This is a genomic window from Glutamicibacter sp. NPDC087673 (genome assembly GCF_044743255.1).
Classification (GTDB): domain Bacteria; phylum Actinomycetota; class Actinomycetes; order Actinomycetales; family Micrococcaceae; genus Glutamicibacter.
The window spans coordinates 225,981-282,403 of sequence record NZ_JBIUWB010000002.1 but is presented as its reverse complement, the minus strand read 5'-3'; the positions used below and the strand labels follow the sequence as shown (position 1 = coordinate 282,403).

At 59.2% G+C, this 56,423-nt stretch carries 57 protein-coding genes and 3 tRNA genes (1 of these 60 only partly in view); 17 read left to right on the top strand and 43 right to left on the bottom strand.

Annotated features, from left to right (window positions below; genetic code table 11):
• Positions 1–642, bottom strand: the 5' portion of a protein-coding gene (locus ACIOTL_RS05670; RefSeq protein WP_400342062.1) for an endonuclease/exonuclease/phosphatase family protein. 276 nt of this gene lie to the left of the window's left edge; only the first 642 of its 918 coding nucleotides appear in the window; its start codon is at positions 640–642; the stop codon falls past the left edge of the window.
• Between the two features lie 145 nt (positions 643–787).
• The gene (locus ACIOTL_RS05665; RefSeq protein ID WP_400342061.1) at positions 788–1,291 is read right to left on the bottom strand and encodes a VOC family protein; all 504 of its coding nucleotides are present in this window, start codon (positions 1,289–1,291) and stop codon (positions 788–790) included.
• Between the two features lie 72 nt (positions 1,292–1,363).
• On the opposite strand from ACIOTL_RS05665, the gene ACIOTL_RS05660 reads away from it, so the two are divergent.
• Complete coding sequence (locus ACIOTL_RS05660; RefSeq protein ID WP_400342059.1) at positions 1,364–2,152, top strand: helix-turn-helix domain-containing protein; 789 nt, start codon at positions 1,364–1,366, stop codon at positions 2,150–2,152.
• Here ACIOTL_RS05660 and ACIOTL_RS05655 read toward each other — a convergent pair.
• The 19 genes from ACIOTL_RS05655 to ACIOTL_RS05565 form a co-directional block, all read right to left on the bottom strand.
• Positions 2,149–2,568 carry a RidA family protein gene (locus ACIOTL_RS05655; RefSeq protein WP_400342058.1) on the bottom strand — a complete coding sequence of 140 codons (420 nt, stop codon included), beginning with the start codon at positions 2,566–2,568 and terminating at the stop codon, positions 2,149–2,151. The genes ACIOTL_RS05660 and ACIOTL_RS05655 overlap by 4 nt on opposite strands.
• A gap of 99 nt (positions 2,569–2,667) precedes the next feature.
• Positions 2,668–2,955: a 30S ribosomal protein S17 gene (gene rpsQ, locus ACIOTL_RS05650; protein WP_105657660.1), complete on the bottom strand. Its 288-nt coding sequence runs from the start codon at positions 2,953–2,955 to the stop codon at positions 2,668–2,670.
• The gene (gene rpmC / locus ACIOTL_RS05645) at positions 2,955–3,218 is read right to left on the bottom strand and encodes a 50S ribosomal protein L29 (protein WP_105657661.1); all 264 of its coding nucleotides are present in this window, start codon (positions 3,216–3,218) and stop codon (positions 2,955–2,957) included. Before rpmC ends, rpsQ begins: the two co-directional genes overlap by 1 nt.
• A gap of 2 nt (positions 3,219–3,220) precedes the next feature.
• Positions 3,221–3,637: a 50S ribosomal protein L16 gene (rplP, locus tag ACIOTL_RS05640; RefSeq protein WP_105657662.1), complete on the bottom strand. Its 417-nt coding sequence runs from the start codon at positions 3,635–3,637 to the stop codon at positions 3,221–3,223.
• Entirely contained in the window at positions 3,638–4,420 is a 783-nt protein-coding gene (gene rpsC, locus ACIOTL_RS05635) for a 30S ribosomal protein S3 (protein WP_013349682.1), read from the bottom strand.
• Complete coding sequence (gene rplV, locus ACIOTL_RS05630) at positions 4,421–4,786, bottom strand: 50S ribosomal protein L22 (RefSeq protein WP_013349683.1); 366 nt, start codon at positions 4,784–4,786, stop codon at positions 4,421–4,423.
• A 59-nt stretch (positions 4,787–4,845) separates the two neighbouring features.
• Complete coding sequence (rpsS, locus tag ACIOTL_RS05625; protein ID WP_013349684.1) at positions 4,846–5,127, bottom strand: 30S ribosomal protein S19; 282 nt, start codon at positions 5,125–5,127, stop codon at positions 4,846–4,848.
• Positions 5,128–5,139: 12 nt separating this feature from the next.
• Positions 5,140–5,979, bottom strand: coding sequence for a 50S ribosomal protein L2 (rplB, locus tag ACIOTL_RS05620; protein WP_105657663.1), 840 nt, complete (start codon positions 5,977–5,979; stop codon positions 5,140–5,142).
• Positions 5,980–6,010: 31 nt separating this feature from the next.
• The gene (rplW, locus tag ACIOTL_RS05615) at positions 6,011–6,313 is read right to left on the bottom strand and encodes a 50S ribosomal protein L23 (protein WP_013349686.1); all 303 of its coding nucleotides are present in this window, start codon (positions 6,311–6,313) and stop codon (positions 6,011–6,013) included.
• Complete coding sequence (rplD, locus tag ACIOTL_RS05610) at positions 6,310–6,912, bottom strand: 50S ribosomal protein L4 (protein ID WP_105657664.1); 603 nt, start codon at positions 6,910–6,912, stop codon at positions 6,310–6,312. The genes rplW and rplD overlap by 4 nt, the downstream gene beginning before the upstream one ends.
• A 4-nt stretch (positions 6,913–6,916) precedes the next feature.
• The gene (rplC, locus tag ACIOTL_RS05605; RefSeq protein WP_013349688.1) at positions 6,917–7,567 is read right to left on the bottom strand and encodes a 50S ribosomal protein L3; all 651 of its coding nucleotides are present in this window, start codon (positions 7,565–7,567) and stop codon (positions 6,917–6,919) included.
• Positions 7,568–7,587: 20 nt separating this feature from the next.
• Positions 7,588–7,896 (bottom strand): 30S ribosomal protein S10, encoded by a 309-nt coding sequence (rpsJ, locus tag ACIOTL_RS05600; protein ID WP_013349689.1) that lies wholly within the window; start codon positions 7,894–7,896, stop codon positions 7,588–7,590.
• Between the two features lie 398 nt (positions 7,897–8,294).
• The gene (locus tag ACIOTL_RS05595; RefSeq protein ID WP_400342056.1) at positions 8,295–12,041 is read right to left on the bottom strand and encodes a hypothetical protein; all 3,747 of its coding nucleotides are present in this window, start codon (positions 12,039–12,041) and stop codon (positions 8,295–8,297) included.
• A 154-nt stretch (positions 12,042–12,195) separates the two neighbouring features.
• Complete coding sequence (tuf, locus tag ACIOTL_RS05590) at positions 12,196–13,386, bottom strand: elongation factor Tu (protein WP_105657666.1); 1,191 nt, start codon at positions 13,384–13,386, stop codon at positions 12,196–12,198.
• A 242-nt stretch (positions 13,387–13,628) separates the two neighbouring features.
• Positions 13,629–15,743 (bottom strand): elongation factor G, encoded by a 2,115-nt coding sequence (gene fusA, locus ACIOTL_RS05585; protein WP_105657667.1) that lies wholly within the window; start codon positions 15,741–15,743, stop codon positions 13,629–13,631.
• A gap of 69 nt (positions 15,744–15,812) precedes the next feature.
• Positions 15,813–16,283, bottom strand: coding sequence for a 30S ribosomal protein S7 (rpsG, locus tag ACIOTL_RS05580; protein WP_096256908.1), 471 nt, complete (start codon positions 16,281–16,283; stop codon positions 15,813–15,815).
• Positions 16,283–16,657, bottom strand: a complete 375-nt coding sequence (rpsL, locus tag ACIOTL_RS05575; protein WP_013349694.1) for a 30S ribosomal protein S12 — start codon at positions 16,655–16,657, stop codon at positions 16,283–16,285. The genes rpsG and rpsL overlap by 1 nt, the downstream gene beginning before the upstream one ends.
• A gap of 552 nt (positions 16,658–17,209) precedes the next feature.
• A complete protein-coding gene (locus ACIOTL_RS05570) occupies positions 17,210–21,100 on the bottom strand; it encodes a DNA-directed RNA polymerase subunit beta' (protein ID WP_400342055.1) in 3,891 nt (1,296 codons plus the stop codon).
• Between the two features lie 97 nt (positions 21,101–21,197).
• Complete coding sequence (locus ACIOTL_RS05565; protein ID WP_105657689.1) at positions 21,198–24,704, bottom strand: DNA-directed RNA polymerase subunit beta; 3,507 nt, start codon at positions 24,702–24,704, stop codon at positions 21,198–21,200.
• A 614-nt stretch (positions 24,705–25,318) separates the two neighbouring features.
• On the opposite strand from ACIOTL_RS05565, the gene ACIOTL_RS05560 reads away from it, so the two are divergent.
• Positions 25,319–25,816 carry an aminoacyl-tRNA deacylase gene (locus ACIOTL_RS05560; RefSeq protein ID WP_400342054.1) on the top strand — a complete coding sequence of 166 codons (498 nt, stop codon included), beginning with the start codon at positions 25,319–25,321 and terminating at the stop codon, positions 25,814–25,816.
• On the opposite strand, the gene ACIOTL_RS05555 is transcribed toward ACIOTL_RS05560, so the two are convergent.
• The 8 genes from ACIOTL_RS05555 to ACIOTL_RS05520 all read right to left on the bottom strand — a co-directional run bounded on the left by ACIOTL_RS05555 (position 25,770) and on the right by ACIOTL_RS05520 (position 31,351).
• Complete coding sequence (locus ACIOTL_RS05555; protein WP_400342053.1) at positions 25,770–26,939, bottom strand: acyltransferase family protein; 1,170 nt, start codon at positions 26,937–26,939, stop codon at positions 25,770–25,772. The two genes, ACIOTL_RS05560 and ACIOTL_RS05555, sit on opposite strands and share 47 nt — an antisense overlap.
• A gap of 147 nt (positions 26,940–27,086) precedes the next feature.
• Positions 27,087–27,461, bottom strand: a complete 375-nt coding sequence (gene rplL, locus ACIOTL_RS05550; protein ID WP_105657671.1) for a 50S ribosomal protein L7/L12 — start codon at positions 27,459–27,461, stop codon at positions 27,087–27,089.
• Positions 27,462–27,534: 73 nt separating this feature from the next.
• Positions 27,535–28,056, bottom strand: a complete 522-nt coding sequence (gene rplJ, locus ACIOTL_RS05545) for a 50S ribosomal protein L10 (protein WP_105657672.1) — start codon at positions 28,054–28,056, stop codon at positions 27,535–27,537.
• 557 nt (positions 28,057–28,613) lie between these two features.
• Complete coding sequence (gene rplA / locus ACIOTL_RS05540; protein WP_105661540.1) at positions 28,614–29,318, bottom strand: 50S ribosomal protein L1; 705 nt, start codon at positions 29,316–29,318, stop codon at positions 28,614–28,616.
• Between the two features lie 135 nt (positions 29,319–29,453).
• Positions 29,454–29,885, bottom strand: a complete 432-nt coding sequence (rplK, locus tag ACIOTL_RS05535; RefSeq protein ID WP_105657674.1) for a 50S ribosomal protein L11 — start codon at positions 29,883–29,885, stop codon at positions 29,454–29,456.
• Positions 29,886–30,015: 130 nt separating this feature from the next.
• Positions 30,016–30,843 carry a transcription termination/antitermination protein NusG gene (gene nusG, locus ACIOTL_RS05530; protein WP_181148851.1) on the bottom strand — a complete coding sequence of 276 codons (828 nt, stop codon included), beginning with the start codon at positions 30,841–30,843 and terminating at the stop codon, positions 30,016–30,018.
• 72 nt (positions 30,844–30,915) lie between these two features.
• A complete protein-coding gene (gene secE, locus ACIOTL_RS05525; protein WP_038992215.1) occupies positions 30,916–31,164 on the bottom strand; it encodes a preprotein translocase subunit SecE in 249 nt (82 codons plus the stop codon).
• A gap of 114 nt (positions 31,165–31,278) precedes the next feature.
• Positions 31,279–31,351: transfer RNA gene (locus ACIOTL_RS05520), tRNA-Trp, on the bottom strand.
• A gap of 268 nt (positions 31,352–31,619) precedes the next feature.
• Here ACIOTL_RS05520 and ACIOTL_RS05515 point away from each other — a divergent pair.
• The gene (locus tag ACIOTL_RS05515) at positions 31,620–32,819 is read left to right on the top strand and encodes a pyridoxal phosphate-dependent aminotransferase (RefSeq protein WP_400342049.1); all 1,200 of its coding nucleotides are present in this window, start codon (positions 31,620–31,622) and stop codon (positions 32,817–32,819) included.
• Positions 32,820–32,894: 75 nt separating this feature from the next.
• Here ACIOTL_RS05515 and ACIOTL_RS05510 read toward each other — a convergent pair whose 3' ends face one another.
• Positions 32,895–33,551: a LuxR C-terminal-related transcriptional regulator gene (locus tag ACIOTL_RS05510; RefSeq protein ID WP_400342047.1), complete on the bottom strand. Its 657-nt coding sequence runs from the start codon at positions 33,549–33,551 to the stop codon at positions 32,895–32,897.
• A gap of 4 nt (positions 33,552–33,555) precedes the next feature.
• Complete coding sequence (locus tag ACIOTL_RS05505) at positions 33,556–34,809, bottom strand: PspC domain-containing protein (RefSeq protein WP_332727209.1); 1,254 nt, start codon at positions 34,807–34,809, stop codon at positions 33,556–33,558.
• A gap of 126 nt (positions 34,810–34,935) precedes the next feature.
• On the opposite strand from ACIOTL_RS05505, the gene ACIOTL_RS05500 reads away from it, so the two are divergent.
• From ACIOTL_RS05500 to ACIOTL_RS05485, 4 genes are all read left to right on the top strand, one after another.
• Entirely contained in the window at positions 34,936–36,258 is a 1,323-nt protein-coding gene (locus ACIOTL_RS05500; RefSeq protein ID WP_400342045.1) for a PspC domain-containing protein, read from the top strand.
• Positions 36,259–36,270: 12 nt separating this feature from the next.
• Positions 36,271–36,519, top strand: coding sequence for a hypothetical protein (locus tag ACIOTL_RS05495; protein ID WP_400342044.1), 249 nt, complete (start codon positions 36,271–36,273; stop codon positions 36,517–36,519).
• A 35-nt stretch (positions 36,520–36,554) separates the two neighbouring features.
• A complete protein-coding gene (locus tag ACIOTL_RS05490; RefSeq protein ID WP_105656871.1) occupies positions 36,555–36,797 on the top strand; it encodes a PspC domain-containing protein in 243 nt (80 codons plus the stop codon).
• A 254-nt stretch (positions 36,798–37,051) separates the two neighbouring features.
• Entirely contained in the window at positions 37,052–38,080 is a 1,029-nt protein-coding gene (locus ACIOTL_RS05485; protein WP_105656872.1) for a 6-phosphofructokinase, read from the top strand.
• 74 nt (positions 38,081–38,154) lie between these two features.
• On the opposite strand, the gene ACIOTL_RS05480 is transcribed toward ACIOTL_RS05485, so the two are convergent.
• From ACIOTL_RS05480 to ACIOTL_RS05470, 3 genes are all read right to left on the bottom strand, one after another.
• On the bottom strand, positions 38,155–39,237 hold the full coding sequence (locus ACIOTL_RS05480; protein WP_400342043.1) for a YgfZ/GcvT domain-containing protein: 1,083 nt from the start codon (positions 39,235–39,237) through the stop codon (positions 38,155–38,157).
• A 2-nt stretch (positions 39,238–39,239) separates the two neighbouring features.
• Complete coding sequence (locus tag ACIOTL_RS05475) at positions 39,240–39,854, bottom strand: FABP family protein (protein ID WP_133833614.1); 615 nt, start codon at positions 39,852–39,854, stop codon at positions 39,240–39,242.
• Positions 39,855–40,120: 266 nt separating this feature from the next.
• The gene (locus ACIOTL_RS05470; protein ID WP_105661542.1) at positions 40,121–40,789 is read right to left on the bottom strand and encodes a hypothetical protein; all 669 of its coding nucleotides are present in this window, start codon (positions 40,787–40,789) and stop codon (positions 40,121–40,123) included.
• 198 nt (positions 40,790–40,987) lie between these two features.
• Between ACIOTL_RS05470 and ACIOTL_RS05465 the strand changes: the two genes are divergently transcribed.
• The 9 genes from ACIOTL_RS05465 to asd all read left to right on the top strand — a co-directional run bounded on the left by ACIOTL_RS05465 (position 40,988) and on the right by asd (position 49,399).
• Positions 40,988–41,656, top strand: coding sequence for a response regulator transcription factor (locus ACIOTL_RS05465; RefSeq protein ID WP_105656876.1), 669 nt, complete (start codon positions 40,988–40,990; stop codon positions 41,654–41,656).
• Between the two features lie 52 nt (positions 41,657–41,708).
• Positions 41,709–42,665, top strand: coding sequence for a mycothiol synthase (gene mshD / locus ACIOTL_RS05460; RefSeq protein WP_133833613.1), 957 nt, complete (start codon positions 41,709–41,711; stop codon positions 42,663–42,665).
• Between the two features lie 84 nt (positions 42,666–42,749).
• Positions 42,750–44,966 carry an RNA degradosome polyphosphate kinase gene (locus ACIOTL_RS05455; protein WP_105656878.1) on the top strand — a complete coding sequence of 739 codons (2,217 nt, stop codon included), beginning with the start codon at positions 42,750–42,752 and terminating at the stop codon, positions 44,964–44,966.
• Positions 44,966–45,973: an NUDIX hydrolase gene (locus ACIOTL_RS05450; RefSeq protein ID WP_105656879.1), complete on the top strand. Its 1,008-nt coding sequence runs from the start codon at positions 44,966–44,968 to the stop codon at positions 45,971–45,973. The genes ACIOTL_RS05455 and ACIOTL_RS05450 overlap by 1 nt, the downstream gene beginning before the upstream one ends.
• Positions 45,974–46,112: 139 nt before the next feature.
• A complete protein-coding gene (locus ACIOTL_RS05445) occupies positions 46,113–46,442 on the top strand; it encodes a GNAT family N-acetyltransferase (protein WP_388022762.1) in 330 nt (109 codons plus the stop codon).
• 109 nt (positions 46,443–46,551) lie between these two features.
• Positions 46,552–47,361, top strand: coding sequence for a thymidylate synthase (locus tag ACIOTL_RS05440; protein WP_105657074.1), 810 nt, complete (start codon positions 46,552–46,554; stop codon positions 47,359–47,361).
• Entirely contained in the window at positions 47,358–47,933 is a 576-nt protein-coding gene (locus tag ACIOTL_RS05435) for a dihydrofolate reductase (protein ID WP_332487075.1), read from the top strand. The genes ACIOTL_RS05440 and ACIOTL_RS05435 overlap by 4 nt, the downstream gene beginning before the upstream one ends.
• Positions 47,934–47,940: 7 nt before the next feature.
• Entirely contained in the window at positions 47,941–48,168 is a 228-nt protein-coding gene (locus ACIOTL_RS05430) for an NF038396 family protein (RefSeq protein WP_105656882.1), read from the top strand.
• 112 nt (positions 48,169–48,280) lie between these two features.
• A complete protein-coding gene (gene asd / locus ACIOTL_RS05425; RefSeq protein ID WP_400342041.1) occupies positions 48,281–49,399 on the top strand; it encodes an aspartate-semialdehyde dehydrogenase in 1,119 nt (372 codons plus the stop codon).
• Between the two features lie 81 nt (positions 49,400–49,480).
• Here asd and ACIOTL_RS05420 read toward each other — a convergent pair whose 3' ends face one another.
• The 7 genes from ACIOTL_RS05420 to ACIOTL_RS05390 form a co-directional block, all read right to left on the bottom strand.
• Entirely contained in the window at positions 49,481–50,002 is a 522-nt protein-coding gene (locus ACIOTL_RS05420) for a GNAT family N-acetyltransferase (protein WP_388063447.1), read from the bottom strand.
• A 46-nt stretch (positions 50,003–50,048) separates the two neighbouring features.
• Positions 50,049–51,110, bottom strand: a complete 1,062-nt coding sequence (locus ACIOTL_RS05415; RefSeq protein ID WP_133833608.1) for a UDP-N-acetylmuramate dehydrogenase — start codon at positions 51,108–51,110, stop codon at positions 50,049–50,051.
• Positions 51,111–51,162: 52 nt separating this feature from the next.
• Positions 51,163–52,389: an MFS transporter gene (locus ACIOTL_RS05410; protein ID WP_388063445.1), complete on the bottom strand. Its 1,227-nt coding sequence runs from the start codon at positions 52,387–52,389 to the stop codon at positions 51,163–51,165.
• Positions 52,365–52,781 carry a MaoC family dehydratase gene (locus ACIOTL_RS05405; RefSeq protein ID WP_105656887.1) on the bottom strand — a complete coding sequence of 139 codons (417 nt, stop codon included), beginning with the start codon at positions 52,779–52,781 and terminating at the stop codon, positions 52,365–52,367. The genes ACIOTL_RS05410 and ACIOTL_RS05405 overlap by 25 nt, the downstream gene beginning before the upstream one ends.
• A 2-nt stretch (positions 52,782–52,783) precedes the next feature.
• Complete coding sequence (locus ACIOTL_RS05400) at positions 52,784–53,230, bottom strand: MaoC family dehydratase N-terminal domain-containing protein (RefSeq protein ID WP_105656888.1); 447 nt, start codon at positions 53,228–53,230, stop codon at positions 52,784–52,786.
• A 101-nt stretch (positions 53,231–53,331) separates the two neighbouring features.
• A complete protein-coding gene (locus ACIOTL_RS05395; RefSeq protein WP_105656889.1) occupies positions 53,332–53,607 on the bottom strand; it encodes a hypothetical protein in 276 nt (91 codons plus the stop codon).
• An 87-nt stretch (positions 53,608–53,694) separates the two neighbouring features.
• On the bottom strand, positions 53,695–54,636 hold the full coding sequence (locus tag ACIOTL_RS05390; protein ID WP_332727213.1) for a DUF2797 domain-containing protein: 942 nt from the start codon (positions 54,634–54,636) through the stop codon (positions 53,695–53,697).
• Between the two features lie 241 nt (positions 54,637–54,877).
• Here ACIOTL_RS05390 and ACIOTL_RS05385 point away from each other — a divergent pair, with 241 nt between their 5' ends.
• Positions 54,878–55,654, top strand: coding sequence for a GTP pyrophosphokinase family protein (locus ACIOTL_RS05385; protein WP_286134123.1), 777 nt, complete (start codon positions 54,878–54,880; stop codon positions 55,652–55,654).
• Between the two features lie 82 nt (positions 55,655–55,736).
• Here ACIOTL_RS05385 and ACIOTL_RS05380 read toward each other — a convergent pair.
• Together ACIOTL_RS05380 and ACIOTL_RS05375 are read right to left on the bottom strand one after the other, a co-directional pair.
• Positions 55,737–55,813 (bottom strand) — tRNA-Met (locus ACIOTL_RS05380).
• Between the two features lie 47 nt (positions 55,814–55,860).
• A tRNA-Thr gene (locus ACIOTL_RS05375) sits at positions 55,861–55,932 on the bottom strand.
• Between the last annotated feature and the right edge of the window lie 491 nt (positions 55,933–56,423).

Below are 56,423 nucleotides of genomic sequence, written 5' to 3'. Positions count from 1 at the left end.
GATGACTGCTTCCAAGCCCTGGCTCCATCGTTGCGCATCTCCAACCGGCGGATAGACATGGATGCCGGCCACCCGCACGACCCCACCGGGTGCCTGCACATCGGCAACCGGCAAGGAGTACCAACCGGTGTCCGCTGAATCCAGATCGGTGGAGCGTTCCTGCAATGGGTACTTTGAGAAAATCACGGTATCCCGTTCTCCCCCGGCGGGTGCCTCTTGGCTCCGATAGCCAAATCCATCCAGCGCGTCCAGCCCTGCGAGTTGCTGGTGCATTGGTTCGCTGGTTTCAACAAGGACGAGAATCTGCGGATCCGTGTCCCTGATCAGTTCAGCGAGCTGCGCCGGGTTCGCTCCTGCCTTCAGGGCATTGAACGATAGGAGAACCAGCTCGGAGCTGCCGTTTCCGGTCTGGCCAGCGGGAGAGCTCCATTGCACGTTGGGCAGTGCACCGCAGAGCAGGAACACCAGCACGAACCCGCTGATGAGCCATTGCTTGCGCAGTAGCCCGATAACCAGAACCACTGCCGGGAAGAGCAACAGATATGGTTGGAATGCCTGAACCTTGGGAATCAATCCTGCACCGGGGAAACCCAGATACGGGAGAATGCCAATAGCTAGGGAAGCAACAAGAAGCGTACCCATAGGCCATCCCAGGGATGGTTTTCGGGCACGCGTCATCGTCATCATCATCCGAGCCTATTCGAAGCAGACGACAATTCCGGCAAGGACACTTCCGCCTAGGTATGATAGCGGCTCGATGCGATTGCGACTGCCATTGGCTTCTTCATCACTGCTGCGAGGCCCACTGCGCGACGCGCTGGGCGCTCTCTTCCAGCGACCGGTCTTCCACCCTGGACATGATGGACCAGCGCACACCGAAGGGATCCAGAATCGAAGCGAAGCGGTCACCCGAGACGAAGTTGCCCAGTGGTTCTCGGATACTGGAACCGGCAGCCTCGGCCCTGGCCACCACCTCATCTGCGTTTTCGCAGTAGAAACCCAAGGAATAGCAGGCATTCGGCGCAGCTGGCGGGCTGACTAGTCCGTAGGCCGGCGAAGGTTCCCCGATCTGCAAACGGCCATTGCCGAATGCAATTTCTGCATGCACGACAACGCCTCCCATTTCGGTGGAATCTACCATTGTCGCACCGAATACTTCTTCATAGAATCCCAGCGCTGCCCTTGCGTTGGGCACAGCCAAGAATGGCGTCAGACTGGTGAATCCATGAGGGACACCGGCAGTTGTATGCATTCCCGTCACACCTTGCGTGACTTCATCTTGATTTTCCATGTCCCTAGGCTAAGTCTGTGTGGCACGCTGGTTCTTGTAGATATGCGACAACCTGCACGGGTGGTAGAGGCCATGGAATCAGCACCGGATCCGCGAGGCGTTCTCTATCCTGCCCGGCTACCGGCAATCGAGCGATTCTCCCCCGGTCCAGGACTGCAGGAATTGGTCTCCTGGTTTTGGCTAGTGGATTGGAACATCGCGCCCGGACGTACCTCACGGCAAGAACTCCTGCCCTTTCCGCAAATGAATCTGGTCATTGAGCCAGAAGGCGTTACGCTATCCGGCCCGGCCAGCGGCGCTTCGCACCGCGACCTGTCCGGGAGCAGTTGGGCAGTCTCCGCCTTGTTGCGCCCAGCGGCTGCGCAGGCTCTCAATGTGTCCCCCGCAGAGTTGCTGGACCAGGAAATCCAGTTCAGCGCACCTGGGCTGCTGGCCTCGATAACAAGGGTGAAGGCTCAACCCGGCCACGGGAACTCCGGTTCGGCCTGTGCCGAGCTCTTCGGTTCGTGGCTCACCGCTCACCTTCCAGCAGCCACAAGTTCTGGCCTCCAAGCTAATAAGCTGCTCGACACCGTCGCAGCGGAGCGCGGAATCGTAAGGGTCTCCCAACTGGCCCATCGCTTGTCGCTCAGTACACGCAGTCTGCAACGGATTTCGGAAAGGTATTTGGGACTGGCTCCGCTGGCGGTGATTCGGCGGTACCGTTTGCAAGAGGCTGCTCATCGGCTGCGCGCAGACACTGCAGTTTCTATCGCTGGCATCGCAGCGGAAATGGGGTATGCGGATCAAGCCCATCTAGCGGCAGACTTCCGCAAAGTCTTGGGCTACTCCCCTGATACCTATCGAAAGGGCCGGACCTAGTCTGGCAGTACCGCCGCCACGGCACTGATTTCAACCAGCGCACCTGGCACACCGAGCTTCGCGACGAAGGCTGCAGACACAAGGGGTGGTTCAGTGGCTGCCAACTGTTCGCCTATGGCTCCATAGACGCTGATGACGTCGGTTCCTTCCACCAGCAGCACGTTCCACTGCACAACATCCTGGAATCCCGCGCTGGCCGCCGCCAGTGCGAGCTTGGCGTTTCCCAGTGCCCTGGTCGCCTGCGTTGCGGCATCCCCGGCTCCGATCAGCTGCCCTGTGCCGTCTACAGCGTTCTGCCCGCCAACATAGATAGTCGTGGCACCCGGCGGGACGATGGCTACGTGGCTGAAAACTGGGGAGTTGACAAGGCCAGCGGGACGCAGTTTCCTGATCTGTTCCATAGTCCAGTGTGGCATTTTATTCACTGCTTTTTAAGACAGAAATGCCCCGAACTCTTCTTGCGAAGTGTTCGGGGCATTCTTCAATCACGAGATCCGTGAAATCGAAGCGAAAGCTTACTTAGCCTTCTCCACGATCTCAACGAGACGCCAGCGCTTGTCAGCAGACAGCGGGCGGGTCTCAGCGATGACAACCAAGTCGCCGATGCCGGCGTCGTTGTTCTCGTCGTGAGCCTTCACGTTCTTGTTGCGACGCATGACCTTGCCGTAAAGGGCGTGCTTAACACGGTCCTCAACGTCTACGACGATGGTCTTCTGCATCTTGTCAGATACCACGTAACCACGGAGGGTCTTGCGGTCGTTACGCTCGGTAGCGTTATCCACACCGTTCTCCTTCTCGCTCATTACTTGGAATCCTTCTTGGTTTCTTCAACCGGAACAACGACATCCTGACGAATGCCCAGCTCGCGCTCGCGCAGCACAGTGTAAATGCGTGCAATATCGCGCTTGATGGTCTTCAGGTTCCCGTGGGAATCCAGCTGGCCGGTAGCCGACTGGAAACGCAGGTTGAACAGTTCTGCCTTGGCCTTCTTCAATTCCTCGTTCAAACGAGCGGTATCGAAGCCGTCCAGGGACTCAATGCTAAGGTCTTTCGAGCCGATAGACATCCCTATTCACCACCTTCACGACGCACGATGCGTGCCTTCATTGGCAGCTTGTGGATTGCAAGACGCAATGCCTCTTTAGCTACCTCTTCACTGACGCCACCGAGTTCAAACATGACTCGTCCTGGCTTTACGTTGGCGACCCACCACTCCGGCGAACCCTTACCGGAACCCATGCGGGTTTCGGCAGGCTTCTTGGTAAGCGGACGGTCTGGGTAGATGTTGATCCAGACCTTACCGCCACGCTTGATGTAACGGGTCATGGCGATACGAGCGGCTTCGATCTGACGGTTAGTCACGTAAGCCGGGGTCAACGCCTGGATGCCGTACTCACCGAAAGCAACGGTGGTACCGCCCTTGGCAGCACCCGAACGCTTTGGGTGGTGCTGCTTGCGGAACTTCACACGACGTGGGATAAGCATTTAAGCCTGTCCTCCTTCCGCAGCCGGAGCTGCAGCGCCCTTGCGATCGTTACGACGACGGCGTTCGCCGCCACGTGGACGGTCGTTGCCGCCACCGCGGCCGCCACGAGCTGGAGCAGCAGCCTGCTGTGCAGCCAGTTCCTTGGCAGTTACGTCACCCTTGTAGATCCAGACCTTCACGCCGATACGGCCGAAGGTGGTCTTGGCTTCGAACTTGCCGAAGTCGATGTTCGCGCGCAGGGTGTGCAGTGGCACACGGCCTTCGCGGTAGAACTCCTTGCGGGACATTTCTGCGCCGCCAAGTCGACCGGAGCACTGAACGCGGATGCCCTTGGCACCAGCGCGCATTGCCGACTGCATTGCCTTCTTCATCGCACGGCGGAAAGCCACGCGGGAAGCAAGCTGCTCGGCGATGCCCTGGGCGACCAGCATGGCCTCCATGTCAGGGTTCTTGACCTCGAGGATGTTCAGCTGAACCTGCTTCTTGGTGAGCTTTTCCAGCTCGCCACGAATACGGTCAGCTTCTGCGCCGCGACGACCAATGACGATACCTGGACGTGCAGTGTGGATATCCACACGTACGCGGTCACGGGTACGCTCGATCTCGACGCGGGCGATGCCAGCGCGATCCATGCCGTTAGACAGCAGGGCGCGGATCTGGACATCTTCCTTCACGTAGTCAGCGTAACGCTGGCCTGGCTTGCTGGAATCAGCGAACCAGTGGGAAACGTGATCGGTGGTGATGCCGAGACGGAAACCGTTCGGGTTAATCTTCTGTCCCATTTAGTTCTCCCCACCCTTCTGCGTGGTTGAAACAACCACAGTCACGTGGCTGGTGCGCTTCTTGATCTGGAATGCGCGACCCTGTGCACGCGGCTGGAACCGCTTCATGGTCGGACCTTCGTCAACAAACGCTTCGCTGATAAACAGCTCGTCCTCATTGAATGCTTCACCTGCGCGGTCCGCGGCGGCACGGGCGTTAGCCACTGCCGATGCGACAACCTTGTATACCGGCTCCGAAGCTGCCTGTGGGGCAAACTTCAAGATGGCCAGTGCTTCGTTGGTCTGCAGACCACGAACAAGGTTGACGACGCGCCGGGCCTTCATAGGCGTTACGCGGATGTGACGCGCAATTGCCTTGGCTTCCATTGCTATCCTTCTCTCGTCTATCGAAGAAGTGCTAAGCGATACTAGTACCCTTGCGGGGCCTAGCGGCGCTTGCCCTTCTTGTCGTCCTTCACGTGGCCACGGAACGTACGGGTTGGGGCAAACTCTCCGAGCTTGTGTCCAACCATCGATTCGGTTACGAACACAGGAATGTGCTTGCGACCGTCGTGTACGGCGATGGTGTGTCCCAGCATGTCCGGGATGATCATCGAACGGCGGGACCACGTCTTGATGACGTTCTTGGTGCCCTTATCGTTTTCAGCAACGACCTTTAGGAACAGGTGCTGATCGACGAAGGGGCCTTTCTTCAGGCTGCGTGGCATGTTTCCAGGCTCCTATCGCTTGTTCTTGCCGGTCTTGCGGCGACGCACAATGAGCTTGTCGCTTTCCTTGTTTGGACGACGGGTGCGTCCCTCACGCTTACCGTTAGGGTTGACCGGGTGACGACCACCGGAGGTCTTGCCCTCACCGCCACCATGTGGGTGGTCAACTGGGTTCATGACAACACCGCGAACGGTTGGGCGTACGCCCTTCCAGCGCATACGGCCGGCCTTGCCCCAGTTGATGTTGATCTGCTCAGCGTTGCCAACTTCGCCGATGGTTGCGCGGCAGCGCACATCAACGTTGCGGATTTCACCCGAAGGCAAACGCAGCTGGGCGTAGCGGCCCTCACGGGCTACCAGCTGGATCGATGCACCAGCGGAACGAGCCATCTTAGCGCCGCCGCCTGGGCGAAGCTCAACAGCGTGAATCACGGTACCAACCGGGATGTTACGCAGTGGCAGGTTGTTGCCTGGCTTGATGTCGGCGCTTGCGCCGGCCTCAATTGGGTCACCCTGCTTGAGGTTGTTCGGTGCGATGATGTAGCGCTTGGTGCCGTCCACGTAGTGGAGCAGTGCGATACGAGCGGTACGGTTCGGGTCGTACTCGATGTGAGCGACCTTTGCCGGAACGCCGTCCTTGTCGTGACGACGGAAGTCGATAACACGGTAGGCGCGCTTGTGTCCGCCACCCTTGTGACGGGTGGTGATCTTACCGGTGTTGTTACGGCCGCCTGACTTGGTCAGGGGACGAACCAACGACTTTTCCGGAGTCGATCGGGTGATTTCTGCGAAGTCGGCTACCGACGAGCCGCGAAGGCCCGGGGTAGTCGGCTTGTACTTACGAATTCCCATTATTAATATTCCTCGTTAAAGTGGTCTCCGCTTAGGAAAGCGGACCGCCGAAGATGTCAATCGAGCCGTCCTTCAAGGTGATGATGGCGCGCTTGGTGCTCTTGCGCGATCCCCACCCGAAGCGGGTGCGCTTGCGCTTACCAGCTCGGTTGATGGTGTTTACGGAGTCAACCTTGACGTTGAAGATCGCTTCAACGGCGTACTTGATTTCCGACTTGTTGGAGCTTGGTGCCACCTCGAAGGTGTACTGACCTTGATCGATCAGACCGTAGCTCTTTTCCGATACGACAGGTGCGATGACCACGTCGTGTGGAGCCTTTGAGAACGCGCTCACTTGGCTTCCTCCTTCTGGACCAGGGCATCGAAGGCAGCCTTGGTGAAGACTACGTCATCCGAAACCAGAACATCGTAGGTGTTCAGCTGGTCGACGTACAGAACGTGCACATTGACGAGGTTGCGAACCGAAAGGGCTGCAACATCGTTGGCGCGATCGATGACGACAAGCAGGTTCTTGCGCTCGGTGAGCGAACGCAAGGTAGCCAGAGCATCCTTGGTCGAAGGCGTTTCGCCAGCAACCAAGTTCTCAATCACGTGAACGCGATCGAAGCGTGCGCGATCAGACAGGGCGCCGCGCAGTGCAGCAGCCTTCATCTTCTTCGGGGTACGCTGCGAGTAATCACGTGGGGTTGGACCGTGGACAATGCCACCGCCGGTCATGTGCGGAGCACGGATCGAACCCTGACGGGCGCGGCCGGTACCCTTCTGCTTGAACGGCTTGCGACCTGCACCCGAAACCTCGGAGCGGTCCTTGGTCTTGTGGGTACCCTGGCGGGCAGCAGCAAGCTGTGCAACGACAACCTGGTGCAGCAGCGGGACGTTGGTCTGTACGTCGAAGATCTCTGCAGGCAGTTCGACGTTAAGTGCCTTAGTCATTTACTTATGCTCCCTTCACGGCGTTGCGTACGAGAACGACGCGGCCGCGGGCGCCTGGAACGGCACCCTTGATCAGCAGGAGGTTCTTCTCAGCGTCGATAGCGTGAATGGTCAGGTTCTGAGTGGTAACACGCTCAGCACCCATGCGACCAGCCATCTTCTGTCCACGGAAAACGCGACCTGGGGTCGATGCGCCGCCGATGGAACCTGGCTTACGGTGGTTCTTGTGAGCACCGTGCGATGCGCCAACACCGTGGAAGTTGTGACGCTTCATAACGCCGGCGAAGCCCTTACCCTTCGAGGTGCCTACGACGTCGACCTTCTGGCCGGCTTCGAAGACCTCTACGGAAAGTTCCTGGCCTGCGGTGTACTCGGCAGCGTCTGCAGTGCGCAGTTCTACCAAGTGGCGACGTGGGGTGACGCCAGCAGCCTCGAAGTGACCAGCCAGTGGCTTGGTGACCTTGCGAGGATCGATCTGGCCGTAGCCGATCTGAACTGCGGTGTAGCCATCGCGCTCTTCGTTGATGAGCTTGGTGACAACGTTGCTATCAGCCTGCACGACGGTGACAGGGATCAGGTTGTTGTTCGAATCCCAAACCTGGGTCATGCCGAGCTTCGTGCCCAGCAGGCCCTTGAAATTACGGGTTGCGGTCATAGTTTTCTCGCCACCTCCCCTTAAAGCTTGATTTCGATGTTGACATCCGCTGGCAGGTCGAGACGCATCAGCGAATCAACAGCCTTCGGGGTCGGATCAACGATGTCGATCAGACGCTTGTGCGTGCGCATTTCGAAGTGCTCACGGCTGTCCTTGTACTTGTGTGGCGAACGGATAACGCAGTACACGTTCTTCTCCGTTGGCAGCGGCACTGGGCCGACTACGGTTGCGCCTGCGCGCGTGACCGTCTCAACGATCTTCCGGGCCGAAACGTCAATGACCTCGTGGTCATACGACTTCAGCCGGATGCGGATTTTCTGTCCCGCCATGGCGTCATGCCTCTTTCTGTTAGCACTATCTAAAGTTTCTGTGCCTATATACGGGTCCTTGCAGACCGGCACGCCTTGCTCTGCGGCTGAATCCGGATCAGATCCGGGTTCCTCACCCGCAGGAGGCTCCGACCCCCGCGCTCGGGCGTGTCGTGAAATTTTCAGTCACAACACTCCCACAAAGTTTTCACTTTATCGAAGGGCCTTATAGTTTGAAGCAGTCGTATCGATCCCGAACCCCAGGCATTATCCTGCGTGAGAGTCGATCCCGGTCGTTCAAACCAGACCGGTCACCCCATAAATGGGGACCGGGTTGCATTGAAGCAACTTATCTAGTCTGACAGGTCGGCAACGATCGCGCAAATCTTTTATGCCTATCCGCGCCCGTGATCTTGACCTCACACCTCGCGTGGCCCGTCCTGCCCGGACGGCTCCTGCCCCGCGGGGATCGGTGGATCAACAGGGTTTTGCGGCCTCACGGGCAGCGAATTCTGCTTGTCGACCTTCACCAGCTTGAAGACCGCGGCCGCAATCAGCCCCAAGCCAATGACCACCAGCCAGAGGAATGCCAAATCGCGCAGGAACCACAAGACGGACAAGGTGATAGCCGCCGCACCCCACCAAATGAACAACCGCTCCCCCAGCTTCAAGCCCCAGGCCACCAATCCACCGAAGAAGACCAGGCCGATCGCCTGCGCAACACCATTGGATTGGACCAGTGCGGCGAGCAAGGCCAGGCTGCCGGCCACTGAGGCGGCCAGCAGGTATGCCCTCTCCAATCGCGCGTTGGCCCTGATATTGCGCCACGCGACCAGCACTACTGCAACAATGCAGGCGTAGGCCGCCAAATTGCTGGCCCGTGGTGTGCCAAGGATCTGGGCATAGCTGCCCAGCGCCAGCACCGCGCCCAGGAGGATGAAGACGTCCACCGCGTAGGGCACCAGCCGCCGCGGAAGTTCAAAGAGCCGCACCAGCACCGCAACGCCGAAGACCAGCAGCGCTCCGCCGGCCACCTGCCAAATCGCTCCGCCATCCAGATGGGCGATGCCACCGGCCAGCAAGAGGGCCAGGAGCATTGCCGCGAAATACAAGCGCGAGGCGCTGCCGGGCGGATCGGCATGGAGGTAGCCGAATTCCGGATAGCCGGGAATGGGGTCCTTCATTCGCCCATGGAAGATTGCCAGCAGGTACAGCGCGAGGCCCGCGCCAACCAGCGCCCATGCGGCATCCATCGGTGCTAGCACCACTGCCCCACCGGCTTGCCGCACCTCGAAGACTGCACGCAGGATAGCGACGCACAGCATGATGGCGGCACCGGCCGCGTACCAGGCGCTCTTGCGCGTGTGCACCAGCAGGATGAAGCCGAGGGCCAGCAGCAGGTGCGCACCCACTGCCCACCACGACCCCGCCTGCCATGCGGCGGCCCACGCCGCCGGAAGGAAGATGGCCAGGCCCAGGGCTATCGAGTACGACTTGTTGGCGCGCAACCGCCATTCAAGCACGAGTGCGGCCAGGCTCAGGGTCAGCAGCATGGCGCAAGCAACCTGGGAACTCCACCACGTAGAGCGGACCCATCCGGTCGCATCTTCCATGGCCAGTGCAGGAATGCTGATCAGCAGGATCAGTGCCAGGATCGGGGCAAATAGATAGAGCTGGCGCTTGGCCGCCGTCAAGCTGGTCTCGGCCTTGAACGCGGTCAGCCCGTGCAGCCCGAAGAACAAGCAGGCCAAGAGGACCGCTCCCCGATCCATGCCGCCCGCGAACTGCCCGTAGGCCAGCGTCGCCAGTGGAATGCCAGCCAGCAGTCCCACCGCCATCCAGTGCAATTCCCTGCGCAGCGCTTTGCCGTCGCGGATGCTGGCCAGCAAGCGGAGCAGCTGCGGGACGGCTATCGAAACCAGCAGCAGGCAGAACCGGCCGTGGATGTCGAATTCCATGCTGTAGGCAATCCACCACACCATGGAGCTGAAGAGCACTTGGGCCAACGCTGCATAGAGGATCTTCCACCGCGTATTAGTGCTGCGGCGCAGGCTCCAGATGAAATAGCCCAAGGTTGCCGCCCCGATGAGGATTGCCAGCGGCCAGATCTCCTTGCCGAAGCTGAGCGCATAAAGCCCCATCATCAGGCAGGCCGCAACGACGTTGATCGGCTGTTCCAGCGCGGGGCGCTGTGCAGGAATATCGCGAAGCCGTCGACCCGAGGCAATGACCAGGCCAACTGCGAGCACAAGGCCAGTGATGAACCACGCCAGCCCGCCGATGCCCAGGAACACCACGGTGCTTTCGCTGGCGTAGGAATAGTCGCCAGCGGTTGACAGCAGGCGCAGGCTGAAGAGCAGCACCACGCCAAGTAAACCCGAAGCGCCCACACGTCCCAGCCGGTGCCCCTGCACCATGCCGGAATCCAGCACGGCACGGCTCGCCAGATTCGCCGCCCACAAGATGAACAGCACGAAGAGCACCGCAATCAACGGGGCTGAGCCGTCAGGATTTCCGTAGTCCCCAGCCGTGAGCTCATCAAGCGCAGCACCGAGCACGCCTGCGCCAACCAGGGTAAGGACCCAGCGCGCATGGAGCGTCATTTCCCTGCGCAGGTTCCGGGCGTTGCGCTGAGCCAGCGAAAGCCCGAGCAGAGCCAGGGCGAATACCACCAGCGGGCGCCAACTGTGGTTCTGCATATCGACCAGCGCCACCAGGGGAAGAACCGCGATGACTCCAACTTCCAGCTTGGCGCTGCGCAGCAAGCCGGGAATGCCCAGCGCCATGAAGATGGGAACCGCGATGTAGCAGAGCACGAAGGCCTCGAAGCCCTGCGCGTAGAGAAACGCGCCGATCACCGAAGTCACCGCTAAGCACCACAGCACCGCACGTTCACTTTGCAGGTGCCTGCGCGCCAATCCCAGCCTCTGCTGGTAGCCGGTGGAGCAGAGCAATACCGCTACGGCTTGGAGCCCGAAGGCGAAGGCGAGCACCAGCCAGCTGCTCGTTGCGGAGAAACCGAGGTAGTTGCAGCCGGCCACGAGCATCGCCATGAAAGCAGCGCGGGCAGCGTAGGTGCGCAGCAGCCGCAGGTTGGGCAGCAGCCTGACGCTGAGCAGCAACTGGGCGGTGAGCAACGCGAAGATCCAGAACAAATCCCGGCTGGCGAGCATCTCCAAGAGGATCACCGACAACGCAAAGACAAACGCAGGCAGCAGCTGCGCGGTGCCGTGCAGGGCCCGGAAGAAGATTGAGTGGCGGATCCTTTCGCTGCGTACCGCCAAGAGCATCAGCGCAATAGAGAGCACCAGCAGGATCAGCATGTAGTACAGGACGCCACGCTGCATCGCGGCCGCGCCGGCCATGGCGGTGCTGACCAGAATCAGCACGGCAACCCACGCCAGAACACGGGACTTGAACGTCAGTGTTGCGTAGCCTACGGCTAATGTGCCGATGGCTGAGAAAACCAGCCAGGTCGCCGGGCCGGATATGTTCACCGTGCTGTAGGTAGCGATGGCGCACAGCGGCAACAAAGCCAGCCCGGTGCCGGCAAAGGCGGCTCCTGCCGGACGCAAGGACGGTTTCACTGCGAAGGTGACCAGGCCTCCGCCGTAGAAAGAGGCAGACAGCAGGAACAAGGCGATGAGCTTTGACAGTGGCGGAAGCGCGAAGCTCAGGAAGAGTGCGCCGGCGGCAACGATCATCAGGGCCGCGACGTACAGCGTGATGTTGATGTTGCGCAGTTCGCGCTCGCGTTTGGTGAGCACCTTGATTGGCTTAACCGGTGCAGCAGGCTGGAGGGTGGCCGTGGGGAGCGGCGCGCGGTACGCGGGGGCAGCACCGGCCGCCGCTGGCTGGAGGTATGGCTGGCTGGGAGGTGCCATCGATGCGGCCGGCGCTGCATCTTTGCGGCTTGCAGGCTGCGCTTCGAGCGGCTGTGCGGGGACCCCCGGCGCTTGGGCAGCAGCCGGTGCCGAGGCACCCGGCGGCCCGGGTTGCCCCAGGTACTTCACTGCCTCGTCGTAGCCTTGCTGCCACGCTTCGCCCAGCGCATCAAGCTGCTGCTGGCTTTGCGATTTATCCCGACTCCCCTGGCGCCGGCCCAGGCCGAAGGCCAATAGGACCAAGATGATAGAAACGATGATCCAGCCCATCATTGATGCCACTCCCCCACTTAGCGAATTGTCGCGCCCTCCAATTAGACCACCTTCTAGATATATTCACTAGCTGGGGCTCGTATTTAACGAAAAAAATCCCCCGGCACAAAAGTGCTGGGGGATTCTTTTCAGTTCACTAGGGAACTACCTCATCAAGTAGAGACTACTTGGTGATGGTGGTTACCTTGCCCGAACCAACGGTGCGGCCGCCTTCGCGAATTGCGAAGCCGAGGCCCTCTTCCATGGCGATTGGCTGGATCAGCTCAACCGACATTTCGGTGTTGTCGCCAGGCATAACCATTTCGGTGCCCTCTGGGAGGGTGATAACGCCGGTTACGTCGGTGGTGCGGAAGTAGAACTGCGGACGGTAGTTCGAGTAGAACGGGTTGTGACGTCCGCCTTCGTCCTTCGACAGGATGTAGACGTTAGCTTCGAAGTTGGTGTGTGGGGTGATCGAGCCTGGGGCTACGATAACCTGGCCACGCTCAACATCGTCGCGCTTCAGACCGCGAAGCAGCAGACCACAGTTCTCGCCAGCCCATGCTTCGTCGAGCTGCTTGTGGAACATCTCGATACCGGTAACGGTAGTCTTCTGGATTGGGCGGATGCCAACAATCTCAACTTCCGAGTTGATAGCCAGGGTGCCACGCTCGGCGCGACCGGTAACAACGGTACCGCGGCCGGTGATGGTGAAGACGTCTTCAATTGGCATCAGGAATGGCTTGTCGCGGTCGCGAACTGGGTCTGGAATGAAGCTGTCAGCTGCATCCATCAGTTCCTCAATAGCTGCAACCCACTTTGCGTCGCCTTCCAGAGCCTTCAGGCCCGAAACGCGGATCACTGGAGCGTCATCGCCATCGAAGCCCTGCGAGGACAGAAGTTCGCGAACTTCCATCTCCACGAGCTCGAGCAGCTCTTCGTCATCAACCATGTCCGACTTGTTCAGTGCAACCATCAGGGTTGGAACACCAACCTGGCGGGCCAGCAGAACGTGCTCGCGGGTCTGAGCCATCGGGCCATCGGTAGCGGCAACAACGAGGATTGCGCCGTCCATCTGAGCAGCACCGGTGATCATGTTCTTGACATAGTCAGCGTGACCTGGAGCGTCTACGTGTGCGTAGTGGCGCTTCTCGGTCTGGTACTCGATGTGCGAGATGTTGATGGTAATACCGCGCTGGCGCTCTTCCGGTGCCGAGTCGATGTTAGCGAAGTCGCGCTGTTCGTTCAGGTCTGGGTACTTGTCAGCCAGAACCTTGGAGATTGCCGCGGTCAGAGTGGTCTTACCGTGGTCAACGTGACCGATGGTACCAATGTTGACGTGCGGCTTGTTGCGCTCGAACTTTGCCTTTGCCACAAGTTCCTCCTAGAAACATTTACAGAAGACATTCTTCGTCTGCGCGGTTCGCAAACGAACTAGAAATAGTCTACTGGGGGCTTGGATAATTTAGGAAATTCCGGTCCTCTGCGGGGCCTGCATTGTGATGCAAATCCCTCGTTGGCCGTTTGCGGTGCCGGCTCCGTTTTTCAACGGAACCGGCCCGCGATCGGCCACTTCCCCGCTAAGGGGGTCACGGCCAGGTTTTTATACCGAGACGATTACTCGCCGCGGGACTTCTGGATGATCTCGTCGGCAACTGCCTTCGGGACCTCAGAGTAGCTGTCGAAGGTCATCGAGTAAACTGCGCGACCCTGGGTCTTCGAACGCAGGTCACCAATGTAACCGAACATTTCCGACAGTGGCACACCAGCGCGGATGACCTTGACGCCAGCAGCGTCGGACATCTCGCTGATCGAACCACGACGGGAGTTCAGGTCGCCGATAACGTCGCCCATGTACTCTTCCGGGGTACGGACTTCAACAGCCATCAGCGGTTCAAGCAAAACAGGGTTAGCGCGGCGTGCGCCTTCCTTGAATACCTGCGAACCAGCGATCTTGAAGGCCATTTCCGAGGAGTCGACATCGTGGTAAGCACCATCGATGAGGGTAGCCTTGACACCGACCAGTGGGTAGCCTGCGAGGATACCGTACTGCATTGCGTCCTGGATACCAGCGTCAACGGATGGGATGTACTCACGAGGAACACGACCACCGGTCACGGCGTTCTTGAACTCGTAGGTGACGCCGTCAACAACTTCCAGAGGCTCGAACGAGACCTGGACCTTTGCGAACTGACCCGAACCACCGGTCTGCTTCTTGTGGGTGAAGTCAACCTTCTCCACAGCCTTCTTGATGGTTTCGCGGTATGCAACCTGTGGCTTGCCAACGTTTGCTTCCACACGGAATTCGCGCTTCATGCGGTCAACCAGAATGTCCAGGTGAAGCTCACCCATACCGCCAATGACGGTCTGGCCGGTGTCTTCATTCAGGGACACGGTGAAGGTTGGATCTTCCGCCGACAGCTTCTGGATAGCGGTCGACAGCTTTTCCTGGTCACCCTTGGTCTTTGGTTCGATGGCCACAGAGATCACTGGATCCGGGAAGCTCATCGATTCGAGAACGATTGGGTGGGCTGGATCACATAGGGTGTCACCGGTGGTGGTGGCCTTCAGGCCGATCACAGCGTAGATGTGACCTGCGTGGATCTCGTCTACCGGATTCTCCTTGTTGGAGTGCATCTGGAAGAGCTTGCCTACGCGTTCCTTCTTGCCCTTTGTGGAGTTCAGCAGCTGTGCGCCGGACTCTGCCTTGCCGGAGTAAACGCGGATGAAGTTCAACTGGCCGAAGAACGGGTGAGCGGCGATCTTGAACGCAAGTGCCGAGAACGGTGCGTCCTCCGAAGGCTCGCGGGTCAGCTCAACTTCTTCGTCCTTCGGATCGTGACCGATGGTGGCGCCAACGTCCAGTGGGTTCGGCAGGAAGTCGATGACTGCATCCAGCATTGGCTGAACGCCGCGGTTCTTGAAGGCCGAACCGCAGAATACTGGGTAAGCTTCCGAGTTCACGGTCAGCTTGCGGATGCCAGCCTTGAGTTCCTCAACGGAGATTTCTTCACCTTCGAGGTACTTCTCCATGAGCTCTTCGGATGCCTCAGCGACATCTTCAACCAGCTTGGCGCGGTACTCTTCAGCACGCTCAACCAAGTCGGCAGGGATTTCGCGGGTTTCGTAAGCAGCGCCCATGGTGACGTCACCCTTGGAGTCGCCTTCCCAAACGAATGCCTTCATGGACAGCAGGTCAACGACACCGGTGAACTCGGACTCGGAGCCGATTGGCAGCTGCATAACCAGCGGCTTGGCACCAAGGCGCTGGATGATGGTATCTACGGTGAAGTAGAAGTCAGCGCCCAGCTTGTCCATCTTGTTGACGAAGCAGATACGTGGAACGTCGTACTTGTCAGCCTGGCGCCAAACGGTCTCGGACTGAGGCTCAACGCCTTCCTTGCCATCGAAGACGGCAACGGCGCCATCGAGCACGCGCAGCGAGCGCTCCACCTCAACGGTGAAGTCAACGTGGCCCGGGGTGTCGATGATGTTGATCTGGTTCTTGTTCCAGAAGCAGGTAACAGCAGCGGAGGTAATGGTGATACCGCGCTCTTTTTCCTGTTCCATCCAGTCGGTGGTCGAAGCACCGTCGTGGGTTTCACCGAGCTTGTGGTTCACACCCGTGTAGAAAAGGATGCGCTCAGTAGTAGTGGTCTTACCGGCATCGATGTGAGCCATGATGCCGATATTGCGGACCTTGTTAAGGTCAGTAAGCACGTCCTGTGCCACGTTGTCTCCCTATAAGGTGAGGCCGGAATTGCTGGGCATCGGTTGATGCCCAGCTTTTCCGAGCGGTTCTTACCAGCGGTAGTGTGCGAAGGCCTTGTTGGACTCGGCCATCTTGTGAGTGTCTTCGCGACGCTTCACAGCGGCACCCAGACCGTTCGATGCGTCCAGGATCTCGTTCATCAAACGCTCGATCATGGTCTTCTCGCGGCGAGCCTTCGAGTAGCCAACCAGCCAGCGCAGAGCCAGTGCGGTTGCACGGCCTGGCTTGACCTCAACAGGAACCTGGTAGGTAGCGCCACCGACGCGGCGGGAACGAACCTCGAGGGCTGGACGGATGTTGTCCATAGCCTTCTTGAGGGTCGAAACAGCGTCGGCGCCGGACTTTGCTGCGGCACCTTCGAGTGCACCGTAAACAATGCGCTCTGCAGTGGACTTCTTGCCGTCTACGAGAACCTTGTTGATCAGCTGGGTGACCAATGGGGATTCGAAGACTGGATCAGAAACTAGTGGGCGCTTTGGCGCCGGACCCTTACGAGGCATTACTTACCATCCTTCTTTGCACCGTAGCGGGAACGAGCCTGCTTACGATCCTTCACACCCTGGGTATCCAGAGCACCACGAACAATCTTGTAGCGAACACCTGGAAGGTCCTTTACACGACCACCGCGAACGAGCACGATGGAGTGTTCCTGCAGGTTGTGTCCGACACCTGGAATGTAAGCGGTCACTTCGACGCCACCGGCAAGGCGCACACGTGCGACCTTACGCAGAGCCGAGTTTGGCTTCTTCGGGGTGGTGGTGTACACACGGGTGCACACGCCACGGCGCATTGGGTTGCCCTTAAGGGCAGGGGCCTTGGTCTTGACGACCTTAGGCGAGCGGCCCTTGCGGACCAGCTGCTGAATAGTAGGCACTTTCGTGTCCTTCCATTGTCTAAGTTCTTCGGCAACACGACGAAAACGCCTAAGCCTAGAAAAGTTTTAGCGCTTCGCAATGTAGCTAGCTGCTTGCTTTACCGCGCACTCAGAATCAAAAGTCCCTAGGCGTGCGAAAGTGTGGCATTCGTTGCGCAACCTACCCGCAACCCGGACGGAGTCCATTTTGCCACACATAAAACAATTGATCTCAGTCTAGCATTAATCCACCGAGCCACCATGTACAGTAAGCTATCTCACCGACCAGGCCACTCTTGGCCCCCGCCGCCATCGAGACGGTTTGGGTAGTGACTACGCTAACGACCCCAGCTGAACGCCATGGGACCGCCAGATGAAAAGCACCTGAATCCGCGGATGGCCGCTGCCGGCTTGCCAGCGGATCCGCTTCATGGCAAATACTAGTTCCTAAATCTCCCAGTGGATTCGTCGACTACTATTTTCACCCCGTGACGGTTAAACGCCCAATGCCTGCCCGCACAGTGTGCGGGCAGGCATTGGGTCAAACTACCTTACGGTGACAGTGCTTCCGGTTTAGCGGAAGTCCGAGCCGTGGTCGTAGTCGTCCATCGAGATGGCACGGAATTCAGGCGACAGCCCGCCTTCCAGCGCATCGTCGTACAGGCCCGAAGAGAAGGCCGAGGTGCCGGTGAACAAAGTTGCCTTTGCTTCATCGGTTGGCTCGACGTTGACCTGGGTGTAGCGATCCAGACCGGTACCGGCCGGGATCAGCTTACCGATGATCACGTTTTCCTTCAGACCGCGCAGTGGATCTTCCTTGCCTTCCATCGCAGCCTGGGTCAGGACGCGAGTGGTTTCCTGGAAGGAAGCAGCCGACAGCCACGAATCGGTGGCCAGCGATGCCTTGGTGATGCCCATCAGCTCGTCACGGCCGGCAGCTGGACGCTGGCCTTCCGAAACGGCCTTGCGGTTCGCAGCGGTGAAGCGCGAACGATCGGCCAACTCGCCTGGCAGCAAGTCGGTCTCGCCGGACTCGATGACGGTGACACGGCGCAGCATCTGGCGGACGATGACTTCCACGTGCTTATCGTGGATGCCTACACCCTGGGACTGGTACACATCCTGGACCTCGCGGACCAGGAACTTCTGTGCCTCACGTGGCCCGAGGACTCGAAGAACCTGCTTCGGATCCAAGGTACCGCTGGTGAGCTGGGTGCCGGCAACGATGCTTTCGCCCTCTTCAACCAACAGGCGAGCACGGCGCAGAACCGGGTAGGCCTGCTTCTCGTCGCCGTTGTCTGGAGTAACTACAACACGCAGCTGCTTCTCGTCGTCTTCGATCGACACGCGACCGGCAACCTCGGACATCGGAGCCACACCCTTAGGGGTACGGGCTTCGAACAGTTCCTGGATACGAGGCAGACCCTGGGTGATATCGTCAGCCGACGCTACACCACCGGTGTGGAAGGTACGCATGGTCAGCTGGGTACCAGGCTCGCCGATGGACTGCGCGGCGATAATGCCAACAGCCTCGCCGATGTCCACGGTCTTGCCGCTGGCCAGCGAACGGCCGTAGCACAGAGCACAGGTTCCAACAGCCGAGTCGCAGGTCAGCACGGAGCGAACGCGGATTTCATCCACGCCTGCAGCGTACAGCTCGTCGATCAGCACGTCGCCGACATCCGAACCGGCGGTAGCCAGCACGGTGCCTTCAGCGTTCTTGACGTCGGTAGCCAGCGTACGGGTGTACGCCGAGTTCTCCACGGTCTCGTGCTTGACGCGGATGCCGGCAGAGTTATCTGCAATGGCAACGTTCAAGCCGCGCTTGGTGCCGCAGTCCTCTTCGCGAACGATAACATCCTGCGAAACGTCCACCAGACGACGGGTCAGGTAACCCGAGTTAGCGGTCTTCAGCGCGGTATCCGCCAGGCCCTTACGGGCACCGTGGGTCGCGATGAAGTACTCCAGAACCGACAGGCCTTCACGGTAGGAAGACTTGATCGGGCGAGGAATAATTTCACCCTTAGGGTTGGACACCAGACCACGGATACCCGCGATCTGACGCAATTGCAGGTAGTTACCACGAGCCTTGGAAGTCACCATTCGGTTAATGGTGTTCAGCTCTTCCATGCCGTTCTTCATCGCCTCGGCAACCTCGTCGGTAGCCTTGGTCCAGATGTCGATCAGGTCCTGGCGGCGCTCGGTATCTGCAATCAGGCCCTTGTCGTAGGAAGCCTGGACCTTGGCGGCCTTCACCTCGTAAGGAGCCAAGATGGCTGCCTTATCCATGTTCGAGGTGATGTCCGAGATCGCCACGGTGACACCCGAGCGGGTCGACCAGTAGAAACCGGCGTCCTTCAGGTTATCCAGGGTAGCTGCGGCAATGATCTTCGGGTAGCGCTCTGCCAGATCGTTGACGATCTCCGAGAGCGCATCCTTGCCCGCTACGGTGGCTACCCATGGGTAGTCCGCAGGCAGGGTGTCGTTGAACAGCACCTGGCCAAGCGAGGTATCCAGCAATGCCGGGGTACCTGGCTCCCAGCCCTCAGGGGCTGGCTGGTCTGCGGAAGGAACGAAGTTCTCCACGCGGACCTTGATCGGTGCGTTCAGGTGCAGTTCGCCCAGATCCTTGGCCATGATGGCCTCGGATACGGTAGCGAACACGCGGCCGGCGCCCTTTTCGGTTGCACGCTTGGTGGTCAAGTGGTGCAAGCCGATGATCATATCCTGCGAAGGCTGTGCCACTGGGCGGCCATCGGAAGGCTTCAAGATGTTGTGCGAGGACAGCATCAAGATACGGGCTTCAGCCTGTGCTTCTGGGCTCAGCGGCAGGTGGACTGCCATCTGGTCACCGTCGAAGTCAGCGTTGAACGCGCCGCAAACCAATGGGTGCAGCTGCAGGGCCTTGCCTTCGATCAGCTGTGGTTCGAAGGCCTGGATACCCAAGCGGTGCAGGGTAGGTGCACGGTTGAGCAGTACCGGGTGCTCGGTGATGATCTCTTCGAGAACATCCCAAACCTGCGGGCGGTAACGCTCGACCATGCGCTTAGCCGACTTGATGTTCTGTGCGTGGTTGAGGTCAACCAGGCGCTTCATCACGAAAGGCTTGAACAGCTCCAGGGCCATCTGCTTTGGCAGACCGCACTGGTGCAGCTTCAGCTGCGGGCCGACAACGATGACCGAACGGCCCGAGTAGTCAACGCGCTTGCCCAGCAGGTTCTGGCGGAAACGACCCTGCTTGCCCTTGAGCATGTCGCTCAGGGACTTCAGCGGGCGGTTGCCTGGACCGGTCACCGGACGGCCACGACGGCCGTTATCGAACAGCGAGTCAACAGCTTCCTGCATCATGCGCTTTTCGTTGTTCACGATGATCTCTGGCGCACCGAGATCAAGCAGGCGCTTGAGGCGGTTGTTGCGGTTGATCACGCGGCGGTACAGGTCGTTCAGATCCGAGGTAGCGAAACGGCCACCGTCGAGCTGGACCATCGGGCGCAGTTCTGGCGGGATCACCGGAACGGCGTCAAGGACCATGCCCTTAGGCGAGTTGCCGTTGACAAGGAACGCGTTGACGACCTTCAGGCGCTTGAGCGCACGAGCCTTCTTCTGGCCCTTGCCGTTTTCGATGATGGTCTTCAGCTCTTCAGCTTCAGCCGCCAGATCGAAGTTCTCAAGGCGCTTCTGGATAGCTTCTGCACCCATGGAGCCTTCGAAGAACAGTCCGTACTTCTCACGCATGGTGCGGTACAGGCCTTCGTCGCCTTCGAGGTCGGCGACCTTCAGGTTCTTGAAGCGCTCCCAGACCGCACGCAGGCGCTCGGCTTCGGCCTTGGCGCGCTTGTCGATCTGCAGAACAGTCTTCTCGGCCAAGGTGCGGGCCTTGTTCAGCTCGGCATTCTTGGCGCCGTCAGCTTCCATGCGCTCCAGCTCGGCTTCCAGGTCGGCTGCAACAGCCTTCTTGTCAGCTTCCGAGTTGTTCGCAAGGTTGCGCAGTTCCAGGTCGTGCTGGGCCTGCAGGTTAGGCATTTCGGCGTGGCGGCGTGCTTCGTCGACACCGGTGATCATGTAGGCAGCGAAGTAGATGACCTTTTCGAGGTCCTTCGGAGCCAGATCGAGCAGGTAGCCCAAGCGCGATGGAACGCCCTTGAAGTACCAGATGTGGGTCACAGGAGCTGCCAGCTCGATGTGGCCCATGCGCTCACGGCGTACGTTCGCGCGGGTCACCTCGACGCCGCAACGCTCGCAGATGATGCCCTTGAAGCGCACGCGCTTGTACTTGCCGCAGTAGCATTCCCAGTCGCGGGAAGGGCCGAAGATCTTTTCGCAGAAAAGACCGTCCTTCTCCGGCTTCAGGGTGCGGTAGTTAATGGTTTCCGGCTTCTTGACCTCGCCGTAGCTCCATCCACGGATTTCATCCGCGGTGGCAAGGTTGATTCGCATGAGGCCGAATGAGGAATCGCTGGACATATGGTCCTTTTCTCTCTTCTGTGGTGTCTGAAGTCGATACGAATGAGGGTGGGAATTTGCCGCCGCTGCCTGCAGGTCCTGCAGGCAGGGCGCCAGATTACACTTCCTCTACGGAGTTCGGCTCCGACCGTGAAAGGTCGATGCCCAGCTCTTCAGCGGCGCGGAACGATTCCTCGTCCGACTCACGCATTTCGATAGTGTTGCCGTCGGTACCGAGTACCTCGACGTTCAAGCACAGCGACTGCATTTCCTTGATGAGCACCTTGAACGATTCTGGAACGCCAGGCTCTGGAACGTTCTCGCCCTTGACGATAGCTTCGTAGACCTTCACGCGGCCGTGGATATCATCCGACTTGATGGTCAGGATTTCCTGCAGTGTGTAAGCGGCACCGTATGCTTCCAGTGCCCAAACTTCCATCTCGCCGAAGCGCTGGCCACCGAACTGGGCCTTACCGCCCAGTGGCTGCTGGGTGATCATGGAGTATGGACCGGTGGAACGGGCGTGGATCTTGTCGTCCACCAGGTGGTGGAGCTTCAAGATGTACATGTAGCCCACGGAAACCGGATCCGGCAGCGGGTCGCCGGAGCGGCCGTCGAACAGCTTCGCCTTGCCGGAGTTGCCAATCAGGCGCACACCGTCACGGGTCTTGCTGGTCGAATCCAGGATGCCGCGGATTTCCTCTTCGGAAGCGCCATCGAAGACCGGGGTTGCCACGGTGGTGGAACCGGACTCGCGTGGCAGGTTCGGCAGATCGCGGACCCATTCAGGCTCGCCTTCGATCTTCCAGCCCTGCTTGGCAGCCCAACCCAGGTGGATTTCCATAACCTGGCCGACGTTCATACGACCTGGCACACCTAGCGGGTTCAGGATGACATCCAGCGGGGTGCCGTCTTCCAGGAATGGCATGTCTTCCAGCGGCATGATGCGCGAGATGACACCCTTGTTACCGTGGCGACCTGCGAGCTTGTCGCCGATCGAGATCTTGCGCTTCTGGGCAACGTAGACGCGGACCAGCTGGTTGACACCAGGGGAAAGGTCATCGTCGTTGTCGCGGTCGAAGATGCGAACACCAATGACGGTGCCGGACTCGCCGTGCGGAACCTTCAGCGAGGTGTCGCGCACTTCGCGCGACTTCTCACCGAAGATGGCACGCAGCAGGCGCTCTTCCGGGGTCAGTTCGGTCTCGCCCTTAGGGGTGACACGGCCTACCAGCACGTCGCCGGCCTCGACCTCGGCACCGATGTAGACGATGCCGCGGTCATCGAGCTGGGAGAGGATGTCTTCCGAGACATTCGGGATGTCGCGGGTGATTTCCTCGGCACCGAGCTTGGTGTCGCGGGCATCGACTTCGTGCTCTTCGATGTGAATCGAGGTGAGTACGTCGTCGAAGATCATGCGCTGGGAGAGGATGATCGCATCCTCGTAGTTGTAGCCTTCCCAGGACATGAATGCCACGAGCAGGTTCTTGCCCAGCGAGAGCTCGCCGGAGTCGGTCGAAGGACCGTCAGCGATGATCGACTGGTATTCCAGGCGGTCGCCTTCGGACACGCGAACGCGCTGGTTGTAGGCGTTGCCCTGGTTCGAGCGGGCGAACTTCATGATCGGGTACATCGACTCGGTGCCGTCATCGTTCATGACGACAACCAGGTCAGCGGATACCTCGGTGACCACGCCTGGCTTGGCGGCGACAACGGAGTCGCCGGCGTCAACCGCGGCGAACTTCTCCATGCCGGTACCCACCAGCGGACGCTCGGACTTCAGCAGCGGCACAGCCTGGCGCTGCATGTTGGCGCCCATCAGTGCGCGGTTGGCATCGTCGTGCTCGAGGAATGGAATCAGCGCGGTTGCCACCGAAACCATCTGGCGCGGCGAAACGTCCATGAAGGTCACTTCAGCGGAATCGACGATGACAGGCTCCCCGCCACCGCCCTTTTCGCGAACCAGAACGGTCTCTTCAACGAAGCGGCCGTTCTCATCCAGAGGCGCGTTGGCCTGTGCGATGTAGTGCTGCAGCTCGTCATCGGCGGTCAGGTAGTCGACCTCGTTGGACACGACGCCATTGGCGACGCGGCGGTACGGGGTTTCGATGAAGCCGAAGGAGTTGATGCGTCCGTAGGTAGCCAACGAACCGATCAGGCCGATGTTCGGGCCTTCCGGGGTTTCAATTGGGCACATGCGTCCGTAGTGGGACGGGTGGACGTCTCGTACTTCCATGCCTGCGCGGTCACGGGACAGGCCGCCCGGGCCCAGAGCCGACAAGCGGCGCTTGTGGGTCAGGCCGGCCAGCGGGTTGTTCTGGTCCATGAACTGCGAAAGCTGCGAGGTTCCGAAGAACTCCTTGATGGCAGCCACAACAGGGCGGATGTTGATCAGGGTCTGCGGGGTGATCGCCTCGACGTCCTGGGTGGTCATGCGCTCGCGCACAACACGCTCCATGCGGGACAGGCCGGTGCGGACCTGGTTCTCGATCAGTTCGCCCACGGCGCGGATGCGGCGGTTGCCGAAGTGGTCGATGTCGTCGACGTTGACAGGAACGTCAACGATCTCGCCCTTGCGGGTGCCCTGAACAGTCTTCTCGCCTGCGTGCAGCGCAACGAGGTAGCGGATCATCGCTACCAGGTCGTCCAGCGAGAGCACCGAAGCGTTCTCGGCGTTGACAGGAGTCTCCACGCCCAGCTTGCGGTTGATCTTGTAGCGGCCAACCTTTGCCAGGTCGTAGCGCTTAGGCTCGAAGTACATGTTCTTCAGCAGTGCCTGGGCGGCCTCAACCGTAGGAGGCTCGCCTGGACGCAGCTTGCGGTAGATGTCCAGCAAGGCTTCGTTCTGATCCTTGATGCTGTCCTTTTCCAAGGTTGCGCGCATCGAATCGTACTGGCCGAACTCGGACAGGATCTGCTCTTCGCTCCAGCCAAGGGCCTTGAGCAAGACGGTGACCGACTGCTTGCGCTTGCGATCAAGGCGTACGCCGATCTGGTCGCGCTTGTCGATTTCCAGCTCGAACCATGCACCACGCGATGGGATGATACGTGCCGAGAAGATCGTCTTGTCACTGGTCTTGTCCGGCGTGGACTCGAAGTACGCACCTGGGGAGCGAACCAGCTGGGACACAACGACACGCTCGGTGCCGTTGATGATGAAGGTGCCCTTTTCGCTCATCAGCGGGAAATCGCCCATGAACACGGTCTGCTGCTTGATTTCGCCGGTTTCATTGTTCATGAATTCGGCCTTGACATACAGCGGTGCCGCGTAGGTGGCGTCGCGGTCCTTGCACTCTGCGATCGAGTACTTAGGATCAGCGAACTCCGGATCCGAGAAGCTCAAGGACATGGTGTCCTGGAAGTCCTCGATTGGGGAGATTTCCTCGAAGATTTCTGCCAGGCCCGAGGTGTTGGGCACGCTGAAGTCACCAGCGGCTTCTGCCTTGGCCAGGCGCTCTACCCAGTTCTGGTTGCCGACGAGGCGGTCAAAGCTCTCGGTCTGCAATGCCAGCAGGTTAGGCACTTCAAGGGGTTCGTGAATCTTTGCAAAAGAAAGTCGGCCAGCGTATGCAGCATCGCGAGCCGAACTAGCGGTTTGGTTGTTAGGGTTGCTCGAGGCGACCAAGATGGATCCTTCCAAAGACCGTCAGGTTTCCGAACGCTTACCGTGCTAAGGTTCCTGCCATAGGACAGTTCCTCTTTTTTCGTCCGCACGAACCCACCGCTATATGAAGGCCGCGCGCGCAAACAGCAAGGCGCAAATTTCTACTCTACCGGAGGAAAATCCGGTTGTCGATACTCGGTGCAGAAATTCGTGCTATAGTTTTCGCCCCCACTTTCGCGCGGGCTGCCACTCAGGTTTCCAAGCACCGCGCCAGCGCGCAACCCGGTCGTACCGCGCACCGAAAAGTGCATGCATTTTCCCAACTGATACCCTTGTTTTCGCGGATTCTTGCGAATTGCCAAAGGTCTTGGCCCGCTGAACGCAGTCTCCGGATTCCGGGCATCAGGCAACGTTATGCTTTCTGTCACATTCTCCTCAGCAGGCATCAGAAACCCCAATTTTTCTCCGCTTCAGCCGCATGGCGAACGTTCTTGGAGATTTTTTTCCGGGTATCCGGGAGGCTTGAAGCTACACGCTCCCCCAGCAGATATAAGCCTTTGCGACCTCGTGTGTCCGGTGGCTTCTTCTTTCGCCACTAGCTATGATCGAGCAAACATCCACGGTTAGGAGACGAAGTGAATAAGCTGCAGTCAGATGAAGCACTGACCCGAGTTACCCTGGACGCCTCGCGCCGGAACATCCCAATCGAGATTGTGCCGCGCGACAAGGTCCGCTCGCTGGAAGAGGCTGCGGACGCCTTGGGAATCTCGGCCTCGGCCTTGCTCAAGACGCTGGTTATCAAACGCACAGACGGCACCTTCGTCTTCGCGCTGATCCCCGGCGGGCGGAAACTTGACTGGGCGAAGCTGCGCGGAATCATGGGCGTCAATAAGCTCTCCCTGCCATCTTCAGATATCGCTTGGGATGTCACGCACTACGAGAGCGGAACCATTACGCCTTTTGGCTCGCACACAGTACTGCCTGTCTACATCGATGCCAGCGTCTTCGAAGAGCCCGTATCGGAACAGATAGGACTGGGCAGCGGGGACCGAGCCCATGGACTGCTGGTTCGCGCCAAGGATTTGGTTAGCGGATTTGATGCCACGATTGCTGATATTTCGACTCCGGAATAACCAGCCCTGGCTTAGCCAAGGCCTTCTTGGCCCAGGCCTGCGACTTGGTCAATCCCTTGATCGTCGCGTTGCGCAGCGGCAGACCCAGCGGCTGCTCGACGAAGCGTGCCACCAGGTAGGCAATTCCTAGCATCAGCACCAGCAAACCGGCCAGCAGCACGTACTTGTTCACGAAACCGTGCAGCTGGTTGATTAGCCACCAACCCCACAACTGGTGCACCAGGTACAGCGGGTAAGTCAATGAACCGGCCACAGCCAGCCATTTGCCCTGGACGTTCTTGAGCGGAGTCAGGGTGCACACCGCCAGCAGAACTACGCACAGGACGGTCAGCAGCTGGAAATGCCAGGCCGGGATATCCATCCCGGAGAGCAAGTCCGCGTCACTGCGCCCCTTGATGCCGGTGAAAAATGCGGCGATGGCAGTATTGCCTGCGACCATGGACCACCGCAGAATGCTGTGGCCGCTTTGATAGATCAAGAAGAGCACCATGCCGGCTGCGAACAGGGCCGCATACTGCCCGGCAATCCATTCCTGCAGCTTGTCCAAGCTTGTGAAATGCAGATACAGGCCCAGAGCGGGCCAAATGGCAGAGAGCAAGAGGATGTGCTTGTTCTTCACGAAGCCCATGGACAAGAGCACTGCGAGCAACACGTAGAAACGCAACTCGACCCAAAGTGTCCAATAGACACCGTCCATATCGGTGACGCCGAATCCAGCCTGCATCATGCTCAGGTTGGGCAGAATATCACTGGCCGAGCGTCCCTCGTTGCCGGAAGGCCAGATCCCAAGCGAGAGTACTGTTGCTGCGAGTACCGCGAGCCAGTAGGCCGGGTAGAGGCGGCCCACACGCGAGCCGATGAAACCAATGACGTTCTTTCCCTGGAGGGACATCAGGATAACGAAGCCCGAGATGAGGAAGAATAGCTGTACACCCAGCTGTCCGTAACGGGTGAATTCGGAGAGTACTGGCCAGAACTCTGCGGCCTGCCTCCCCCAGTGATCATGTCCCCATGCGGTGTAGTGGTACAGGACGACAATTAGCGCAGCTGTAATCCTCAATGCGTCTAGGAGCCCTAGCCGCGGTGCTGGTTTCTGGTTCTGGGTAGCTACGGTTTTTGACACATTTTCACTGTAAACAATGAACTTGAATAAACGCTGTTAATAGAAACGTTATAAAATAATTGCTATGGACTTCCCAGCTTAACGACCAAAGGCCCATAGACTTTCGTCTGTGGACCTTTGGCAATAAGTTGCGAGTGACCGCTGTACTTACTTAACGGTGACGGTAGCGCCGGCAGCTTCCAGAGCTTCCTTAGCCTTCTCGGCAGCGTCCTTTGCAACACCCTCAAGCAGAGCCTTTGGAGCAGCGTCAACGAGCTCCTTAGCTTCCTTCAGGCCCAGGGAAGTCAGTGCGCGAACTTCCTTGATAACTGCGATCTTCTTGTCGCCGGCCGACTCGAGGACTACGTCGAATTCGGTCTGCTCTTCAGCAGCAGCTTCGCCGCCTGCAGCTGGACCAGCAACTGCAACAGCAGCAGCGGTTACGTCGAAGGTCTCTTCGAATTCCTTAACGAACTCGGACAGTTCGATGATGGTCATTTCCTTGAATGCGGAAAGCAGCTCTTCGTTGCTGAGCTTCGCCATGGTGGGCGTCCTTTCGGTTTTTGGCCTTGAGAGCCGATGAATTTGGGTTTACGTTGCGAGAGAACTCGAAAGCTTAGGCTTCTGCCGGAGCTTCCTCGGCAGCTTCGCCACCGTTCTCGTCGAGCTTTGCACGCAGAGCTTCGACAGCGCGGGCAGCAGCGGAAGCTGGAGCCAGCAGCACTGCTGCAACGCGGGCGAGCTGAGTTTCGCGGGATTCCAGCGCAGCCAAAGCAGCGATGCCGCTCTGGTCCAGTGCCTTACCTTCGAACCAACCGGTCTTGATGACCAGCTTTTCGTTAGTCTTGGCGAATTCCGTGAGGCTCTTAGCGGCAGCAACTGCATCGCCCTTAATGAAGGCGATTGCGGTTGGACCAGAAAGCTGTTCATCGAAAGCATCGATGCCAGCATTCTTCGCTGCGATTGCGGTCAAGGTGTTCTTTACGACTGCGTACTTGGTCTCCTGACCAAGCGAGCGGCGCAGATCCTTGAGCTGTGCAACGGTAAGCCCACGGTATTCGGTCAAGACAGCCGCCGACGAATCATTGAATTCCGCGGTAATTTCTTCAATCGCTGCAGTCTTGCTTGGGGTTGCCATAACACTCCTTCCGGGGATTTGTTCGGTACCGTTTCAAAACCGGCGAGGCCATAAAAATAGCCCCGCGCAGGAGCACAGGGCGTTTCAACTTATTCAAAGTCAAAAAATCTATGTAACCTGCGTTGGTCATCCTTGCGGATCTTTAGGAGCAGTTGGAAACCAAATGCTCGACCGACGGTCTTCGGTATTTCTAGTTTATAGGAGCACTCCAGCCCACAGCAAATCGAAGCCGGAGCCAATCTCATGATCCTGGTCACTAGGGGAATTAAATTAGAATGGCGGGACTCATTTACCAACGCTTGGGGAACGCTAGTAGTAAGTCCCGCCGATACAAAAGTTTTGGGGAAACTTTCGTATCTCATCCGCGTAGGGCCTTGGGGGATCCATACGCGGATGACCGAGATACTCGGTAGTCAAAGCTTATCATCGGCTACAGGCTGGTACGAAACATGAATACGCTTTCCAGCAGCCGTGGCCATCGCGCAGATTCCTCGCTTAAAAAGGAAGGGAGCATGCCGATTATCGGCATGCTCCCTCAAGCTAGTTAGCTACTAGACTTAGGCCTCAACGCGGGTTACGTTCGCGTCAACAGGAATACCTGGACCGAAGGTGGTAGCGATGGTTGCCTTCGAGATGTAGCGACCCTTCGAAGCCGAAGGCTTCAGGCGCATAACCTCTTCCAGAGCTGCTGCGTAGTTCTCGGTCAGCTGCTTTGCGTCGAACGAAACCTTGCCAATGATGAAGTGCAGGTTCGAGTGCTTGTCGACGCGGAAGTCGATCTTGCCGCCCTTGATGTCGGTTACAGCCTTGGCCACATCCATGGTCACGGTGCCGGTCTTAGGGTTTGGCATCAGGTTACGAGGACCCAGTACCTTACCCAAGCGGCCAACCTTGCCCATCAGGTCAGGGGTTGCAACTGCTGCGTCGAAGTCGGTCCAGCCGCCCTGGATCTTTTCGATCAGGTCGTCCGAGCCAACGAAGTCGGCGCCAGCTTCGCGAGCTGCTTCTGCCTTGTCACCGTTAGCGAAAACAACCACGCGGGCGGTCTTGCCGGTGCCGTGTGGAAGGTTTACGGTACCGCGAACCATCTGGTCAGCCTTACGTGGGTCAACACCCAGGCGGAAAGCAACCTCAACGGTCGAGTTGGTCTTATCGCCTGCGGTCTCCTTAGCCAGGGCAATTGCCTCGGCTGGAGCGTAGACGTTGTTGTCGGCATCGATCTTAGCCGCGGCGGCTACGTATGCTTTGCTGCGCTTTGCCATCTGCGTTTTCTCCTTATGCAGTCGTGGTCATATGGACCGCGCGGGGTCCTGCCACGGGCGAATCGATCGGATGACCGTTTCGCCTTAGATTGAATTCTTGAGTGCTATCCAGCGTGTGAACAGCGGAAGGCGGGATTAGCCTTCTACGGTCACGCCCATGGAGCGGGCGGTGCCGGCGATGATCTTGGCTGCAGCAGCCAGGTCATTTGCGTTCAGGTCAGCCATCTTGGTGGTGGCGATTTCCTCAACCTGAGCCTGGGTCAGGTTAGCAACCTTGTCGGTGTGCGGAACACCCGAACCCTTTGCAATGCCAGCTGCCTTCTTGATCAGCTCAGCTGCAGGAGGAGTCTTGGTGATGAAAGTGAACGAACGGTCTTCGTATACGGTGATCTCAACTGGAACAACGTTACCGCGCTGCGACTCGGTCGCTGCGTTGTAAGCCTTGCAGAATTCCATGATGTTGACGCCGTGCTGACCAAGGGCTGGACCGATTGGAGGAGCTGGGTTAGCAGCACCTGCCTGGATCTGCAGCTTGATGAGTCCGGTGACCTTTTTCTTTGGGGCCATGTCGGGTCCTTCTTACTCTTGCGTTTCCCGTGGCACAGGAGCGTGGCACGGGGATCTGGCTATCGTGGCGCGACAGCCAAGCGTACCCTCGCATCGATAAGCGACCGATGCGGGGCACGAAGACTTAATACTACTGGATCTTGGTGACCTGGTTGAAGTTCAGGGTCACTGGGGTTTCACGTTCGAAGATCGAAACCAGTACGACCAGCTGTGCGGCATCCAGCTTGATCTCCGAGATAGTTGCGGGCATCGTTTCGAACGGTCCGTCATTGACGATAACCGATTCGCCGACTTCGAAGTCAACGGTGACCTCAGTAATTGGAGCACGGCCTGGCTTGGACGCCGATGGCTGCTCTACTGGATCAACGATGGTGTGCTCAAGCATGGAGAACACTTCGTCAAGGCTCAGTGGGTTTGGATCGTGGGCGTTGCCAACGAATCCAGTGACACCTGGAGTGTGTCGAACAACACCCCACGACGCGTCAGTCAGCTCCATGCGGACCAGGACATAGCCCGGGATGCGCACGCGGCGAACGATCTTGCGCTGAGTGTTCTTGACCTCGACGACCTCTTCCATTGGAACCTGGATATCGAAGATGAACTCATCCATGTCCTGGGTCTGGATACGGGTCTCAAGATTGACCTTCACGCGGTTTTCGTAACCAGCGTAGGTGTGAATGACAAACCAGTCACCTGGAAGACGACGGAGCTTAGCGCGGAATTCTTCCTTGAGCTTGGCTACGTTGTCTTCGCCCTCGGCTTCTTCAGCTTCGTTGTCTTCGCCTTCAGCTTCTTCAGCTGCGCCTTCGATTACCTGAGCGTCTTCAGCGTCCTGTGCTGGTGCTTCGGTTGGGTCGACGTCAGCTTCTACAGCTGGCTCAACCTGATCGCCGGCGGCTTCAACGAACTCGTTTTCGACCTCGTCATTAATCTGCGGTTCGAGTTCCTTGTCGGACACTGCAGCTCCTGCTTTCTTTGACTGAATGACACTAAATTGCCTCGGGGTAATCATACCTCCGAGGCAACAAAATTACTGTTCGACCTTGTTGGTGAACAGGAGGATCGAACCCTGCCCAAAGACGAAGTCCAGGGCCGTCACGATCAGCATCACCACGACCACGAAACCGACAACAACCAGGAAATAATTCACTAGTTCACTGCGGGTCGGGGTGACGACCTTCTTAAGTTCTGCGATTACCTGGCGGAAAAACAAGAAGATCCGGGCAAAGAAACCCAACTTCTGTCCACCCTTACCGGAGCTGAGAGCAGATTCGGTCATGTTCTTCCTCGTTTCAAAAATTTGGCCAGTTGAAACAATCACGGTGTGCCATAGTCTATTCGACTGCAACACACCGTGATGAGATAATTCGCTAAGCGATAAATCGCTATTGCGCAGGGCAGACAGGACTCGAACCTGCAACCTGCGGTTTTGGAGACCGCTGCGCTACCAATTGCGCCACTACCCTTCGGAGCTTTTTACCGCTCCCACCTAGAACATCTTAGCGGATAAAACATTCAGCTTCGTCCGTTGCGATGTCTCGGCAACGAGAAATAACTTTACGCAACGAAATCGGAAATGTCGAACTGACAACCTCCGGTGTGGCGCAGAACGCATTCCCGCGCCCCGTTGCGCACCTTATTGTGTCATTTTCAAAATTGTGATGCTGAAGTGCAAGGTTGCGAACTAAACTGAGGTGTAACAGCTGTCCCCATAGACTTCAGGACGAATCCCCAATGTCTCGCATTTCTCGCCGCATCGGCGCAATTTCCGAATCCGCGACTCTCGCAGTAGATGCCAAGGCGAAGGCTCTTAAAGCAGCAGGTCGACCAGTAATCGGTTTCGGTGCCGGTGAACCCGACTTCCCAACCCCTGGCTACATTGTCGAAGCAGCAGTCAAGGCGGCCCAGGATCCAAAGAACCACCGCTACTCCCCTGCAGCCGGCCTTCCCGAGCTGCGCGAAGCAATCGCCGCCAAAACCATGCGCGATTCGGGCTACGAGCTCAAGGCCAATCAGGTTCTGGTCACCAATGGCGGCAAGCAGGCGGTGTACAACACCTTCGCAACCCTGCTTGATCCAGGTGACGAGGTCATCGTTCCGGCTCCGTACTGGACCACCTATCCCGAAGCCATCCAGCTCGCCGGAGGCAAGGCCGTATCGGTCTTTGCCGGCCCGGAGCAGGGCTACAAGGTTACCGTCGAACAGCTCGAATCCGTACTGACCGAACGCACCAAGGTGCTGCTGTTCGTTTCTCCTTCGAACCCCACCGGTGCCGTATACACCCCGGAGCAGGTCCGCGAGATCGGCCAGTGGGCTGCTTCCAAGGGGCTGTGGGTTGTTACCGATGAGATCTACGAGCACTTGACCTACGGCGATGCAACTTTCAGCTCCATCGCGACCTTGGTCCCAGAGCTCGAAGACCGAGTTGTCATCCTCAACGGCGTGGCAAAGACCTACGCAATGACCGGCTGGCGCGTGGGTTGGATGGCAGGTCCGCTGGATGTCATCAAGGCCGCCACCAACCTGCAGTCCCACGCCACCTCGAACGTTTCCAACGTATCGCAGCGAGCCGCCCTGGCTGCTGTTGCCGGGCCGCTGGATGCCGTGAACGGCATGAAGGTTGCCTTCAACCGTCGCCGCTTGGCCATCGTCGAATCACTGAACGCGATTGACGGCCTGCACTGCCCTACTCCGGAAGGCGCGTTCTACGCGTATTCGGATGTTCGAGGCCTGCTGGGTCGCGAAATCCGCGGCGTTGTGAACAACACCAGTGCAGAACTTGCTGCTTTCATCCTGGAACAGGCAGAAGTTGCCGTCGTTCCAGGTGAAGCATTCGGCCCTTCCGGCTATATCCGCATGTCATATGCACTGGGTGATGCTGACCTCGAAGAAGGCGTCGCACGGATGGCCAAGCTGCTGGGCGAAGCCAAGTAGAAAAACCGCGCCGCCAAAGAAGCCGGGCAGTCCATGATGGACTGCCCAGCTTCTGTGCTTTTGCCGCAGTGCCGTTTAGAGGATCTTGCGGTCCACAGCCCAACGGGTAAGTTCGTGGCGGTTGGATAGCTGGAGCTTGCGCAACACATTGGACACATGCGATTCCACGGTCTTTACCGAGATGAACAGTTCCTTGGCTACTTCCTTATAGCTATATCCCCGGGCAATCAAACGCATGACTTGCAATTCGCGGTCAGAGAGCAAATCCAGCTCCTCATCGATTTCTGCCACCGAACCGCTGCTGCCAAAGGCGTCCAGGACGAACCCGGCCAAGCGTGGCGAGAACACGGCATCTCCCCCGGCCACGCGACGTACTGCATCGGAAATTTCGGCCCCGGAAATGCTCTTGGTGACATACCCGCGAGCACCGGAACGGATGACCGTCACTACGTCCTGTGCTGCGTCGGAAACGCTCAATGCCAGGAAACGCGTGGATCCCAGCAGCCCGGTGCACCCCTTGAGCACTTCGGCCCCGCCCCCGCCGCGGCCACCGGGCAGGTGCACATCCAGGAGCACCACATCCGGTTGCTGTTCGGTGATCACCTCGATGGCTCCTTCCACGGTGCCAGCTTCCCCGACAATCTGGATGTCCTGGGCCAAATCGGCACGTAAACCGGAACGGAAGATGGCGTGGTCATCCACCAGCACTACACGGTAGTTCTCAGCGTTCATGTTTCTATTCTTCCTCCATGTTCAGTGGCATGCTCAGCTGCACCTCGGTTCCGGATTCACCGCTCCGGATATGCGCCATGCCGCCTGCGCGTTGCATGCGGCCAATGATTGATTCCCTGACGCCGTGCCGGTCCGCCGGTATTCCATCTACTTCAAAACCGGTGCCGCGGTCACGCACATACACTTCTACTTGTTCGGCCGAGCATTCGATGAATACCGAAATCTTGCCCTCGGCATGCTTCGCTGCGTTCATCATCGCCTCGCGGCTAGCGGCCACCAGTGCCTGCTGCCCGGCAAAGCCCTGAGCATTGCCTACGGATATGACTTCTACATCACGCAGTAGCAGCTGTTCGATGTGGCTTGCCTCGTGCTGGATCTCAACGATTACATCTTCATCATCAAGGTCATGGTTGCCGTACAGCCATTGGCGCAGTTCACGCTCTTGGACGCGTGCCAAGGTTCTCACCGCCGCTGGGTCTTCACTGCGTTTTTGAATCACTGCCAAGGTCTGCAAGACCGAGTCGTGCAGGTGGGCCGCGAACTCTGCACGTTGGGCCGCCGCCTGGCGCGAGCTCCGTTCAGCGATGAAATCGCGCCAAAGCCGAGTGCCCCAGGGAAGCAACACCACGACTGCGCCGACAATGATCGCCAAGGCCGCCCACAAACCGCCGAGCAGGTCTGCGGCTCCGACAGTATTGCCCAGCAGGGCCAGCAGACCGCCGATGACCAGGACCAGGCCAAAAGCCAGGCGCAGCAAGAAAGGCAATGACGGGCGCTTCTTGTGCTCGGTGATACCTTCATCGAACTGGATCCAAGCCAGCACAATACCGGCAATCACGCCCAAGGTAGGCCAGATCAGATCCCAGCGGATATTCCAGCCGGTCCACTGTCCATAAGCCAGGACGGCGAGCGCCAGCAGGCCCGCACCGATCAGCGTGTCACGCCAGGTGGAGTTCCTTTCCCAACCTTCGCGTGGACGGAAGATGCCTTGCTGCACCCGGTTCATTTCTTCAGCAAGGCTGCGTGATCTGGTGCCCCAGGAGCGAAGCTCGTCAGCGTGCGCCTCTTCGGCGCTCGGGACGAATACCCAAAGCCACGCGTAGAGCAGAATGCCGATGCCGCCCAGTGCGGACAATCCCAGGAACCCAATACGCACGTACCCCAGCGGGATGCCCAAGTGCTCCGCGAGGCCGCCGCAGACGCCGGCGATTAGCCGGTTCTCGCTGCGCACCATCAAACGCCGTTCAGGACTTTCCATAGTTCTAAGTCAAGCACGTTCTTGTCGTTTCTTCCCGGTTGATCACCGGATCTAGGGGCACCCCTAGGGGAAGTTCAGGGTATCCCCTCATAGCGCGGGACCCCTGCCACACGAGAACATTGGACTATGAACAACGAAGGCTCTCAACGTCGTCGCGGCTTTTACGACCAGCTGCGCAAATCACCGATCACTCGCCAGGACTCGCAGTGGCTCGGTGGCGTTGCAACTGGTGTCGCCGATTATTTCAAGGTCGATGTAGTGCTGATCCGCGGCATCTTCGTGGTGCTCGGTGTCCTAGGCGGCTTGGGCATGGTGCTCTATGGACTGGCTTGGGCGTTGCTTCCTGATGCGGGAGGCAAAATGCATCTGGAAAGTGCCGTGAACCGGAACTGGACCAGCGGCATGACTGGCGCGGTGATCATCTTTGCGCTGGGCATCTTCCCTGCTCCCTGGTTCTTGGATTCGCTGGCACCGGTCCTGTGGCCCCTGGCTATTGTTGCGGCTATCGCATTCATTATCTTCAGCAGGAAGAACACCCGGTTTGCGCGTCCGGACCAAGCCCGCAATCCGGCAGCGACCGGTGACAGCTCTGCTGCCTCGCCAAGGGCTGCCGAGAAGAGCACTGCGTTGGAGCATCCTTGGCGTGAGGGCGGCACCCAGAGTTTCAATGCGAGCGTAGCTAGCGGGTTCGGGACGAACTACCCGGATGCGCCGATGAAGGAGCACCCCATGAATTCAGGTGATTCTGGCCCAGCGGGCCAGTACGAAAATAGCTATTCGCCGGATCCCGCATACACGAAGGCCTACAGTGCCAAGGCGAATCGCAAGCCGATCAGCCGCCCGATTCCGGGTTGGCTTGGCACCACCGTCTTCGGCGTTACCGTGCTGGTGGTCGCCGTGGTCATGCTGGCCGACTACCTGGATATCGTGGCCTTGCCTGGTTCGGGCTGGACCGTGGCCTTGGCTTGCGGCCTGTTGCTTGTTGGCATCACCATTGTCCTAGCGGCCCTCTCCGGGCGAACCAGTGGAGGCCTGTTGGGTTTGGCCATTCCATTGCTGGTCCTGACGGTGATCTTCTCTGCTACGTCTTTCGAGGAATCTGCCCGCGGGTTCGTTCGATCGGCTACCGGCAGCGACAGCCAATACAGCGCTGTTTTCAGCAGCTCAACGGTTGACCTGACCCATCTGGGCAGTATGACCAAACCCACCACGGTGGAGATCGATTCGGTCTTCTCCAGAATGGATCTGCTGCTGCCGGAGAATGTTCCGGTGAAGATCGAGACCGACGGCGCATTCCTTTCCGGAATGGATATGGAACTGCCGCAGGACCGGCGGTCCTTGCCGGGAAATGCACCAATGCTGACCATTGAAGTAGACGGAGTTTTTTCCTCGTTCTCCACGACCGTGGATGATCCCAGCATCCTGAACCCCAGCAACACGGATTTCTAAGGACTGAGCCCCATGAATACTTCTTCTACTCCCGCTAGGAAATTCCCTACCGGAACCTTGATCTTCGGCCTGATTCTGATCGTTGTCGCCCTGGCATCGCTCAGCCGTCTGGTCTTGCAGTGGAGCTTTGACATGCCGCTGTTCTTCATCGCTATCGTCGCCTTGGCCGGCGTAGCCATGATCTTCTCCGGATTGGCATCGGCCGGCAAGGCCCGCAAATCCGAAGCCGAACCACCGGTTCCCACCGACCCCAATCTCTAAGCCTCCAAGCTTTTCCAACAATTAGGAGTTCTCTGATGGACGCATTCTTCAACTCGCTTCGTTCCATGCCGCTTCGTCGCGGGCCAGGCCGATTGGCCGGTGGCGTCGCCGGGGGCATCGCCGACAAGTTCGGGTGGGATGTCACCTTGGTGCGTATCGCCCTACTGCTTTCGTTCTTGCTTCCGGTAATGGGTGTTGCCGCATATATCCTGGCGTGGATCCTGATCCCAGCCCAGGACAACACCATCATCTTGCAGAACTGGCTTCGCAAATTCTAAATACCGTTCCCGGCTGGCCTGCTCGGGAACGATGCTTGGCATCGCTATCCGGCTAGGGCGAGGCTCGTGCACTTCCGTGACATGAGACTCGCCCTAGTGGCTTTAAGCACGTACAATGGCACGCAGAGTAGATGCTCAATGGCGCGCGGATATTGACTGAAATCCGAATGGAACTCTTTGCTGTTACAGCGTTATCACGGGGCCTGCACGCTCCAGCTGTCGCACAAGGCTTTCCCATTACTAAGCGAGGGCCAATGCGCATTGGAATCATGACCTCAGGCGGCGACTGCCCCGGTCTGAACGCCGTCATCCGCGGTGCGGTACTGAATGGCATCAAAAGCTACGACGACGAATTCGTCGGTTTCCGCGACGGCTGGCGCGGCGTCAAGGAAGGCGACTTCTTCGACCTTCCGCGAACCGCTGTGCGTGGCATCGCCAAGCAAGGCGGCACCATTTTGGGCACCTCACGCACCAATGCGTTTGAAGGGGAACTTGGTGGCGCGGAGAACATTTCCAAGGTTCTCAAATCCAATAGCATCGATGCGCTGATTGCCATCGGCGGGGAAGGCACCTTAGCTGGCGCCCAGCGCCTATGCGAAGCCGGCCTTCCTATCGTTGGCGTTCCCAAGACCATCGATAATGACTTGGACGCCACGGATTACACCTTCGGTTTCGATACCGCTAACCAGATTGCGGTCGAAGCCATTGACCGCCTGCGCACCACCGGCGATTCCCACCACCGCTGCATGGTGGCCGAGGTAATGGGCCGCCACGTAGGCTGGATTGCACTGCACGCGGGGATGGCATCCGGTGCGCACGCGGTGCTCATCCCGGAGGTTTCCACCACCATGGAGCAGATCTGCCAGTGGGTGAACGAAGCCCATGAGCGCGGACGCGCCCCGTTGGTGGTTGTGGCCGAAGGCTTTGTGCCAGAAGGCATGGAAGAAGCGTTCTCGGTACGTGGTCTCGATTCCTTCGGACGCGCCCGCCTTGGCGGCATCGGGGAGATGCTCGCCCCGGTCATTGAGGAACGTACCGGCATCGAAACGCGTGCAACCGTGCTGGGACATATTCAGCGCGGCGGCGTCCCCACCGCTTTTGACCGTGTCCTGGCCACCCGTTTGGGAATGGCTGCGGTGGATTCCATCCATGCCGAGGCGTGGGGCACCATGGTGGCGTTGCACGGCACCAAGGTGCTGCGCGTACCGCTGCGTGCCGCACTGAACAACCTCAAGCGTGTCCCCATGGAACGCTACGAAGAGGCCGCCGTGCTCTTCGGCTAGGCCTGGAGATACACCAAGGGCGTGGGTTGGAATGCTGTTCACAGCATTCCAACCCACGCCCTTCTCTTTGGCCTTTAGCCTTGCGGCGGGGTTCTCAGGAACCCGGTAAAGCGCCCAGCGACCTGGCCGGCGTCGGTCGCCACAATGACTTCCTGCGTTGCCGGGTAGCTCGTTTCGCCGTCCACCACGGACAGAACCGCTTCCGGGTCAACGTTGCGCTTGACCACGGCCAAGGCGATTGGCCCGGCTTCATAGTGCAAAGTCGCGGAAGTGATCCGGCCAACCGTGCGCTCCCCCAGCTTCACTTCGGCGCCGGTGGCCGGCAGCGTGTGCATGGAACCGTCGAGGTCCAAGAAAACCATGCGACGAGGCGGGTGGCCGATGTTGTGCACCCGGGCAATTGTTTCCTGGCCTTTATAGCAGCCCTTGTCCATGTGCACCGCGGTACGCAGCCAATCCAACTCGTGGGGAATGGTCTTGTCGTCTATCTCGGCACCGAAGCGCGGCTCCCACGCGGCGATACGCAAGGCCTCGACAGCCATCATGCCTGACAGCTCTTCGTCAGCTACTGCGACGGCAAGCTGCTCCAACTCCACGATATGCAAGAACCACGGACGTTCCTTGCCCGGGTGATCCTCACGGGAATAGGCCCAACCACCGTCGGTGATTCCGGGCCATGGGTTCTCCCAGACCAGGCTCCCGGCAGTGCCAATCTTGCGGGTAGCCGCCAATACGCCGTAGCTCTCGGAAAGATCATTGACCTCAACGCGCAGCATGAAGCGCATTGAGTTCAGGAACTGCGCCAACGCTGCTCCTGCACCAGGTTCAACGATCAGCAGCAAGCGATCTGCGGTGGCCAGCACCTTCATTTCGTGCTCAATGCGTCCTTGAACCGAAAGCAGCAGCGTCTGGGTGCTGTCTCCTGGCTCCAGGCTGGAAATGCGCTGGCTGCTGAGCGTATCGAGCCAACTCTGGCGGTCTTCGCCGCGGATCTCCACGACATCGAAGTGGCTCAGATCGGCAATTGCCTGGCCCTCAGCGAGTTTGCGAGCTTCGCGGGTAGGAGCGCCGTAGTGGGCTGCGACGCCGGCATCTACGCCGCCAGCTTCCACTGCAGCAGCACGGTCCAGCAGGACCGAACGGTATTCAGTGGCCATGATTAGTGCACCGTGCCTTCCGAGGTGACACGCTTGAGCGCCGCCGAGGCGTGCGCTTGAAGATCCATATTGCCCTTGGAAACATCCCAGCGCCAGAACAGCTCGCCATTGACCAGACCGTAGATCCGGGTTGAGGACGCGTAAGCTTGGGCGTTCTTGCTGCGCAGCAAGCTCTCGGTGGCCAGCTGAATGCGTGGTCCATTAATCAGGCCGTAATACAGCTCTGAGATGCCGTCTGGTCGGACAATTTGCGCCTGGATCTTGAAGCCGTCTTCGGTATGCAGCTTCTGCACATCGTCGGCCGAACGCAGTACCGGGAAGATGTCACCGGGTTCCATGCCAGGACCGGCATCGGCTTCCTGCTGTTCACGGTCCAAGGACCAGAAGCCGGTTTCAACGGCTAGGATCCGCAGCTTCGTGCCATCGGCTTCGGTCAGCCAGGCTTCACTGCGGTATTCAAGGTACGGCCCGCCAACGTCACGGAAGGTGACTTGCTGCCAGAAAAACTCGTCCTCGGCTTCGCCTTCGCCAAGACGGCCAGCACCTTCCCAGGTGCCGATGAGCCATGCGAAAGGTACAAGTTCCGGGGTGAGGTCCGTAGGTAGGTCAAAAGCCATGGACTACTCGCTCCTAAGTCAGTTAGTGATGAAATGAAAACAGCGCACACGTTGTTGTGTGCGCTGTTTCTACTTCTGGCCCTGGAAGAGGCGCTTCACTACCAAGCCTGCGAACCCAGCCATTCCGAGACCGGCGATCACTACAAGTGCCTGGAAGAAAATTTCGATTGCAAGGTAATTTTCATTCATGGCTTCATCTTAGCGCGGGAGGCAGGAGAACTTCGACACGCGTGACGCAGCTAGCATCATATTTGAACCGCTCACCGCTAAATGAAAGCCAGCACTTCCATCGCGTACCAGCTGACCGCACCGCTCATCAGCAAGATGGCGCAGGCAAGGCCAAGGATTCCACTCATGTTTCGTACGCTGCGGCTGACCAAGGCCAATGCCCGTAATGAACCCACCAGCAAGCCGGTCAGCAGTCCCAGGGTCGCCCCTTGGTACCAGAGCATATCGATTGGCAGCGCGCTGGAGGCCGCGCCCAATGCGGCAGCGACCACAGGCGCCAGAATCATGGTCATCCGGTTTGGCAGGCGGGTAACGGCAACCGCACCAGCCCCAAGCAGAGCGACCACGGTTGTGACGGCCAGCCCAAAGCCGTAGGGCACATAAGCACTAGCGGCCCAGGCGGAACCCAGCACGCCCAGGACTATGCCGGTCACGCCAGAAACCACACCGGCCAGCCGCCCTTCGGCTTCTGCCCCGCGCAATACCTGGCTGATAAATACCAGAAGCACGCCAACGGCGATTGCTTCGACACTATGTGACATCACCGACCCGCCTGGCATGAACATGGTCGAAGCCGTAGCCGCCAAAGAGCACAACGCCAAGATGATGGTGATCGGCCATGGCGCATCAGAGCGGACCATTCGTGGCCAGGTATAGGCGAAAATCAGCTGCAAGACCGCGGTGAGCACACCCATCAGCCAGCTCATTGAATCCAGACTTGCAACAACGACAAGCAGTGCCGCTGCAACGAGTCCACTGAATAAAACCTTGATTCTCAAATTCTGATTCCTGACGGTAATGTGTCCGCACTTGCGTGTTCACATGCGTGCTTCAACTGATTCATTCCTTATACTGTGACACGTAAAAGTGATTTTTTCGCAACTATCTGGCAGGAGGAAGACCGATTGGCTCACCTACTGCTATTAAGTAATCATGCCGAAAATGCCGCTGAAGTTCTTCCGGCACTCGAACTGTTATTGCACGAGATTTCTTTCTTCCCTGCAACAACGGAGTCGCTGAGCCAAATCCCTGAGTGCGACGCGGTCATCCTCGATGCCCGTACAGATCTCATTCCGGCGCGCTCCCTGGCGCAGTTATTGCACGCCAATTTGAATCTGCCCTTGCTGCTGGTTGTCAGCGAAGGCGCACTGGGCATTTTGAACTCGGATTGGTTTGCGACTGATTTCCTGTTGCCTTCCGCCATCCCTGCCGAGCTTGATGCACGCATCCGCCTGATGCTCTCCGGAGCCACGGTTCCCGCCCCCGCACCGGTGGCCGCTGAAAGCACTTCGGGCCTGCGCATCGATGAGTTGAGCTACACCGCCCGTATCGATAACCGCATGCTGGACCTGACATACAAAGAGTTCGAACTGCTCAAGTACCTGGCACAGTTCCCCGGCCGAGTCTTCACCCGCGAACAGCTGCTGCATGAAGTGTGGGGATACGACTACTACGGAGGCACCCGTACCGTAGACGTGCATGTGCGACGTTTGCGCGCGAAACTCGGCACCGATCATGAACAGCTCATCGGAACGGTGCGCAACGTCGGCTACCGCTTCCACACCGAATCATAACTTTCAGATAACTCCTACCCACTTCGCACATTTTACGACTATCGTGAAATGCATGAGCGAACTGCCACAGAACACTGTTTCCATCCAGCACGTCCCCGGTGAGCTTGATGAACGGGCGCTATCCGACGTGCGCCAGCTAGCCCTCGATGCGCAGAAAGCCGATGGCAACCCGCCGTTGAGCGACCAGACCCTGGTGGCATTGGCAGCCGATGAGCCTAGCCAGAATCTGCTTGCCCTGCTGGCTGAAGCCGGCGAAGGCGCGGAGTCGACGTTGGCCGGCGTTGCCATCGCGGTTCGGGAATCCCCGGATCAGCCTTGGGTCCTGGAACTGGTAGTCCACCCCGAGCATCGCCGCGCTGGCATTGGCCGGGCCCTGCTGGGCAAGCTCGGTGAGCTACTGGATCTCTCGAAGATCCAGGCGTGGGCGCACGGCGACCACGATGCAGCCAAGAAGCTGGCCGCAGGTGTGGGCCTGGACCGCGTACGCGAGCTGTTCCGGATGCGCCGCGAAGGCACCGATTACCTTGAAGAGCCTGCGATTGATCGCCGGATTACGGTCCGCACCTTCCGTGTTGGCGAGGACGAGCCGCAATGGCTGGAAGCTAACGCCAAGTCCTTCGTGCATCATCCCGAGCAAGGTTCGCTGACCCTCAATGACCTCGAAGCGCGCATGTCCGAGGACTGGTTCGACCCATCCGGCTTCTTCTTGGCCTTTGACGCGGAGGAGAATCTGCTCGCCTACCACTGGACCAAAATCCATCCTGCTACCGCAGACGCGGTCCGCCCCACCGGCGAGGTTTACGTTGTCGGCGTCGTTCCCGAAGCGCAAGGACTAGGCCTGGGCCGGTCCTTGACCACCACCGGCATCAACTACCTGCTGGAACTGGGCGTCGATGCGGTGATCTTGTACGTGGATGCCGATAATGAAGCTGCAGTTAAGCTCTACCGCTCGCTGGGCTTCACACTTTGGGATGCGGACATTATGTACGGTCCGCAGAAGATAGACTAGGGGTACCGGCAGTCCCTGATTTATCGCGACTGCCGCCAGCGGTGTCTTTAGCGTCCACTTGCAGGAAAGAAGTGAGTTCAGCCGATGAATAGCTACCCCAAGGAAACTGGTACTCAACTACGTGATGTTCCTTCCTCGAAGGTCAATGAAGATCGTATAGAGCCAGCAGATTCGCTACCGGATCTGCATCCTGATGGCGGATTCAAAAATGAGCGTTTCCTTGACCGTGAGCTCAGCTGGCTGCATTTCAACGCCCGCGTTCTGGAGCTGGCCGAAGACACCGATCTGCCCTTGCTTGAACGGGTGAACTTCCTGTCCATCTTCGCCTCGAACCTTGATGAGTTCTTCATGGTTCGCGTTGCCGGGCTGAAGCGCCGCATCCACGCTGGACTGGCGGTGCCGGCGGCTAACGGAATGAACCCGGTAGACCAGTTGGAGTTGCTGCTATCCTCGGCCCACGCGCTGCAGACCCGCCATGCCAAAGTCTTCGCCGACTCGGTATACCCCGATTTGGCCGAGCAGGGTATCCGCATCACCACCTGGGAAGACCTCTCGGCATCCGAGCGTGACCTGCTTTCCAAGTGGTTCGTTTCCCAGGTATTCCCGGTACTCACTCCGCTGGCGGTTGACCCTGCTCACCCATTCCCGTACATCTCCGGGCTGTCGCTGAATCTGGCTGTGGTGGTCCGCAACCCGCTGACCGGCAAGGAACTATTTGCCCGCTTGAAGGTGCCAGACACCATCGCCCGCCTGATCAGCATCGACGGCACCCGCGCGGCGCACTCTTCGTTGCGTACGGCCCGGTTCATCCCGCTCGAAGCACTTATTGCGGTGCACTTGGAGCTGTTGTTCCCGGGGATGGAAATCGTCGAGCACCACTTCTTCCGTGTCACCCGCAACGAGGACCTGGAAGTTGAAGAGGACGATGCAGAGAACCTGCTGCAGGCGCTGGAGAAGGAATTGCTGCGCCGCCGCTTCGGTCCTCCCGTTCGCCTGGAAGTCGCCAATGACATCAACCCTGAAATCATGGAGCTGCTCACCCGCGAGCTCGGTGTTGAAGAGGACGAGGTTTTCAAGCTTCCCACCCCATTGGACCTGCGCGGTTTGGGCGTTATCGCGTCGCTGGACCGTTCAGAGCTTCACTACACCAAGCATGTTGGCCATACCTCGAACTACCTGAACGAGTCAGAAACTGCCAAAGCCGCCAATGTGTTCGCGGCCGTTCGGCGCCGCGACATCCTGCTTCACCATCCCTATGATTCCTTCTCCACCAGCGTGCAGGCCTTCCTGGAACAGGCCGCAGCTGATCCGAAGGTCATGGCCATCAAGCAGACCCTGTACCGCACCAGCGGCGACTCGCCCATCGTCGATGCGCTGATTGATGCGGCCGAAGCTGGCAAGCAGGTTCTGGCCCTGGTAGAAATCAAGGCCCGCTTCGACGAGCAGGCCAACATCTCTTGGGCGCGCAAGCTGGAACAGGCGGGCGTGCACGTGGTCTACGGCATCGTGGGCCTGAAAACCCACTCCAAGCTCTCCTTGGTGGTTCGCCGCGAAGGCGACAAGCTGCGCCGCTATTGCCACATCGGCACCGGCAACTACCACCCGCGCACCGCGCGGTATTACGAAGACTTCGGCCTGCTCACCTGCGACGACGAAGTTGGCGAGGATATCTCCAAGCTGTTCAACCAGCTTTCGGGCTACGCCCCGCGCTCGACCTACAACCGCCTGCTGGTTGCTCCGCGCTCGGTACGCACCGGCTTGCTGGCGCATATCGAGAAGGAGATAGTCAACGCCGCGGCCGGCAAGCCGGCAAAGGTCGTCATCAAGGTCAATTCCATCGTGGATGAAGCCATCATCGATGCGCTGTACCGGGCCAGCCAGGCAAGGGTCAAGGTGGAAGTCATCGTTCGCGGCATCTGTGCCCTGCGCCCGGGAGTGCCGGGACTGAGCGAGAACATCGAAGTACGTTCCATCTTGGGCCGGTTCCTTGAGCACAGCCGCGTGTTCATGTTTGAAAACGGCGGAGATCCACTGGTGTACATCGGCTCCGCCGACATGATGCACCGCAACCTGGATCGTCGCGTGGAAGCCCTGGTCTCGCTGCGCAACCAGGAGGACATTGATCGCATGATCACCCTGCTGGCCCGCTACATGGACGACAAAACCGCTTCGTGGCACCTGAACTCCGATGGCGACTGGATTCGCCATTACCAGGACGAGGATGGCAAGGCGCTCTCGGACGTCCAATTCTGGTTAGTTGAAGAACATGCCCGCCGACGAAACAGTGGACGTAATAGCTAGTGACCGAACCAGAGCTGCGCGATACCCGCACCAGGGCTCGTGACATCATCCGTTCTGCAGATGCCGAGGAAATCCGCCTTGGCGAATACGACATCGTGGCCGCCGGGGCAATCCCCTGGCGCGTGAAGGACGGCAAACTCCAAGTTCTCCTGATCCACCGCCCAAAGTACGATGACTGGTCCTGGCCCAAGGGCAAACTGGATCAGGGTGAATCCATCGCCGAGTGTGCGCTGCGCGAGGTCCGCGAGGAAATCGGGTTGCGCATCACCTTGGGCATCCCGCTTTCAGCCACCGCCTACTCCGTGGGCCAGAAAACCAAGGTTGTCTACTATTGGGCAGCCAAGACCGATGCGCAGACGGTAATTGAGCCTGATGGCGCGGAATGCGACGAGGCTCTTTGGACCAGTCCCAAGAAGGCTGCCAAAATGCTGTCCATTGCCACGGACAACCAGCCGCTGTCCGATCTGGTCCTGGCCTATGAAGCCGGCGTGCTCGATACGCACCCGGTGCTCATTGTCCGCCATGCCAAGGCCAAGCCTCGTGGCAACTGGACTCGTGCCGAAGGAGACCGCCCGCTGGCGGCGACGGGGCGACGCCAGGCGCAGGCAGTTTCCCGGATGCTCGAAGCATGGAAGCCGATGCACGTGGCCTCTTCCCCGTGGATGCGGTGCGTCCAGACGATCACTCCCTATGCCGCCTTGCACGCCTTGAAGCTCAAGAGCATTAAAGCCCTGACCGAACATGCGGCGACACGCAATCCGGAGCGGGCACGCAAGGCCGTGCAAAAACTCTTCGACAAGTACCGTTCCCAGGTGATTTGCACCCATCGCCCGGTGCTGCCCTTCGTGTTGGAGGTTCTTGCCCAGAACTCCACTGACGAACTGGCCATGGCCCTGCCGGACCAGGATCCCTATTTGGAACCGGGGTCCCTGATCGTTGCGCAGCAGGTCCAATCCGGCAGCCCGCGAATTGTCTCCTTTGAGATTCATACGCCGTACCACGATTAGCCTGATGCGGCTGAAGCCCGGCATTGCATGCCGGGCTTCAGTGTTCTCTCAGGGCGTGGCACCAGCCGTTGCATCTGCCTCCGATTAGGGATAAGACTATGAATAGGAGACACGTCACAGCCAAGAATGAGGTAATGCCATGACTGCCCAGCAACCGAACCAGCCAGTCGAGAAGATTGTGCACCATGGACTGCGTTTGGATCACGATGCCAGCCGCGGCCGCTATTCGCTGTGGCACGGTTCCACTTTTATCGGTTTCCTCGGCTACTACGAAGAAGATGGCATCGCCACCATCCAGCACACCATAGTCAATGAGGAATTCGGCCGTCGCGGATACGCTCGCGCGCTGGTGACCTTGGTTCTGGACAAGTTCCGCGACAAGGGGCTGAAGATCATTCCGGAGTGCAGCTACGTCCAGGACTACCTGCGCCGCTACCCGGAGTATAACGACATGGTGGCTGCGAGCTAGGCACGAGTGCGAGCAGCATCATCAATGCGCTTAGTTCCAGGAGCTTTCCGTTTGATCTAAACTGGGACGTGTGAATATGCCAGCGCCGACCACCAGCACGACAGGTAAGATGACGACTCCAATCGCAACCCCTTATGAAGATCTGCTTCGAGACGTGCTGGAGAACGGCGCCTCCAAGGAAGACCGCACCGGAACTGGAACGCTGTCGGTATTCGGCCGCCAGATCCGCTTCGATCTGAAGGATTCTTTCCCGCTGGTCACCACCAAACGCGTGCACTTCAAATCCGTGGCAGCAGAACTCTTGTGGTTCCTGCGCGGCGAATCCAATGTGAAGTGGCTGCAGGACCAGGGCGTGCGCATCTGGAATGAATGGGCTGACGAAGCCGGCGAACTCGGACCGGTCTATGGTGTCCAGTGGCGCAGCTGGCCAACTCCCGATGGCGGCCACATTGACCAGATCTCCCAGCTGGTCGACTCGCTGCGGAACAATCCGGACTCCCGCCGCCACATCGTCTCGGCGTGGAATGTCGCAGAGATCCAGAATATGGCGTTGCCTCCATGCCACGTGTTCTTCCAGTTCTACGTGGCCGAGGGCAAGCTCTCCTGCCAGCTCTACCAGCGCAGTGCAGACATGTTCCTGGGCGTACCGTTCAACATCGCTTCCTACGCACTGCTCACGCGCATGCTTGCCCACCAGCTCGATCTGGAGCCAGGCGAGTTCATCTGGACTGGTGGCGACGTGCATATCTACACCAACCACTTGGAACAGGTCAAGGAGCAGCTCTCCCGCGATCCCTACCCATACCCGACGCTCAGCTTCAATTCCAAGCCCGAGTCGATCTTCGACTACACGCTGGAAGATTTCAGCATCAATGACTACCAGCACCACCCGACGATCAAGGGAGCCGTAGCGGTATGACTCCCAAGCCTCGCCACGCACACGACGTTGAACCGCTGGTTGGCGCCATTTGGGCCCAAGCCGAGAACGGCATTATTGGCGCTGACGGCGCCATGCCATGGCACGTTCCCGAGGACCTGGCCCATTTCAAGCGCACGACCGCTGGCCATCCAGTGATCATGGGTCGTGCCACATGGAATTCCTTCCCGGCGAAGTTCCGTCCATTGCCAGGACGCACCAACATCGTGCTGACCACGCAGGCTGATGCCCACGCGCAGCTGCGCAAGGATGGCGCACTCCCCGTCTCCAGCTTGGAAGAAGCCATCGCGTTGGCACAGCGCAGCGCCGGCGGCGAAGAAGTATGGATCATTGGCGGCGGAAAGGTCTATGCCCAGGCACTGGCGCTGCTGGACGTCGCGGTGATTACCAAGCTCGATGCCTCCCCTGCTGGAGATACCTCCGCACCGAAGCTCACCGCTGACTTCGCTCTGGGCGCATCCGATCCGTCCCTAGATTCGGAAGCTGCCCACTGGCACACTTCCTCCACCGGTACCCGCTACCGCTTTGAAACCTGGCTTCGCCAAAAGGATTAGAACGACCATGAAAAAATACATCGGAGAGCTCAAGCAGCACCCCGAAGCACTCTTCATTCTCGGATACATGCTCTTCCCGCTGCTGGCCTTGGTGGTGGCCGTACTCGGCTTCTTCATGGTTCTCGGCGGCCACAAGGTATTCGGCCTGATCATGCTGCTGGTCCCGACGCAGATCTTTATCTTCTCCGCCATGTGGGCGATCAAGAACCGCAAGCTGCTGCTTGAGGAAAAGTAAAACTTTCGCTGCACCGAGTCACACCTGAACCCTGCTGGGGCTTGGGTGTGATTCTGCTTTAACTGGTGTAACGAACCGGGCTCTGCCGGATAAACGCCCCTACCATGGATACATGACTTCATCTGTTGGTTTTGTAGGTTACCGAGGCATGGTTGGTTCCGTGCTGATGCAGCGCATGCTCGACGAGGGCGATTTCGTCCAGATTGACCCGGTATTTTTCTCGACTTCCAATGCCGGCGGCAACGCCCCGGCATTCGCTGAGGGTGCTGGGCCGCTGCAGGACGCGTTCGATATTGAAACGCTGTCCAAGTTGCCGATCATCGTCACTGCCCAGGGCGGGGACTACACGACCAAGGTCCACACCGAGCTTCGCAAGTCCGGCTGGGACGGCCTGTGGATCGATGCGGCGTCCTCGCTGCGCATGAATGATGATTCGGTCATCGTTTTGGACCCGGTCAACCGAGCCGTGATCGATGAATCCCTGGCCTCTGGCGTCAAGGACTACATCGGCGGCAACTGCACCGTCTCGTGCATGCTCATGGGCTTGGGCGGGCTATTCAAGAACAACTTGGTCGAGTGGGGCACCGCGATGACCTACCAGGCCGCTTCCGGCGGCGGCGCACGCCATATGCGCGAACTGCTCACCCAGTTCGGCGACATCAATGCGTCGGTGGGCAGCGAGTTGGCCGATCCAGCCAGCGCCATCCTGGAAATCGACCGCAAGGTCCTGGAAACCCAGCGCGGAAACCTGGATGCCGCGCAATTCGGCGTACCACTGGGCGGCTCGCTGATCCCATGGATCGACGCTGATTTGGGCAACGGCCAGTCCCGCGAAGAGTGGAAGGCAGGCGTTGAGACCAACAAGATCCTGCAGACCCCCGGCGACAAGCAGATCATCATGGACGGCCTGTGCGTCCGCATCGGTGCCATGCGCTCGCACTCGCAGGCACTGACGCTGAAGCTGAAGGAAGACCTGCCAGTCTCCGAAATCGAGTCGCTGCTCTCAGCAGACAACCAGTGGGCCAAGGTCGTTCCCAACGAGAAGGAAGCCACCATGGACCAGCTGACTCCGGTCGCGGCGTCCGGTACCTTGGATATCCCGGTCGGCCGTATCCGCAAGCTGGAAATGGGTCCTGAGTACATCTCGGCCTTTACCGTTGGAGACCAGCTGCTGTGGGGCGCTGCCGAGCCGCTGCGCCGCATGCTCGCTATCGCCCAGGGCCGCCTCTAGGCACCTCCGAGGCAAAGCCATGGCCAAGCCCAGAACAGAAATTTCTGTTCTGGGCTTGGCCATTTCCCCTGCGGATGAGCTCTAGTGGGCCCACTCATCCCGGAGTACTGAATAGATCAGCTGGTCATGCCACGCACCGGCGCGCCACTGCGCTTGGCGGATGACACCCTCGCGGGTGAACCCCAGCTTCTCCAGGCACTTCTGCTCAGCCGCATTTTCTGCGGTTGTCGTAGCCTGGATCCGATGACGGGGGTAGTGGGTGAACAAGTAGTCGACGAGCATCTTCTGCGCCTGCGTGCCATGGCCCTGGCCGCGGTACTGGGCAAAGATGCCGATAGCGACTTCCCAGCAGGCCGAGGTGTTGGCCCGGCCCCACGACGAAACGGTGAACCAATCGACTTTGCCGATTACCTGCTCCCCCAAGCAGACCGCCAGCGCGCCATCGGCGTTGCCGATCAACTGGTCCTGGCCGACACGGGCGCGCAGCTTGTTCGTATCCCAGAAGCCGAACCACTGGGCTTCACCGGCGCCCTGCACGGATTGGAAGTTCGCTTCCAGCAGGTCGATATCCTCCAGCGCGAGCTTTCGCAATGACAAGTGCACCCTTGTTTTCCTCCCGTGTTCCGGCGATGGCTGGCATGCTGCTCGCTTAGAGAGCTAGGCCGATCAGCAGCGGCTCATTGACCAGTTCAATGCCAAAACGCTGCTGCACGCCGGCGCGAACTGCCCGCGCAATGGCCACAATGTCCTGGGCGGTGGCTTCCCCGCGGTTGGTGATGGCCAGTGTGTGCTTGGTGGACAGGGACGCTCGGCCGCCAGCGAGCGCGAACCCCTCGGTCCCCTCCAAGCCGTAGCCCTTGCCGAAACCGGCCTGGTCGATGAGCCACGCGGCGGACAGCTTGAGGAAGCCAGCTTGTTCCGCCGGGTAGCTCGGAGCGTTCTCGGGAAGCTTGCCCATGACGCTGGATTCAACGATGGGGTTGGTGAAGAAGGAACCCGTGGAGTGCGAGTCGGCATCCCTGGCATCAAAGACCATGCCCTTGGAACGACGCAAGTCCAGAACGGTCTGGCGCACTTCGAGTGCGTCGGCGCGTTCGCCAGCTTCGACTCCGAGCCGGCGGGCCAGCTCTGCATAGCGGATAGGAGCCGATTCATTTTCACGGGTCAGCAGGAAGGCCACTTCCAGGACCACGTAGCGTGGGGATCCGTTGGTGCTCGTGCGCTTGATGACCGAATCGCGGTAGGCGAAACCAAGCTCGGAGTTATCCAGCTTGAGTACCTGGTTGCTCTGGCGGTCGTAGGCACGCACCCACGCCAGGGTCTGGGAAATGTCTGCCCCGTAGGCCCCGACGTTCTGCACCGGAGTGGCACCGGTGCACCCGGGGATGCCCGAGAGCGCTTCCAGTCCGCTCAGGCCCTCAGCCAGGCTGTATTCAACGGTCGTGTCCCAGTTCTCGCCGGCGGCAGCGCGCAGCAGCACCTTGCCATTAGGCTGCTCGTCCAGGTGCAGTCCGCGGGTGGCGATCTGTACTGCGACGCCCGGGTACCCCTCGTCGGAGATCACCAGGTTGGAACCCCCGCCAATGAGCAGAACGTCGTGCCCTGCGGTGTCTGCTGCCGCAACGGCTTGAGCCAGTTCAGCTTCGCTGGTAGCGGTCACCAATTGCTGGGCTGGCCCACCAACGTGGGTCGTGGTCAGATTCTTCAGCATTGCTTCAGTTTACTTTCCGTATGGGAACGAATAGGTGCGGCCGGCCGGCGTTCTACGCTTTGCCTGCGCCGCCGGTACGGTTTCCGGCGGCATTAGAGGACAAGCAGAAGGCCACGACCACCAGGATGGAAATGGAACCCAAAGCAGGGAGCAGGCCGATGACTTCAGCCAGCAGTCCCAAAAGCGGCGGGCCACCGAGGAAGGCGCCGTAGCCGATGGTGGACACTACCGAGACGCGGGTCGCGGCATGAACAGGATCATCCGATGCCGCGCTCATGGCCAGCGGGAAGGTCAGGGCCACTCCCATGCCCCAGATGGCCAAGGCCACGAAGGCCAGCGGCAGGTTGTTGCCAAAGGCGAAGAGCAGTACCCCGACCAGGGCGCTGATGGCGCTGGCCCGGATCATGACGACGCGGCCCAGGCGCAAGATCAGATCGCCGGACAGCAGCCGGGTCAGGGTCATGGCGGTAACGAAGACGCCGTAGCCGATGGCTCCCACGCCTTCCTTCGTGTGGTATCCATCCACCAGTGCCATGGCCACCCAGTCGCCGGCTGCGCCTTCAGCCAGGGCCATGCCCAGAACCAGAACGCCCAAGAGGACGGTCTGCGGTTCGGTCCATGCCTTCTTCAGCGAGGTCCCGCTGCTGGTGCGCGGGGTCCGGCTGTAGTCTTCTCCGTAGAATCGGGCACTGTAGAGCACGGTGAAGACGATAACCAGGCCCATGAAGCCGTAGTGGTACTGCAACGGGATCTGCAGTCGGGCACCTAGCGCACCAGCGCCGGCACCGATCACGGTGCCGATGGAGAAGAAACCGTGCAGGGCGGGCATGATGCTCTTGCCCAAGGCGCGTTCCATGGCCGCGCCTTGGACATTGGAGGCGACATTCCATGATGCGGTCCCCAGGCCCTGGGCGAAGAGGAAGATGCCGCAGATCAGGGCGCTGCCAAAGATTCCTGCGCCCACGCCTACAAGAATGAGTGAACAGCCGGCTATTGTCGCGGCGATGCGCATGACGCGGGTGGCCCCAAGGCGCAGAACCAGTTGTCCTGAGACCGAGACGGACAGGAAGGATCCTGCACTCATGCACAGCAGCAGCAGTCCAACGCTGGCGTGGTCCAGCTGCAGGGCATCACGCACTGCGGGCAAGCGCGAAACCAGGGCCGAGATCAGCAGGCCGCTGGCCAGGTAGGCGGCCATCAGCGCGTTGCGCCACTGGGTTACAGGCCTCTGCGCTTCACCGGGAAGTTGCATGCCTAGAGCTGCACCACGGCTTGGCACTTGAGCAGTACCTTGCTGTCATGGGCCGAGACTGCCAGATCGATGCGGGCGGTGCGGGCTTCGGAGTCCAAGGCACCGACCTTGCCCTCCACCGAAATGGTGGTACCTTCGGGATCTTCGACGACTACCGGCTTGGTGAAGCGGGTCTGGTAGTCGATGATGGCCCCCGGGTTGCCGACCCACTGGGAGACCAGGTCGATGACCGATCCCATGGTGAACATGCCGTGGGCAATCACCGATGGCAGTTCCACTTCCTTGGCGAAGCGCTCATTCCAGTGAATCGGGTTGAAGTCGCCCGAGGCACCTGCATAGCGGACGAGGTCCGCGCGGTTGACCTGCACCGTGTGCGATCCAATGACCTGGCCCTTTTCGAGGCTTTCGAATTCAATCATGCTTAGTCCTCAGCTCGTACCAGTAGCGATGAAACGGTGGTTGCGATCTTCTCGCCAGCCACGGTGGTTATTTCCGCGCGGGTGGTGATCATGGCACCGGCACCCATTTCACGGACCTGGTCCACGTAGAGCTCGGCAAGCAGTTCATCGCCGGCAACGATTGGACGGTGATGGGTGAAGCGCTGGTCGGCGTGCACCACGCGGGAGAAGTCGATGCCACTGGCCGGGTCGGCAATCAGCTGCGCGTCAGCGCGCTGGGCGATGATGATCGCGAAGGTCGGAGGGGCAACGACATCGCTATAGCCCAGCTCGCGAGCGGCCTGCACATCGTAGTGCGCCTGGTTGGCGGCCTTGGTGGCCTTGGCGAATTCGCGGATCTTTTCGCGGCCTACCTGGTAGGACTCGCCGGCAGGGTAGATGCGCCCTACCAGGTCGGGGTTGATGCCCATGGATTCTCCTGAACGTTGTTGGAAGTGGCCAGGCGAGGCTGCCGCCGGATACGGGACCCGGGCGCAGCCAAGCGGTCACACGGTGGAATTCTTGCGGAGCCCTAGTCCTGCCCGTCCGCCGGGCGCTTCTTGGCTCGAGGGGCCGCCAGGCCATTGGCAATGCGCCACTGGCGCGCATCCCTGGCGCGGACAACCAGTCCGGCGATGTGGCAGAGCATGCCGATGACCATGATGCCGATTGCTGTGTAGACCGTTGGCAGCGATGGAATGTTGGCGCCGATGATGGCCAAGATGATGCCTGCGCCCATGATGCCCATGGCAGCGAAGACGAGCTTCTTATAGCGTGGTGAGGCTGATTCCCAAGGAGTGTTGGTCATGGTTCAAGTCTAGTTCAGCTCCGGCTGTGTCCGCTCATTGTGGCCGGGGCATTTCCCCGTGACTCCCCCGACAACGCTGGGCCTGATTCAGAACAGGGCGGATTGCTCTTCCCTGAAATCTGCGCAGTTCTCCACGATGGCGACCTCGCGGGTCTTCAACTCGGCGGCATCCAGCAGGCGCACGGTGGTGCCTTCGCCGCTGTCTGCGAGGATGCTTTGCCCCAGCACGCCGCGGATGCGCAGATTCACGGTGTTCCCGCCCAGCGCGGTATTCCAGGCATGCAGCGCATGGGTATCCCAGGCGTCTACTACCGGGCGGGCGAAGGCCGGTTGTTCCCACAGCTCGTCGCGCAGCTGCACGCCGTAGGTTTCCAAGCCCCGCTGGGCGCCAAGGAAGGACCGGGCCCGGCTTGCCGCTTCGGAGTTGATCTGGTCCAGCTGGGCGTAGTCCAGTTCCCAGCTGGCCAGTCCCTTGATCTTGGACTTCTGCCGGACTTGCTGGCTCAGGCCCACGTGTTCAGTGACAAGGTCTTCGAGCACTCGAATAGCGGCTCCATCAGCGGCGCGGGCAATATAGCGGGCAATGACCGCTCCCTGCTGCGCCAAGCGAGTCCATTTGCTCTGGGTTGAGGTGGTACCGACTTTGGTCGCCCCATGGGCGAAGCTTGCGACATACAAGAAGTGCGGCTGCTCCAGGTACTTGCGCATGCCTTCCGGGGCTTCGCCGGTCTTGTGGAAATGATGCATGAACTTCGAATGATCCAGCCGGCGGCAGCGTTCGCACTGGGTTCCGGTACGCAGCGCTTTGTTCTTCGGGCAAGGCAAGGTGTTGCGAGAGCCATCGCTGTTCATCGTGATGTAGCCCAGGCAGAATTTCAGTTCGCCGATGCGCAAGCTTAGGGAACGGTTGGCTTCCAGATATTCGGTGCTCCATTTTTCCGCTTGCCTAAGCCGGAGCATGGGGGCGCGTTCATGCTCTGAGAAGCTGATGCCGTGGCAGAGCTGCCGGTGGTCGCTGGCGAATTCCATCGATGCCTTCCTCGAAGTTACCTCTTCAACGATAGTTCACCGGACATGGCTAGCTCCTGCAAGGCAGGTTGGCCGGCGCCTGCAGCCCGAAAGTTTGCTGGACGAATTCCCGATTCGTTCTGGCCTAATTCCTAGGAGAAGCCCTTAGGCTGGAACTGCACCGGAACCGTACCGCGGGCCGGGCCATAATCTGCTGAGGTGATCCAGGATTTCTGTCCCATTTGATGACAAGACTCGTGCAGTGGCCATCGCAGCTGCCGAGACCGCCCCTTCGCCGGCCGAGCTGCAGCGATTGACGCAGGCTTTCCGCCATGATTTCCAGCGTTTCATGATGGAGTACCAGTTTGCGGTGGACGAGGTGCTGACCAAGGTCTCGATCTTGCGTGAAGAGTTCTTGTATTTGCACAATTACAATCCAATTGAGCACGTCACTTCCCGGGTGAAAACTCCGGAGAGCATCATGCGCAAGGTCTCCCGCCGGAACATCTCCCCGTCCCTGCCTGCCATTCGCGAGAACATCAGCGACATTGCCGGCGTGCGCATTACCTGCAGTTTCGTCAAGGACATCTACAAGGTTCTGAACACGCTAACCTCGCAGAATGACCTGAAGGTCCTCCAAATCAAGGACTACATCAAGAACCCGAAGCCCAACGGCTATAAAAGTGTCCATGCGATCGTGCAGATCCCGGTCTACTTATCCGATGGCCCGGTCGATGTCGTGGTGGAGCTGCAGATCCGTACCATTGCCCAGGATTTCTGGGCAAGCCTGGAACATAAGATCTTCTACAAGTACGAGGGCGAAGTTCCAGAACATCTAGTGCAAGAGCTTGCCGACGCGGCGGCCATGGCGACGAAACTCGACATGCAGATGCAGCGCTTGCATACCGAAGTCCACGGCCATGATGCCAATCAGGCACCGAGCCAAGAGGCGGATTTCGATACGACAGCGATCCAGGGGCTGCTGTCGCTGGCTCAGCAAGCCAAGGACGGGAACCAGGAGAAGGACTTGGATCACTAGCCGTTCATGCCCTCGAAGGACAATGCTGCTTCGGGGCCGGAAACCAAAAAAGATCCTCGGCCGAGGCCGAGGATCTTTGATTTGGTAGCGGCGCCGGGACTCGATCCCGGGACCTCACGATTATGAGTCGTGCGCTCTAACCAGCTGAGCTACGCCGCCACAAGTGAGAAGCAATCCAGTAGAAGCCAAGAATGCTTCTCACTCAGAGCCCCCTGCCGGAATCGATCCGGCGACCTCGTTCTTACCAAGAACGCGCTCTACCACTGAGCTAAGGGGGCAACGAGTAAATACTCTACACGGATTTCCCGGCAAAGAAAAATCGGCGGATCACCCCGGAAAAGACCAGGAGAATTCTGTAAAACCACTAGTCAATGACTATTTATCCTCTTACTCGCTACCCCGGGGACGAAGGGTGGGACAAAAAGTGCCCTGGTGACGATGCTCACGAGAGTGCTCCTCGCGGTCAATCGCGGATTTGCCATGACGCGCAGAATAGAATCCCGCGGATCATCCCCGGTGGCCAAGCATCGAATTACCCCGCTTGGAACTTCGGAACGCTGACACCCTTTCCCACTCCAGAACCCCTGACCGAGCGGCACTTGGGCAACACCCGATCCACCTAGGCGCCCAGGCACGGCTCCGGTGCCCGGCAGCTGGATCCCGGGCCGTGAACCGGGGTGCTGGAAACCGCCAGGAAGGCAACAGCTCTTTGCCGCCCATTCCGGTCTTGAGTAGGAATATTGTGACCTCAGCAACAAATTCCCGACGG

Coding starts and splice junctions, on each gene's coding strand:
- ACIOTL_RS05665 (WP_400342061.1), bottom strand. CDS start 1,291: ATGGAAAATCAAGATGAAGTCACGCAAGGTGTGACGGGAATGCATACA.
- ACIOTL_RS05660 (WP_400342059.1), top strand. CDS start 1,364: ATGGAATCAGCACCGGATCCGCGAGGCGTTCTCTATCCTGCCCGGCTA.
- ACIOTL_RS05655 (WP_400342058.1), bottom strand. CDS start 2,568: ATGCCACACTGGACTATGGAACAGATCAGGAAACTGCGTCCCGCTGGC.
- rpsQ (WP_105657660.1), bottom strand. CDS start 2,955: ATGAGCGAGAAGGAGAACGGTGTGGATAACGCTACCGAGCGTAACGAC.
- rpmC (WP_105657661.1), bottom strand. CDS start 3,218: ATGTCTATCGGCTCGAAAGACCTTAGCATTGAGTCCCTGGACGGCTTC.
- rplP (WP_105657662.1), bottom strand. CDS start 3,637: ATGCTTATCCCACGTCGTGTGAAGTTCCGCAAGCAGCACCACCCAAAG.
- rpsC (WP_013349682.1), bottom strand. CDS start 4,420: ATGGGACAGAAGATTAACCCGAACGGTTTCCGTCTCGGCATCACCACC.
- rplV (WP_013349683.1), bottom strand. CDS start 4,786: ATGGAAGCCAAGGCAATTGCGCGTCACATCCGCGTAACGCCTATGAAG.
- rpsS (WP_013349684.1), bottom strand. CDS start 5,127: ATGCCACGCAGCCTGAAGAAAGGCCCCTTCGTCGATCAGCACCTGTTC.
- rplB (WP_105657663.1), bottom strand. CDS start 5,979: ATGGGAATTCGTAAGTACAAGCCGACTACCCCGGGCCTTCGCGGCTCG.
- rplD (WP_105657664.1), bottom strand. CDS start 6,912: ATGACTAAGGCACTTAACGTCGAACTGCCTGCAGAGATCTTCGACGTA.
- rplC (WP_013349688.1), bottom strand. CDS start 7,567: ATGACCGCAACCCGTAATTTCAAGGGCCTGCTGGGCACGAAGCTCGGC.
- rpsJ (WP_013349689.1), bottom strand. CDS start 7,896: ATGGCGGGACAGAAAATCCGCATCCGGCTGAAGTCGTATGACCACGAG.
- rpsG (WP_096256908.1), bottom strand. CDS start 16,283: ATGCCTCGTAAGGGTCCGGCGCCAAAGCGCCCACTAGTTTCTGATCCA.
- ACIOTL_RS05570 (WP_400342055.1), bottom strand. CDS start 21,100: ATGTCCAGCGATTCCTCATTCGGCCTCATGCGAATCAACCTTGCCACC.
- rplL (WP_105657671.1), bottom strand. CDS start 27,461: ATGGCGAAGCTCAGCAACGAAGAGCTGCTTTCCGCATTCAAGGAAATG.
- rplJ (WP_105657672.1), bottom strand. CDS start 28,056: ATGGCAACCCCAAGCAAGACTGCAGCGATTGAAGAAATTACCGCGGAA.
- rplA (WP_105661540.1), bottom strand. CDS start 29,318: ATGGCAAAGCGCAGCAAAGCATACGTAGCCGCCGCGGCTAAGATCGAT.
- rplK (WP_105657674.1), bottom strand. CDS start 29,885: ATGGCCCCAAAGAAAAAGGTCACCGGACTCATCAAGCTGCAGATCCAG.
- secE (WP_038992215.1), bottom strand. CDS start 31,164: ATGACCGAATCTGCTCTCAGCTCCGGTAAGGGTGGACAGAAGTTGGGT.
- ACIOTL_RS05515 (WP_400342049.1), top strand. CDS start 31,620: ATGTCTCGCATTTCTCGCCGCATCGGCGCAATTTCCGAATCCGCGACT.
- ACIOTL_RS05510 (WP_400342047.1), bottom strand. CDS start 33,551: ATGAACGCTGAGAACTACCGTGTAGTGCTGGTGGATGACCACGCCATC.
- ACIOTL_RS05505 (WP_332727209.1), bottom strand. CDS start 34,809: ATGGAAAGTCCTGAACGGCGTTTGATGGTGCGCAGCGAGAACCGGCTA.
- ACIOTL_RS05500 (WP_400342045.1), top strand. CDS start 34,936: ATGAACAACGAAGGCTCTCAACGTCGTCGCGGCTTTTACGACCAGCTG.
- ACIOTL_RS05495 (WP_400342044.1), top strand. CDS start 36,271: ATGAATACTTCTTCTACTCCCGCTAGGAAATTCCCTACCGGAACCTTG.
- ACIOTL_RS05490 (WP_105656871.1), top strand. CDS start 36,555: ATGGACGCATTCTTCAACTCGCTTCGTTCCATGCCGCTTCGTCGCGGG.
- ACIOTL_RS05485 (WP_105656872.1), top strand. CDS start 37,052: ATGCGCATTGGAATCATGACCTCAGGCGGCGACTGCCCCGGTCTGAAC.
- ACIOTL_RS05480 (WP_400342043.1), bottom strand. CDS start 39,237: ATGGCCACTGAATACCGTTCGGTCCTGCTGGACCGTGCTGCTGCAGTG.
- ACIOTL_RS05475 (WP_133833614.1), bottom strand. CDS start 39,854: ATGGCTTTTGACCTACCTACGGACCTCACCCCGGAACTTGTACCTTTC.
- ACIOTL_RS05470 (WP_105661542.1), bottom strand. CDS start 40,789: ATGAGCTGGCTGATGGGTGTGCTCACCGCGGTCTTGCAGCTGATTTTC.
- mshD (WP_133833613.1), top strand. CDS start 41,709: ATGAGCGAACTGCCACAGAACACTGTTTCCATCCAGCACGTCCCCGGT.
- ACIOTL_RS05455 (WP_105656878.1), top strand. CDS start 42,750: ATGAATAGCTACCCCAAGGAAACTGGTACTCAACTACGTGATGTTCCT.
- ACIOTL_RS05445 (WP_388022762.1), top strand. CDS start 46,113: ATGACTGCCCAGCAACCGAACCAGCCAGTCGAGAAGATTGTGCACCAT.
- ACIOTL_RS05440 (WP_105657074.1), top strand. CDS start 46,552: ATGACGACTCCAATCGCAACCCCTTATGAAGATCTGCTTCGAGACGTG.
- ACIOTL_RS05435 (WP_332487075.1), top strand. CDS start 47,358: ATGACTCCCAAGCCTCGCCACGCACACGACGTTGAACCGCTGGTTGGC.
- ACIOTL_RS05430 (WP_105656882.1), top strand. CDS start 47,941: ATGAAAAAATACATCGGAGAGCTCAAGCAGCACCCCGAAGCACTCTTC.
- asd (WP_400342041.1), top strand. CDS start 48,281: ATGACTTCATCTGTTGGTTTTGTAGGTTACCGAGGCATGGTTGGTTCC.
- ACIOTL_RS05415 (WP_133833608.1), bottom strand. CDS start 51,110: ATGCTGAAGAATCTGACCACGACCCACGTTGGTGGGCCAGCCCAGCAA.
- ACIOTL_RS05405 (WP_105656887.1), bottom strand. CDS start 52,781: ATGATTGAATTCGAAAGCCTCGAAAAGGGCCAGGTCATTGGATCGCAC.
- ACIOTL_RS05400 (WP_105656888.1), bottom strand. CDS start 53,230: ATGGGCATCAACCCCGACCTGGTAGGGCGCATCTACCCTGCCGGCGAG.
- ACIOTL_RS05395 (WP_105656889.1), bottom strand. CDS start 53,607: ATGACCAACACTCCTTGGGAATCAGCCTCACCACGCTATAAGAAGCTC.
- ACIOTL_RS05390 (WP_332727213.1), bottom strand. CDS start 54,636: ATGGAATTCGCCAGCGACCACCGGCAGCTCTGCCACGGCATCAGCTTC.